Source organism: Streptomyces sp. NPDC052036 (assembly GCF_040680495.1).
In the GTDB taxonomy this organism is placed as follows: Bacteria; Actinomycetota; Actinomycetes; order Streptomycetales; family Streptomycetaceae; genus Streptomyces.
This window is the reverse complement of sequence record NZ_JBFAWW010000038.1, coordinates 1-57,008: the sequence shown is the minus strand read 5'-3', so window position 1 is coordinate 57,008 and position 57,008 is coordinate 1. Positions and strand designations below refer to the sequence as shown.

Sequence of the window (57,008 nt, the reverse complement as noted above, 5' to 3'; positions counted from 1 at the left end):
CGTGGCGCCTGAGCCACCTCAGCGAAATGCTGGCCCTGCGTGCGGACCACACCGCCGGCCATCACGCGCTGACCCGGGACGACTACCCCGTCAGTGGGGACGCCGCGGGGGCGGTCGCGGCCTTCGACACCGCTGCCGCGGCCTGGCGGAAGGCGCTGCTGAGCGTTGACGACGCCGCACTCGACACCGTGGGGTACTGCACTTATCCGCACGGCAGCGACCCGGAGGAGCCGTTCGTCGACATCGTGTGGTGGGTCAACCAGGAGTTGCTGCACCACGGGGCTGAGATCGCCCTGTTGCGCGACCTCTACCGAGCCCGGCCGCACTGACTCCGTCGCCGCGGTTTACGCGGCACGGTGGCCCGAAGTGGCCGTGAGGACAGAATGACCGCGTGCTTCCTCCTCGACGGCTGTGGCGCGATCCTCCCCCCGTCCCCCGTCCCCCGTCCCCCGTCCCCCGTCCCCCCGTTCAACCGGCAGGAACCGGTGACGCTGAGCGTCCGTGACCCCGGCCTCTACGAGCCGGCCGATGAGGACGACTGCACGACGTTCTCGACGCCGGCTGACGAATCCCCCCACGATGGATACGGAGGTGTGAAGCGGGCGATGGTGTCGGCCCGCCCGATCGCCGTCCTGGCAGGATGGGCACATGGAACGTGTGCTTGGAATCGGCGGATACTTCATGCGGGCCGCCGACCCGGTGGCCTTGAATGCGTGGTATCGCGAATGCCTGGGCCTGGACGTCGATGAGCACGGCCTGTGGCGTCAGGAAGCCGGGGTGACGGTGTTCGCGACGTTCGAGTCCGAGACCGACTACTTCGGGTCCCGCGCCCAGCAGACCATGCTCAACTTCCGCGTCCGCGACCTGGACGCGATGCTCGCGCAACTGCGCGCCAAGGGAGCGGACGTGGCCCAAGACACCCAGGAGATGGAGGGTATCGGTCGATTCGGTTGGGTTACCGATCCTGAAGGCAATCGGATCGAGCTGTGGCAGCCCGCCTGACCGCGGTCGACGGGCTCGCCCACGCCGCCCCCGCCGGCCCGAGCCCGGTGTCGAACGCCGCCGGAGGCCAGGGGGCGGCGGCGCATGGACCCCCCGTGAGGCGGCGCTGCCATCCTGGTTCGCGCCTCGACCTGGTCCGGCACCCCCGAGACAGTCCCTAAGACGACGCCTGGCCAACCCGCTCGGGCCACCCGCGGTGCTCGAACCAGTCCGGCGCGAGGATCGACATCACGACGGCATCCACCCGCTCGCCCTCCCACAGCAGCGCGTCCCGCAGTACCCCCTCGGACACGAAGCCCACTTTCTCGTAGACGCGGTGGGCTCGCGGATTGAACGCGTACACCTCGAGCGAGATGCGGTGCAGCTCCAGCCTCTCGAAGCCGTAGCCGACAATCAGCCGGGTCGCCTCGGTCCCCAGCCCGCGTCCGTGGGCGGCGGGCACGAAAGCGATGCGGACATTGCAGCTCTCGTTGTCCGCGTCCCACTCGTTGAGGACCGTCTCCCCGACGACATCCCCCGATGCCTTCTCCACCACCGCGAGGTCCAGACGGTCATGGTGGTCAGCACGCGTGCCGTACCACGCCCGTAGCCGTGCTTCGTCGGGCTCGCCCTCGGCGTGGTAGCCGGTCAGTCGCCTCGTCTCCGCGTCCTGGAACATGGGCATGAGCGCGTTCGTGTCGTTCACCGTGACCGGCCGCAGCACAACCAGCTCGCCGTCCAGCGTGGGCTTGAAACGGAACCCGGCCACCGGAACGTCCCCATGATGATCAGCCATTCCCGCAGTGTGTCCGGCCAACGGACCTGCCGTCACCGAGTTTTCGCGGACTGGTAGTTCCTGAGTGCGGTAGGTCGGTGGGAAGTGCGTCCCGGCGGAGGGCGTCACATCCTCGGGCCACGGCGGATGCGGTAGAGCACGTTCGAGCGCAGTGGTCCTTCGGGTTCGGTGGGGTCGTCGAAGTCGTCGGCCGGGTTGCGGGTCATGCCGATCCGGCGCATCACCGCCTGTGAACGGAGGTTGACGGCTGTGGTGACGGCGAGGATCTCGGGAAGGTCAAGCGCCTCGAAGCCGTAGGCCAGGACCGTCCGTGCGGCCTCGGTGGCGTAGCCCTGGCCCCAGGCCGGGCGGGCGAGCCTCCAGCCGATCTCCACTCCGGTGAACGGCATGTCGTCGTCCACCTGGTCCAAGCCCGCGAAGCCGATGAATTCGCCCGTGGCCTGGACCTCGACGGCCCACCATCCGTAGCCTCGCCGGTCGAACTCGGCCTGGAACCGCGCCACCGAGGCATCGCTCTGTTCACGGGTGAGAAGGTCGCCCAGGTGCTCCCGGACCTCGGGATCGGCATTCATCGACGCCCATGGTTCGAGGTCCGAGTCATGCCAAGCGCGCAGGGTGAGGCGATCGGTGTGCAGCTCCGTCATGCGCTCAGCCAACGTGAGCCCTGGCCTTGAGGCAATCTCTTTTCTTCACTCCGATTTCTTCACTCCGAGATCCTCGCGGGACAGGTCTCAGGTGAACGGCCCGTCATCGACGAAGCGCCGGAGGTGGTCGGCGAAGGTCCGGGCTTCGTCGGCCGACCATGAGGCGAGACTGGCCTCGATGTGGGCGGACAGGCGCCGGCGCAGGACTTCCACCGTCCGCTCACCCTCGCTCGTGAGGGCGAGCAGCGTCGCGCGCCGGTCCGCGGGGTCCGGTTCACGTCGTACGAGCCCTGCCTCCTCGAGCCTGGAGGCGCGACGGGTGACGCCGGAGCGGTCGAGTCCGGCATCGGGGGCCAGATCGGCGGCGCTCCGGGGCCCGGTTCTGGCCAGCCCGCTGAGCACGGGGTAGGTCAGTTCGTCCACGGCATTCCCCAGACCGGCGGTCAGGGTCCGGTACAGCTCCACACGGGTGCTGCGTTTGAGCAGTACGCCCAAGGCGTCGGCGATCTCGTGCCCCACATCGTTCTTCATGCCTCCCAGATTAGCGTGCGTGGCGCACGCGCATGGGCTACAGTGATGCAAGAAGCGTGCGCCACGCACGCACTTTCGGTAGGGCGCCCCTTGGGCACCCCTTGGACACCACAAAGGATCGCGCTGTGAACCGCACCGGCATCGCCACTGCACTGACCGACCTGCTCTTCGACTCCGATCTCGACCTCCGTGAGGCCGCCGACCGGCATTTCGCCCCCGACTACCGGCAGCGCACGGACGGCCGTTGGGACGACCGCGACGGCTTCCTGGAGCACATCGCCCACCTTCGTACGGTCGTCGCCGAAGGGTCCATCAAGGTCCACGACGAGATGTACGACGGCCCTCGCTACGCCGACCGTCACACGGTCCGCGTCACGAAGCGGGACGGATCCATCGTGCGCACTGAGGTGTACCTGTTCGGCGAGTTCGACTCCGACGGCCGTTTTCGCCGCATCGAGGAAGTCACCCTCATGCTCGAAGGCTCCGACACGGATCGGAACCTGGGCAGCGCTCGCTGAGGAGGGGCTGGTCGCAGGTGGCCCCCGGGCCGCGGATCGGTGCCGGCGTGTCCCTCGGCAGCTCCGCATCACGTGCACATGCGAGATTCGGTCCGCACCCCGGGCGAGGTGCGGACCGGTCGCTCAGCCGGTGACGCTGGCTGCGCCCGTCTCGATGTGGCCTACGAAGCGCCGCGAGAAGGAGCCGTCGGCGCTGACCGTGACGGTAAAGTCGTACCAACCACCGTTGTAGGCCACGGCGTTGAAGTAGTCGTCCGTGAACTCGCCGGCGGGTACCCGATAGGTCCAGGGGCCGTCGCCTCGGTAGTAGTTCGACGTGATGGTGAAGGTCACGTCCGCCGCGGTCCGGTTCGTCATTCGGAACCAGACCGCCTGCTTGCCGGTGTTCGGGGCCGGGGCGTAGAAGCGCCGACCTCGATGCCCTTGGCCGGGCCGAGGGCGTTGCCGGTGAACCGGCGCAGGAAGCGGTTGGGGCCGACGACGCTCAGGTCGTAGAGGCCGTCGCCGTAGCCGCTGCCGATGTTGATGCAGTCCTCCACCTGGCCGTCGGCGTGGGTGGCGGCGTTGTAGGGGTCGACGGTGTACTGCCACGGGCCGCCGCTGCGGTACGCGTTGGCGTAGACCGAGAAGTGCACCGCCTCGTTGGCCTGGACGCCCTGGTTCGCCAGGTCGATCCAGGCCAGGACCTGGCCGTTCGCGTTGTAGTCGAACCGGCCGACGTAGGCGTTCGGCTGGTACGGCAGGGCCCTGGCCGGCTTGGTGCCCGGTTCCTGCGCGGGCAGCGTGTTGGTGTTGGAACTCGGGTTCGGCAGCAGATAGCAGTGAACCTGGCCGATGACGGTGCTGGTGGAGGGCAGGGACGGTATCCCGTAGACGGGGGAGGTGAAGTCGAAGCAACCGGTCAGGTCGCCGGTCACCTTGCGGCGCCAGGCGCTGATGCTCGGGCAGCGCGCGGGGGTGCCGAGTGCCGTCGTCCAGCTCTCCAGGAACTGGATGACGGACGTGTGGTCGGTGACCTGGGAGTTGACCCAGCCGCCGCGGCTCCACGGCGAGACCACGAACATGGGCACCCGGAAGCCGAGGCCGATCGGCGCCCCGTTGACGAACTCGTCCGAGGTCCCGGTGGGTGGGGCCGGCGGCGGCACATGGTCGAAGAAGCCGTCGTTCTCGTCGTAGTTGATGAACAGAACAGTGGAGTTGAAGACGGCCGGATCCGCGTTGAGCGCCTGCATCACCAGGTTGATGAAGTGTGCACCGTCGTTCGGCGGGGCGGAGGGATGCTCCGAGAAGCCCTGGTTGGCGACGATCCAGGAGACCTGCGGCAGGGCGCCGTTCAGCACGTCGCGCCGGATGGCGGCCGCGATGTCGTCGGGCGTCGATCCGGTGGCTCGCGGCACCGACGCCATGCCCCGGTCGTACAGCGGGTTGCCTGCGGAGGCGTTGGCGAACACGGAGAAGTAGGCGAGACCGTTGTCGCCGAAGTTGTCGCCGGCGTTCTGGTAGACCTTCCAGCTCACGCCCGCGTTCTGCAGTGACTCCGCATAGCTCTGCCACTTCAGGCCGGACTCGTCCGCGCCGTCGTAGGCGGGACCGCCGGCGGTGCCGTTGGGGTCGATCATGCCGCCCCACAGATAGGTGCGGTTGGGGCCCGTCGCGCTGAGGATCGAGCAGTGGTACGCGTCGCACAGGGTGTAGGCGTCCGCGAGGGCGTAGTGGAAGGGGATGTCACCGCGGTTCAGGAAGCCCATGGTGCGGTTGGTGCCCTTGGCGGAGACCCAGCTGTCCATCTTGCCGTTGTTCCAGGCCTTGTGCTGCGAGGACCAGCCGTGGTCGAGCGAGCCGTCGCACTGGGCGAGTCGCTCACCGTCGACGCCGAGCCAGGGGGATGTGGCGCTCATCGACCACGGGTACTGGCGCCCCGCCCCGGACGGCTGGTTGAAGACCGAATAGCCGCCCGGCAGCGTGATGGTGCTGCGGTCGGCGAAGCCCCGGACGCCCTTGAGCGTGCCGAAGTAGTGGTCGAAGCTGCGGTTCTCCTGCATCAGGATGACCACGTGCTTCACATCGGTGATCGACCCGGATGCGGCCGATGCTGTTGCGTGCTCCGCGGTGGGCAGTGCGTCCAGCCCCAGAGCAGTGCCGACGACGGCTGCTCCTCTGAGGAACGCGCGGCGGTCAAGCGGTGACACATGGACCTCCGAAGGGCGGTGGACGAGATGACAGGCAGGGTTACCTTGGGTCCGTTGCGTGGCCGAGGGCCGAGGGCCAGCCAACATGGGCATGAACCTTTCAAATCCCTGTTGGACTGGACTCGTTATCCAATCGAGATCACATTCGTCCGTGAACCCTGGGGCGCGGACGTCGCTGGACCGGGCTCCTCGGCCGGCGTCGGCTGTCCCTCGCGGCGCTGTCGATCGTTCACGACGGTCGCGTCGGTCCGCCGCCTTCCTCCTCTTTGCCCCCCTCGACGGGAGGCCCCGACGGGCCGCCGATGCCCGGGGTGATCCGGGCCGTCATCTCGGCGAGCCGCCTACAGGTCTGCTCGATCTTCTCCTGGGTCCGGTTCCGTTCGGTGATGGCTGCGGAGAGCAGCAGCGCGGTCATCGCGGCGGCTCCGTTGAACGCCTGCAGGGCGATCATGTTGGTGAGCACGGTGTGACCGGCGAACGAGCCTGAGCTGCGGGTGGCGGCGAGGATCGCCCCGGTGGATGCGGTCAGCGCACAGGGTGCGGCTCCGGAGAGTTGGAAGCGAAAGGCGGCCCAGGTCACCAGCGGGAAGGCGAGGAAGATCAGCGGGACCGGAGCGTTTTCGAGGAAACCGACGCCGATGGTGGCCGTGACGAGCAGTGCTCCCTCTTCCCAGCGGGTGGGTGGCACGTGCTTCGGCCAGTGTGCCGAGCGGAGGACGAACAGCACGGGGGTGACCGCCAGGACGCCCATCGTGTCGCCGGTCCACCAGACCCACCACGTGGACCAGAACCCGTTGGTGGGGAGCGCGTGCGCGAGGCGTAGGACGGCGCTGCCCACTGTCGCGCTGATCAGCATGCCGGTGAGCCCGCCGAGGAAGACCAGCGCGAGCGCGTCGCGGAAGCGGTCGATCTGGGCGAGGAAGCCGGCGCGGCGAAGGAGCGCGTACGAGCACAGAGGCGCAAGGGTGTTGCCCGCCGTGATCGCGAGCACGGCGGGGACCGTTGGTCCGAGCGAGATGTTGATCAAGAACGCGCCGAGTGCGATCCCGGGCCACACCCTCAGACCGATCAGGAGCAGGCCGGCCACGGCGATGCCGGTCGGCGGCCACAGCGGGGTGACTTGGCCGCGCACGAGCTCCTGGAGCAGCCCCAGCTTGCCGGACACGTAATACAGCGCGGCGACGGCGCAGATCTGCAGGACACTCACGCCGCCGCGCCGGAGCCTGTCACGGTGAGCGGCGGTCATCGGGGGGTCCGCAGGGCGAGAATGGCCATGTCGTCGTGCCCGTCGCTGGGGTGGTGGTCGGCCAGGGCTCGGACGAAGTCCTGCAGGGGCAGGGCTGCGTACCTGATGGACAGTTCGGCCAGTGCGTCGAGGCTCTCGTCGATGGGATGGCCGGGGTGTTCGATGAGCCCGTCGGTGAAGAAGACCACGGTGGAGTCCGGGGGCAGGGGGTGGGTGTGGTCCGGGCGGTCTTGGGCGTAGGAGACGTTCAGCGGCAGTCCGGGCTCGGCGGACAGGTACTGTGCCCGGCGGTCGGGGGTGATCAGCAGAGGGGGGACGTGGCCCGCCGTGCTCCAGTGCAGCCTCCAGGCGGACCCGGCGGGTTCGATACGCGCCAGGCTGGTGGTGGTGACGGGGTTGTCGGTGATGGCCTGCAGGGTGCGGTCGAGCTGGGCGAGGATCGCGCTGGGCGGAGTGCGCAGATGGAACAGCAGAGCGCGCAGCATGTTGCGGGTGGAGGCCATGGCGGCCGCGGCATGCAGGTCATGGCCGACCACGTCACCGATGACGACCGCGGCAGCACCGTCGGGCAGCAGGATGGCGTCGTACCAGTCCCCGCCGAGCGGGCTGGGTTCGGCGGCGGGGCGGTAGATGGCGGCGGCGTCAAAAGGCCGCATGTCGGGCAGCGTGGGCAGCAACAGCCGCTGGAACTGTTCTGATCCGGCACGAACCTGTTCGAAGAGGCGGACGTTGTCGATGGCGACGCCGGCGGCGCTGGCGAGGGCGATGACGATGTTCTCGTCGTAGACGTCGAAGGGCTGTCCGTCGCGTCGCTCGGAGAGGTAGAGGTCGCCGTAGATCTCGTTGCGGACGCTGACGGCGACGCCGAGCAGGGTGCCGAGCCGTGGGTGGCCGGGCGGGAACCCGACGGAGGCCGGGTGGGAGGCGATGTCGTCGAGCCGCAGGGGCTCGGGGTGGCGGATGAGATGTCCGAGCACGCCCAGGCCGCGCGGAAAGCCCGCCTCGGCCAGGGCCGCGCGTTCCCCGTCGGTCAGGCCGACGGCGATGAACTGTTCGAGAAGGTCGCCGGACTCGTCGAGTACTCCCAGTGCCCCGTAGCGGGCGCCGACCAGGTCCATGGCGGTGGACACGATGCGGTGCAGAACCGCGGGCAACTCCACCTCCCTGGTAATGGCCACCACTGCGTCCAACAAGCCCTGGATCCGATCCTTCGCAGCGGCCAGCGCGCGCAACTGCTCGTCGATCCGGCTCAGTTCGGCGTCCAGGCGCAGCAGCAGGTCAGGGCGGGGCGGCCGCCTCGGCGCCTTCCCCTCGTCGTCCCCGCCCGCCATCACGATCGCCCGGTGGGGCGGTACACGCTCTCGGTGGCCTTCTCGTCCAGGGCCAGGCAGCCGAACTCGTCCAGGCAGAGAGGGCCGACCGTGCTGAAGAGGGCGATCGTCGAGCCGAGATGCAGGGCGGCCCCGGCCTGCTCCGGACGTGAAAACCGCGTGACCCGCACCGACGCGGTCTCGGGGTGCTCGGCAGTCCTCGCGGGGCTCATGCGCTCGTGTCCTTCTGGTTCACAGTTCTGGTGGTCGGCTTCGACTGCCGGTCGTACGTGGCCAGGTCCGGTAGCGGACGCGGATTCGCCGGTGGACGGCGCCTGGCTCGCGGCGGGATCACGTTCCCCGCGGCCTCGGCCTGTGCGTCACGGAGGCGGAGACGGGCCTCATGCTCGCGGGCGCCGTGGTCCGTCTTTAGGGTTTGGTTCTCGACGACCTTGCGGGCTTGGAGGGCCGTCAGGTCGGTGCCGACCGCTGCGAAGGCGGGTACGACCTGCATCGTGGTGATGACTGTGGAGGCCGCGCACTGCCGGCGCAGCAGCGGAACGTGTGGTCGATGCGTACCCCGCCCCGCACCACGAACGCGTCGACATGCCCTCCTCCGCCGGCGCCCGCGCCTTCGCCACGGCGCGCCGGGTCATCCGGTGGCTCCGGGCCGATGCCTGAGCCGAGACCTCGGGGTCCGCTCTGCGGTCATGACGCATCCGCTTGTACAGCCACTCATGGGAGCGGTACACCCCGGCCTCCTGACACGACCGTGATCAAACAAGGCCACAGCGTGACACGGCCGAACAGTCCAACTCGCTCATTACTCCGCAAGCGGCATGCCCTGAGCACCGCTCAGGGCACACTGCCTCCACCTGCCACGGTGGCTGCCGGCAGCCTCGGGACGCCTCGGCGAGCCGGTCAGATCCCCTTCGTCGGCCCCGCGACTGCTGTCCGCCTCCTCCGACGGGCCATCAGGAGGGCGCGCCGTCCAGGACCTCCACCTTGCCGGTGTCGAGCGAGTAGTAGGCGCCGACCACGGCGAGGGCGCCCTTGGCCACGAGCGGTGCGAGGTCGTGATTCGAGCGCAGTTCCTTCGCGGTCAACCTGACCTGGGCACGGGCCATCGTCTCGACCGGGTCCGCGCCCCCTTCCCGGACCGCCTGCCGGTACGCCGGCCGCAGAGCCCTGGCGATCGCCTGCAGATTGCCGGGCAGCCGCTTGCCGTCCTGCAAGGCACCGTACGCCGCCTTGACGGCGCCGCACCGCTGATGCCCGAGGACCACCACGAGCGGAGTGCCACTCGTCATGGGCCCGTACTCGACGGAACCGGTGACGATCGAGTCGACCGCCGTCCCGCCCGTGCGCATCACGTAAAGGTCACCCAGGCCGGTGTCGAAGAGGAGTTCGGGTGGCACACGGGAGTCGATGCACGAAAGGATCGCGCCGAAAGGCTCCTGCTCCTGTGCCACGAACTGACGCCGGTCCGGGTCCCGGTCGGGGTGTCGTAGATCTCCGCTCACCCAGCGCTTGTTGCCTTCCACCAGTCTGGCGAGCGCGGTGGGGGGCGAGGTCGGCCGTGCTTGCGGCTGGGGCGAAAGGCTTTTCGCGGTCGGTTCCGTGCTCGTCGGTGAACAGCTCGCGAGCATGATCGTCGCGCCCGCAAGCCCGCCGGCGAGCAGGGTTCTCCGGTCCGGGCGTCCTGCTGTGTCCATCGGTTGTTCTCCTCAGCCGGTCAGACACGTCCGTACTCTTGGCCGGGGTGATTGTGCAGGGTGGCCTGGGTGCCCCAGAGGCAGGCGCGAGCGGCTGCGGGCCACGTTGCTCCCGACGGCCCACAGAGACGGTGCCATCGGCTGTACGTGGCCCGTCCGGCCGGGGCCCGCGCCACCACCCTGCGTCCTGGGCTGCTGCCTACCGGGCGGTCAGCCGCAGACAAGCAGGCCCGCGTTCTGCTTGGCGGTGAGGATCCGACGCACGCTGTCGTTGACCTTGGCGCGGAAGGCGGCGTCTTGCTGCATCCGGGTCTGGACGGCCTGCGCCATTGCCGGTATCACGTCCGGCCGTACCGTCAGGATCATGTTTCCGCCCGCCGTAAGGAAGTTCACCGCTCGCTGGGCGGGGGTGAAGGACCGTACCGCCACCGCTTGGCCGAGGTCGTCCGAGATGACAACGCCCCTGAAGCCGAGCTGAGTACGCAGCAGTTGACCGATGACGGTCGGCGAGAATGCCGCCAGATGCCGCGAGTCGATCTTGGTGTACGTGGCGAGTGAGATCATGACGAACGGCGAACCCGCTCGGATGCCGTTACGGAACGGTGTGAGGCTCGCGCTGCCTGCGCTCGTCACCGAGTCCTTCACGTTCGCGGTGGTGTCGGTGTTGCCGAGTACCTGGCCCAGCCCGGGAAAGTGCTTGAGCGTGGTCATGACGCCCGCCTGTGCGAAACCACTGGCGAAGGCGTTGCTGTGGGAACTCACGACATCGGGTGTGTGGCCGTACTCGCGGTAGTAGTGGCCGATCGGGCCGTTGCGAGTGCCGAGGGAGGCCGGGACGACATCGGCGACCGGAGCCAGGTTGAGATTGACCCCGGCGGCCTTCAACTGCTTGGCCCAGTCGGTCGCCCGGCTGCGGAGGGTGGTGGTCGACCAGCTGCCCTGGGTCAGTCCGTTGGGTATGGTCGAGAACCCGGGACCGCTCAGCACCTGCACCTGGCCGCCCTCCTGGTCGGTGGAGACGAACATGCCTACGCGATGCCCGCCGACCTGGTCCGCCTGGCTCAGAGCGCTGTCGACCACTGCCTTGGTCGCCCGTGTGCCGGCGGTGCTGCGCCCGGTCAGCATGATCGACCCCACGTGGTTGGCCCGCAGAGTCCGCACTTGAGCCTGGTCGGGGCGGGCCGCGGAGACGCCGCCCATGAAGAGCTGTCCCACGCGTTGCGCGGTGGTCATGGCCGAGAAGTACTTGTCGACGCAGGTGGCGGCGGCGAGCGGCGGGGTGACGCTCGCGGCGGCCGGAGCGGTGAGGGTGGCACCCGAAGCGGCGATGGCGGCCGAAAGAGTGGTGGTGGCCGAGGTCCCCCCGGTGGGGGAGTAGCCGGGCAGAGAGCCGGTGGCGCCAGGAGCCTGCGCGCCGCCGGGGCTGTTCGGGGCGGCTCTGACGGAGCCGGTGGCACTCCCGTGCGCGGCAGCTTCGCCGCATGCGGAAGCGGCGAGCATCAGGGAGACCAGTGGGGCCGCGGTGCGCAGAGCCGTGGAGCGGCGTCTGCCGAGCCGCCGGGCGCGTATCGTCATCGATTCTTCTCCTGTCCTGGATGCACCACGGACCGTCCGCGACGGCGGGACCCGCCTTGCTTCTGTTGCGCTGAACAGGGGGTGCCGCGTCACCTCGACCGCGCGCAGTGCGTGAGTGCGGCGCTTCCTTCGGGGGTGGACGGTGCCATGAATCGGATGGGCTGAGGTGTGCGGACGCCGTAGGTGAGGGGGTCCGGGGCCTGTCTCCGGTCCCCGAGGCACCTGGCCCGTTCCCGTGGATGGCGCCGCATGTCAGGATGGCGATCTGCCGAAGTCCTGGTCGGCCGGCAGCCGCTCCCTTCGGGCCGATGGCCGGCTCGGCTCCATCCTGCGGACTGCTGGTCGGCATTGCAACCCTGGCGAGAGCGCCGCTCGACCGGGAGCCGGGGCCGCGAGGCCGAGTTGCCACACCCTCTTATTTGCGCATCAATGCGACAAGGGGCACGCTCTTGGGGTCGGGTCCTGTGCATGCGCTGAGCGCGGCCGGGGCGGAGCCACATCACGGAACGGAGGCGGCCATGGGTGCAGACCCTCCCAGTCCGCGCTGCCTCCACGGCATTCGCTGACGCTCACCCACCGGGGCCCCTTGGCCCTGACTCCCGCGCCGGATGCGGCCGCAGCCCCGACGAGACGGCGGTGACCGGGCAGGGCCCTTCTTACTCACCTGTTTTTCCCATGCTGTCCGGGGTGCCCTGCCCTGCCGTCGGCGTCAACGCGCCGACCGCGGCCGGGTATGTCGTCGAGTCCCGGCGGGGGGGCGGAGGTTGTCGTGACGTCGATCGGTACGGACAGCGAGCCCGCCGAGACGGCGGTGCGTGTGCCGCCGGCGGCGAGGCTGCCCAGGCTTCTGTCCCGGTTCTCCTGGGTGGACGCGGCGGTGGTCGCAGCCGTGCTGGTGACCTTGTACGGGGTGCTGCGCGTATCGACCACCAGATGCACGCCGGTGAAGTGGCCGCGCTGCTCGGCAAGTCGGGCTCGGGCAAGTCGACTCTGCTGCGCTGCCTGGCCGGGCTCGTGCCCGCCAGCTCCGGCACCGTCACCTATAAGGGCACCCCGTTGACCGGCGCCAATCCGGGCACAGCGATGGTCTTCCAGACGTTCGCATTGCTGCCGTGGCTGACCGGCAGCTCGGCCTGGAGGCCAAGGGAGTCCCGGCTGCCGAGCGCGCGGACGCAGCCCGGCAGGTCATCGACCTGATCGGCCTGGACGGCTTTGAGTCCGCCTACCCCAAGGAGCCCTCCGGCAGCATGCGCCAGCGCGTCGGCTTCGCCCGCGCCCTGGGATGAACTTCGAGCACATGCCCGAGCTGCGCTGGCGCTTCGGCTACCCCCTCGCCCTGAGCGTGATCGTCGCGGCTTGCGCCGTCATCTACCGCGGGTTCAAGCGCAACGGCTGGCTCTGACCGAGCATCTGAAAGCCATGGTGACGCCGTCCGCGGTCCCGCGTCCGTGACACCGAGCGTTCGTACGCGAAACGCACGGATAATGTACGCGATCCGTACGCCTTGCGAAGTAGGATGGCGTGCGGGAGGTGCTGATGTCAGAGCTGTTCGACGCGGTCGACGCGCTGGTGGCGTCCCGGTCGCCGTTGCCGCCGCCGGAGGAGCGCAAGCGGCTGCGTCAGGCCCATGGGCTGACTCTGGACGAAGTGGCCGGGGCGCTGAAGGTGCGGCGGGCGACGCTGTCCGGCTGGGAGTCCGGCAAGACCGAACCGCGGCCGCCGGAGCGGGACGCGTACGCGCGCTTGCTCGAGCAACTCGCCGCGATGTACCCCGCCCCGGCCTACCCCGCGCCCACCGCCACCGACGCGACGCCCGAGACCACCGACCGCGCGCCCGCTTCGGCGACGGAGGCGCGCACTGTGCCCCGAGACCGGGCACCTGAGGCTGCGGCCCTGGCTTCTTCCGGGACCACCGCACCCCGCCCCACCGTTGGTGCCGTCGCGTCACGTCCGGCGGTCGCCGCCGACCGGTCGTCGACGACGTGCCACCCGGTCGGAAAGCAGGCGGTGCCGCCCGACGCCCCCGTGGCCGGCAGCGCCTCGTTCGGCAACGGCCCCTTGCTCGTGATCGACGCCGGCGACGACCGCGGGGTCACCGGCTACGGCGTCGGCGGCCTGGTCATGGACGTACCCGCCAAGTCGCTGCCCGCGCTGGTGGAGTGGACGCTGAGGCAAGCACAGCTGGGCGCCGAGAAGCTGCATGCCTCCGGCAAGGACGCCGACCCGCTGCTGATCCTCACCGCGGCCGCCTGCGAGCGATACGGGCTCCCGGCCGCGCTGTCGGAGCCCGAGCGGCTTGCCGGGCGGCTCTCGGACGGGCACAAGATCCTCAAGCAACTGGACCGAGCCGACTGGCAGTTGACGAAGCGCGGATTCGGACCCTGGGCGCGGATCTACCGCCCTGCCCAGGGCTGGGAGCGACAGTGTGTGCAACTGTGCATCCCGTCGTGGAACGCGCTCGACACCCGCACCTGGGGCCACGCCGCGCAGCTCGACCCGGCGGAACTCGCCCGGCTGCTGGCCACCTACGCGACCCGGGTGATGACGCCGCGGGGCTCCGCCGCCGTCACCGGCCTGGAGCTGATGACCGCCCTCAACCCGCCGACCCGCGCGAGCGACCCGGACGCGAGCGGCAAGCGACACAAGGAGCACCGGCCCGGTTCACTGGGCGAGCACCCGATCGACTGCGCGCCGTGCGAGGCACCCGACGGACACCCGCTGCTCGCCGACCTGCCCCGCTTTCACCAGCGGGGACCCGCGGAGATGCTGTTCGAGGAGGCCTACGACTGGGCCCGGGAGCTGACCGACGCGGAGTGCATGCAGCGGTTCCTGGTCGGCATCGACGTCAATCTCGCCTTCGGAGCGGCTGCCAATGGCGCGGTCGTCGGACTGGCGACCCCGCCCGTGCACATCACCCACCCCGCCTTCGACCCGACGCTGCCGGGGGCATGGCTGGTCGACCTTTCCCATGTCGACCTCTCCCATGTCCTGGTCGGCAAGCGGTGGCGGCAGCTGGAGGGCACGTTGCTGCCCAGTCCGTTCACCCCGACCGGCGAGCGGCCGAGGGGCCCGGCCTGGTACGCGACTCCGACAGTGGCGTACGCGGTGGAACTCGGCTACGAGGTCGCCCCGATCGAGGCCTGGGTACGGCGGGAGAAGGGCAGGTTCCTGGACGGCTGGTACAAGCGACTGCGCAACGCCTACGTCGACACCATGGGCGACCTGGGCGTGGGCGAGTCGCTGCCCCCGCAGCAGTTCCTCCAGGCGATGGACGGCTACAAGCAGCGTGACCCGGAGGCGGCGATCGTGCTGGACGCCGTCAAGTCCACGGTGAAGGGCGGCATCGGCAAACTGCGCGAGCGGGCGCGCGGCGGCGGCTGGAAGCCGGGCCAGACATGGCCTGCCCTCGCGCGGCCGACGTGGCGGCCGGACATCCGCGCGGTCGTCATCTCCCGGGCCCGTATCAACATGCACCGCAAGATGGTGGCCCTCGCCGCGGCCACCGGCCGGTATCCGGTGGCGGTCCTGTCGGACTGCGCCGTGTACGCCGCCACCGGTCCGTCACCGCTGGACGTCCTGCCGTACGACGCCGACGGCAGGACGGTGCCCGGCTCCTTCCGGCTGGGGGTGTCGCCGGGGATGGTCAAGCACGAGGGCACCCAGACCACATTGTGGGCGGAGGAAGTGCGCGAGCAGCACGGCGAACTCCTCAACCTCGCCCGCTGCATCAAGACGGGCGAGGTCACCGCCAAGGACGACGGAGAGTAGGGGACGAGGGGCGATGGACACGGTCGGGGACGGTCTTGACGCCGCGCTGCAGAAGGCGTTCACACGCCCGGTCCCGAAGAGCGGGGGCGCGCAGATGCGGTACCTGGTCCGACAGCTCAAGGGCACCAGGGCGGTGGCCGAGCTGCTGGGCGTCACTCAGCGCACCGTCGAGCGGTATGTGAAGGACCAGATCAAGAGGCCCCGGCCGGAGCTGGCGCAGCGCATAGAGCGTGAGGTCAGGAAGCGGTGGCAGCCGCAGGTCCGCGCCAAGGCCCAGCAGGCCGCGGCCACCACCGGCGGCATCGTCATCGACACCCGCGCCCGGCTCGGCTACACCGCCGCTCCCGGCACCACCGACGACGCCCGGCTGCGCCACCTCACCGTGGCGCTGCCCCCGCAGTACGCCGCCCGCCTCTTCGAGACCAAGGACGCTGGCGGTACCGAGCAGCAACTACGGGACATCACGGCCGAGGGCCTCCAGGAGATCTACTTCAAGGACCACGGCCGCCGGGCCCAGGGCTTGCTGGTGGAGTTCACCGACGTGGAGCAGGTGGAGTTCGACCTGTAGGTCCGCCGCGACGGAGCGTGCCCAGACCGTCAATGTGACTCGCTTCAGTTGGCGAGCTGACCGTGCCGGGGGAGCAGCGGGGTGCGGTGATCGTGCGCCCGGCCGAGGTGCGGCACATCGTCGGGGTGGAGCTGTTCCGTCCCGGCGGCCCCGTCCCCGCTTCCTGCGGCCGGTGACACAGCCGTCGACTCGTGGTCGAACCCCCGAACATACACACCGGCCTCGGAGAAGATGACGTCGAACTCGTCGCCGGAGCCGTTGCGCATCGACTCGATCTCCTCCGTTTCCGACCACTTCGCGCTGAACGAGTAGTAGCGCTCGTCATCCGGATTGAGCACCGCCTCAACCATGGCCATCGACCGACAAAGATCCCGAAGTACTGGGATGTCGGGAAGCGATCGGGCGACATCACGAACAGTCATGAGGGCATCCAACCCGACGCCACTGACACTCTGGGCGCACACCGCGAGCACCCAGGCAGGTGATGGGTGGCAGCAGGCCTGCCTGAGTGACAGCTGTCGGGCTCAGGCTCAGCCGATCATTCCTCCCACCACGGCTCGACGCCCTCCACCGCGACGAATTCGTGGAAGTCCATATTGCTGATGTCCAGATTGCACGCCATCGATCCGACGTTGCGGCACGGAAGGACGGCGGGCTGTCCCGGGGTGTCGTACAGGTCGACGGCGGTCAGCGGTCGGTCTGGCTCCGCAAACGTCCTGGCGTCGGCAAGCGCGACCAGCGTGGTGTGCTCCTTGGGCGGGACCAGCGCCGGGACCTGGCCTGGCGCGAGGCCCTCGAAGGCTCGGTCGTCGACGACCAGCGCCGTCAGCGGGAACTCGTCCGGGTCGATGTCGTCGAAGTCCAGGTCCGAGCCCACCCAGCCGCTCTCGTCGGCACCGCCCAACTCGTCGAGCAGGGCGCGCCAGCCGTCCTCGTCGTCGAAGGAGGTTCGGACCAGAAGGACCGCGTCGGTGGAGGGCAGTGCCGGGAAGGACCGGCGGGTCGGCGTCGTCGGCGCGGGAAAGGCCGGGCGGCCACCGTCCCCCTGGTACTTGCCATAATTGTCCATGTCGTGCACCAGGTCGTCGAACGTGAGCGTGCCGCCCAGCAGAGCCGCCAGGATCTCGGCGAGCCGTGCCGACGGAACCCGGACGCCGCGTCCGGGTATCGCCCCCAGGTCCACCAGCAATGGCCCATCCCCCCCGTACACCACAGAGATGTCCGCCAGGACGACGACCGGCGGCACAAGGTCGGCGCCCGGGACCAGCGCCGGTACGTTACCGCCGTGCAGGTAGTTCCACCCGCTGCCTTCGACCAGGTGGAGCCGCACCCCGCTGTCCCCGAGAACGAGTACGTCGTCCTCTCGGCGGCCCCCGATCTCGTCGAGCAGACTGCCCCACAGGGCCTTGTCATCCTCGTAGCACGTGCAGATCAACGGCACTTCACCCGGCGCAGGCTGGGGAAGCTGGGGAAAGGACATGGCTCTCCTTCAGAGGACTGGCGCGAGCACCAGGACACTAGCTCACCAGTTGCAAGGAAACCTGCTTCAGGTCAAGCGCCCGCCGTGTGCCCTTCGCCAGCGCGCGCCGCGGTCCTCTTCTCAAGGTGGTCAAGCGCTCCTCACGGCCGGGCGGCACTCCAGCCGGCGGACGGTGCCAACTCCGCGTACGCCTGCCACGCCGCAGCAGACAGCAGGTCGCGTGTGTCGGCGAACATCCGGTACAGGTCCGGGCCGTAGCGCTTGGCCAGTTCGGCGTTGTGGGTCAGCACGTCGAGCTCGTTCGCGGCCGTGATCTCCAAGAATGCGCGTACGTCGGGCTCAGGCGGCGTGTGTTCAGCACCCGTGAAGCGGTCGCGGAAGACGACCGGCCGTACGTCGGACAGGCGCGGGTACACGACACCCCGGTCGCAGCTGGCGTAGAGGTACACCAACTCCTCGGCGCGGTCGCCGATCAGCTCGGCGAGCACGGGGCGCTCGGTGGGGCTGAGGAGGGCCTGGTCGAATCCGGCCGTTCCGTACGACGCATGACACAGCCCCGCGACCTGCACGTCAGGGTCGGCGCCCCACTGGCTCAACAGCCGTGCCACGCGCATCAGGTGTTGCAGCAGCGTGCCTCCGGGATGGGGCATCCGGTCCGTGCCTCGGGCGGCCAGGAAGCTTGTGATCTCCGGCCGGTCCGGCGCGAGGTCGGAGCCGGCCGCCGGGGAGGGTGCGTCGGTGGGGAAAGGAGGCGGCATCACACCTCCTGATCCACCGCGCGGGCCACCTGCGCCACCAGGCGTGCCGTGACCGGGGCGTCGACGCCATGGGCAGCCGCGGCCCGCAGGACGGCTCCGCCGATGGCATCGAGTTCGAGCGGGCGTCCGGCCTCGGCGTCCCGTTGCATCGAGGACTTCATCGTCTGCGGGGCGCGGTCGAAGAAGGAGAGCACGGCATCGGTGGACGCGGCCGAGCCCGCCGCCCGCGCCACGGCGGTGATCTCATCGAGGACCGCGAGCAGTTCCGGTCGATGCTCCGTGCGGACCGTACCGACAGCGGTCCGGTGGCAGGTGGTCAGCAGGGCGAAGGGAGCGAGGAAGGCGAGCTTGTCCCAGAGCATCGGGGTCTCGTCGTCACGCAGGGACACGCCGAGACCGCTGTGGCGCAGCCGGTCCGCCAACTCCGCGACCGGTCCGGCCAGTTCGATGTCGGCGAAGGGGCTGGTGTGGGCGATGCGTCCGGGTGCGGTGCGGGTGGCCTCGACTCTGATGGTCCCGGCGACGACCTGGGCCGTCGGGTAGCGTCCGCGGATCACGGCGAGGTGGTCCAGGCCGTTGAGCAACGGAATCACGATGGCGTCGCCGAGGACGTGGGGCGGCACACGGTCGAGCGCCGCCGCGAGGGCGGTCTGTTTGACCGTCACGAACAGCATGTCCACCGGCTCGCGCAGTTGGGTGTCGGCCTCCACCGCCGCGGTGAACTCGCCGTACCGCGTGCTCTCGATGTGTAGACCGTCCCGGCGCAGTGCGGCCGCGGTGTCCTCGCCGGCCAGGCAGACGGCGCGCTGCCCGTCTCGGGCGAGCAGTCCGCCGACCAGGCCGCCGATGCCGCCCGGGCCGAGGACGGCCACCGTCGGATGGGAAGTGGTCATGGTGGGCTCCTGTCCCTGGGAGAACGATGTGGTGTGGGTCGGCACCCGCCCTGCCTCCGCGCGTCCGGACCGCGGTAGAGGCAGGGCGGGTTGCCGCCCTGGGCCCTGAATCGATGATCAAGCACCCTTGAGACCCAAGTCAATCCAGGGGTTTGCTGGGGAGACCCCAAGCAATACCTTGGGGCTCGTGACACTTGATGATCTACGCGTCTTCGCCGTGGTGTGCCGAACCGGCTCACTGAGCGCCGCCGCCCGCGATCTGACCTGCACACAGTCTGCGGTCAGCCAGCATGTGAAGCGGCTCGAACGGGAGGTCGGTCTCAGCCTGTTGGAGCGCCGGCCCCGGGGCGTCGTACCGACCCCGGCCGGAAGACGGCTGCACTCGGCGGTCACGGAGGGCCTCGGGTGCATCGACCACGCCCTGCGGCAGCTGAAGGAACTCGCGCACGCGGACGGCGGATCGGTACGGGTCACCACCGGGGCGACCACGGTGCGGCACTTCATGGCTGCCGCCGTCGTCGACTTCCGGCGACGCTATCCCCAGGCCAGCCTGGAATTCCAGACCGAGCCCTCCAGCCGTGGCTGCTTCGATGCTCTCGCCGCCGGCGGCGTCGACCTTGCCTGGGTCACCCTCGGGTCCTCGATTCGCTCCGCCGAGCAACACCCCGTCGTCGAGCTCCCCTGGGCGCTTGCCGTCACAGCGCGGGACCCGCTGGCGGGCCGAGCGTTCATCGAGCCCGCCGATCTCCAGGACGCCCGGCTCATCGGGCTCCCGGAGAACTCGACCTCCCGTTCCCAACTCAGCTGCTGGCTCGCCGAGTCCGGGATCCGGCCGGTCTTCGACACCAGCGTCACCGACTGGGACACGGCCATCCTGCTCGCCGAGCTGGGACTCGGCCATGCCGTCGTTCCGACCCTGCCCGACTGGAGCGGTCCCGGACATCCGGACCTGCGGCTGATCCCCATCCCCGCGCTCCCGCCTCTTGCCGCGGGATGGGCGGTGCGCCGCTGGGACGCCCTCTCCCCGCTGGCCCGTGCCTTCGCGGAAGGCGTCGCACACCACTGCCGGAAGCGGCCGGTGGGCGCGGTCACGGGCCCGTACTCCACGGCCGACCGGCACGTGCTCAGGCCGTAGCGGCGGGCCCGCTGCGCACACGGCGTCGTGGGCGAGGTGGCGCGGCGCCCTCGCAGGCGCCGCGCTGAACAGCAGGAAACAGCAAGGGCTCCTGTCGTCCCGTCGTCACTCAGGTCAGGACGTGCACGTGGGCACGTCGTCGAGCCAGGCCGGGCCCTGGATGTAGATGTTGGTGACCCAAGCCCGGTAGTCGGGCAGATAGGACCAGGCGTCGTTGGTGTATCCGTCGGCGGTGACGAGTTCCGCGTGCTTCTGGCACTCGACCCGGATCGTGGTCGGACCCGGGAAGGCGTACACCCGCGCTGCCTTCGTGGACGGCTGGTCCTTCGTCCAGACACCTGTGCCCCAGGTGTGGAACACATGTCCGGTCACTGCTCCGGTGTTGACGCGCAGCGCCCCGAAGTAGTCGCCGCTAAGGCGGACATCACTGACCATCAGCTTGGTGCCCGACTGCCGTGCCTCGACCATTTTGCCCGCGCCCAGGTAGATCGCGATGTGGTGGAGGTCCTGCGAGGTGCCCCAGGCGAGCAGGTCGCCGGGCAGCAGCGGGGCGAGACCCTGAGCGGCCGTGAAACGGGCGGCGGCGCGGGGCGTGTAGTACTGGGCGCTGGCGTCGCCGTTGAGGATGTCGGACCCGGCGGCCTGTGCGTAGGCGTAGCGCACCAGCCCCGAGCAGTCGAAACCGCGCCGCTCGGGATCGTGTTCGCTGGCCGGGTCGGTCGGGTCGACCTGGCCGTAGGTGGCGCCGGGCTGCGAGCCGTGGCCGCCGCCCCAGCTGTACCAGACCCCTGCCGCCACCTGCGCACAGGCCGCCGCGATCGCCTGCTCGGCCGCCGTGGAGGCGCCCGGTGCCAGGACGGCACACCCTTCGTCGGTTCGAGGTGCGGTGGTGGCGGGTGTCCGCCCGGCCGCCAGGGCCGAGGGCGCGGACACCCAGGTGACAAGGGTGAGTACGCCGATGAGTGCGCCGATGAGACCGGTCCTGTCGCGCATGCCGGTGCCCCCGTTCGTGTCGTGGATGTGCTGTGGTCGCGAGCGGATCCCCGCCGGGGCGCAGGCCGTTCGTGGCGCCGGTGTGCGGGCCCCGCATCGGCGTCCAGGCTGCCGATCGGCCGCCCCGCCGGTCGACGCCGACGCGGCACCCTCTTCGGGAAGGCGACGGGAAACCCTTGGGAAACCCCCGCCCAGCACGACGGACGGGAACTCAGATGTGGCCGCACGCCTGCCGGACGGACACACCGGAGTCGGGGGTGAGCCCCGCACTCGCGTTGCGGCCACCGGACTCCAGCAGCCGGCAGACCTGGGCCAGCCGCGCGGAGAGGTCCAGGTCCCACAGCCGTACGGTGCCGTCGTTGCTGCTGCTGGCCACCGTCCGCCCGTCCGGGGAGAAGACCACGCCCCACACCGCGTTGGTGTGACCGGTCAGGGCGGCCCAGGCGCGTCGCCCTCGCGCGTCCCACAGCCGCACCGTCCGGTCGCTGCCGCTGCTCGCCAGCAGATGGCCGTCCGGTGAGAAGGCGATGCCGCGCACCGCCCCGGCATGGCCGGTCAGGGACGCCTCCAGCCGCCTCCGGCCCAGGTCCCACAGGCGTACGGTGCCGTCGTTGCCGCCGCTGGCCAGCGTGTGCCCGTCGGGGCTGTACGCCACCGCGCGCACCGCACCGGTGTGGCCGGCGAGCGTGGCGGTGGGGCGATGGGTGGCCACGTCCCACAGCCGCACGGTCAGATCGTCGCCGACGCTGGCGAGGGTGCGTCCGTCGGGACTGAAGGCGACGTCGTTGACGTAGTCGGTGTGCCCGGTGAGCACGGCGAGCGGGCGGTGGGTCGGCACATCCCACAGGCGTACGGTGCGATCGGATCCCGCCGATGCCAGCGTGCGGCCGTCAGGTGCGAACGCCACCGCGAACACGCTTCCGCGATGGCCTTCGAGCGTGCCGAGCGGGCGGCGGTCCGCAACGTCCCACAGGCGTACGGTGCCGTCGGATCCCGCCGATGCCAGCGTGCGGCCGTCAGGTGCGAACGCCACCGAGACCACGCTCTCGCGATGGCCGGTCAGGACGGCCAGCAGCCGTAGTCGCGCCACGTCCCACACCCGTACTGTGTGATCGGTGTCAGCGGTGGCCAGCAGTGTGCCGTCCGGACTGTAAGCGGCGTGCGAGACCTCGGTGAACGGCGGTGCGGCGAGCGCCCGGCCCCTGAGGTCCCACAGCACGACGGACTGGTCGAAGCCCGCGGTGGCGAGCAGGGTCCCGCTGCCGTTCACGGCCACACCGAGGACGTAGTCGGTGTGGCCGGCCAGCGTCGCGGTCGGCCGTCCGCTGCGCACGTCCCACAGCCGGGTCGTGCCGTCGCCCCCCGCGCTGACGACGCTCGCACCGTCGGGCGTCCAGGCGACCCCATTGACGTCGTCACCGTGTCCGGTGAGTGTCGCGGTCAGCCGGTGCGTGGCCACGTCCCACAGCCGCACGGTCCGGTCCACGCCTCCCGTGGCCAGGCTGTGCCCGTCCGGTGAGAACGCCACGCCCAGCACCTCGTCGGTGTGGCCGCGCAGTTCGGCGAGGGGGCGTGCCGTGTCGGTGTTCCACAGCCGTACGGTGCGATCGGAGGCGGACGAGGCGAGCGTCCGGCCGTCAGGGGCGTACGACAGCGCGGTGACGGTCCCGGAGTGACCGCGGAGCACCGCACCGGCCCGGTGGCCGGGCCCGGTGTCCCACAGCTGCACCGTTCCGTCGGGGCCCGCGACGGCGAGCGTACGGCCGCGGGGATCGAAGGCCACCGCTCGGGCGCCCGCGGTGCGTTCGGGCAGCACCGTCTCGGTCCGGCGGCCGTCCGTGAGCCACAACCGCACGGGGCCGTCCGTCGAACCGGCCGCGAGAACCCGGCCGTCGGGGCTGAAGGCGACCGAGCGTGCCCGCCCGGGCAGGGTGAGCGTCGCGATGGTGCGGTGGTCGAATAGGCGACGCAGCTTCACGGTTCCGTCGGAACTCGCCGTGGCCAGCAGCCGGTCGTCCGGCGAGAAGGCAAGGGCGTTGACCGGTCCTCGTTGGCCGCCGAGCCGACTCGCGAACGGCTGGGACTGGGTGCTCAGGAGTGCGCCGCGTGCCTCGGCCGTGGCGCGGGCCCGGTAGGCCGAGACCGCCAGCAGCATCGAGGCCTCGGGCCGGCCGCCGGCCAGTGAGGTGGACTGCAGGGCGAGGGCCTGCGAGCGGGAGACGTGCTCCTGGTTCAGCGCTGCCGTGCGCTGCTGATAGGCCAGGCCGCCCGCGGCCAGGGCGAGTGCGAGCAGGACGACGAGCGTGGCCAGCATGGCCTCGCGCAGCCGCCCCTGGCGCCGGGCCCGCCGCTGCCGTGCCTCGTCCTCGGCGCAACTCGCTTGCAGGAACGCCTTCTCCGTCCGGCTGAGACGGCTCGAACCGTCCAGTTCGTCGGCCCAGGAGCGTGCTGTCTCCAACCGGGTGCCCCGGTACAGCGCGGAGGCGTCGCAGCCCTCGCGTTCCCAGTCCGCGGCGGCATGGGCGAGCTGCTGGTGGATCAGGAGCCCGGCCCGGTCCGCGTGGATCCAGTCGCGCAGCCGTGGCCAGGCGTGCAGCAGCGCCTCATGGGTGATCTCGACCATGTCGTGGTCCACGGTGATCAGCCGGGCCCGTACGAAGGCGTCCAGCGCCGTCGCGACATCGTCCGTGTCGCCGAGCTGCTCCATCAGGACGGTCCGGCTCGTCCGGCGCCGTGTCGCGCCGGTGTCCGGGGAGACGTGCACCAGCCGGGACAGGATGCGCCGGATCGTCCTCTGCTCGGCCGGATGCAACCGGGCGAACACGTCCTCGGCGGTGCGGGCGACCGCGCCCCGGATACCGCCCGCGCGTTCGTACCCGGCGACGGTCAAGGTCGACTGCTCGCGGTACTGCCAGGTGGCCAGCAGCGCATGGGACACCAGGGGCAGCAACCCGGACGGCGTCTGCTGGATGTCCGTACCGCCCCGGCTGTCCGCGTCAGGTTCGTCGCGCAGCCCGGCGTCGCCCAACAGCAGCGGAACCAGCCCGGGTTCGAGCGTCACGCCCGCGAGTTCCGCGGGGCGGGTCACCGACTCGCGCAGCTCCGCGACCGACATCGGCGGCAGCGCGAACAGCCCATGGGTGAACACCGGGGCCAGTTCCGGTAGTTCGAGACATCGCCCGGAGAAGTCGGCCCGCAGCCCGAGCACGACCACGGCAGGGCCGTCCGCAGGCCCGGAGGGCGGGGCGGTGGCCAGGGTGCACAACACGCGGGCATAGGCCCGGCGTTCGCCCTCGTCCGTACAGAGGGTGAACAGCTCCTCGAACTGGTCCACGAGCAGCACCGGGCACAGCGGCGGCGGCCTGCGGTCGTCAAGGGCGGACTCCGGCCGCCCCGCGTCCGTCATCCGGTGGACCGCCTCCAGCAGTGCCCGGGGCCTGTCCCGGAGTTCGGCGACGCCGAGGCGCAGATCGCAGCCCAGCGCCTTCGCCGTGCTCTCCAGCAACTCCTCCAGAGGGCGTGCCGTAGGGGTGAGGGAGACCACCGGCCAGCGGTCCGCACCCGGCATGGGAAAGCGGCCGGGGCGCCCGAGAGCGGGCACGAGCCCGGCGCTGAGCAGGGAGGACTTGCCCGCACCCGACGGGGCCACCAGCATCAGCGGTCCGACGCCGATGCGTTGGAAGAGCCGCTCGACGAGCGCCGCCGTCGCGTGCTCCCGGCCGAAGAACCACTCGGTGTCCTGCGCGGTGAACGCCGACAGGCCGCGGTAGGGGCAGGCGGGTGCGCCGATATCGTTGTCACGGACGTGTTCCCGGGCGGTCGCCGCCTCCGCCAGTGCGAGCAACTCGCCCTCGGCGGCGAGAATGCGGTCGCAGCGCCGGGCGACGTCGACGGTCGGCGGCTTCGCCCCCGTCTCGATCTTGCTCAGATAGCCCTTGCTGTAGTGGGTCTGCCGGGCCAGATCCGCCAGGGACAGCCCGCGTTGCCGTCTCAACCGTCTCAGCCGGGCGGCGAAGGACGGGGTGGTCGTCCCCGGTCCTTCTGGTTCGTTGCCGTCGTGATCGTGCGCTGCCTGCTGTGGCTCCCTCAAGGCGTCCCCCATGGCATCCCCGGGCCCGTACCGTGAGACGGCGGATGCCCAGGTTACGTTCCGTGCGGGAGCCGAGGCGAAGCGCTTCACTCGTAAGTGGCGCAAACGCGCGCTTCCGGAACCACCCGGGGCGGGGCGGTTCCGGAAGCGCGTGTCCGGTGCCCGTCAGGGCCGGTTGAGCGTGATGGAGTTGATCGGCGTCAGGTCGGCCCACACACCCGTCTGCTGGGCGAACGCGCCTCCGCAACCCTTGCCGTCGCTACCCGTGCACAGGCTGGCGGTCGCTCCGCCGTACTGGTTGTTGAGGACCCAGTGCCATCCGTACTGGTTGCTCAGGTTGTGGGGGCCGTAGCTGTAGAAGATCAGGCTGGGCGACACGGCGGGATTCTGGTTCTGCGGGTAGACGCAGACCGCGCCGGACGGACAGCCGGCCCAGTCGGCCGCCGGCTTGGCCTGGGCCGCACCGCCCAGTGCCACCACGGCCGCAGCGGCGGTCGCGAGTGCGGCGGCGCCGCGGAAGATGCTGCGCATGGTCGTTCCCCTCTTGCTGTGCCCTGCGGAGCGCAGGACGTGCTTGGTGCTGACGGCTCCAGCCTGGGCACGAGACAAGGCGGGGTCGACGGGTTTCCCGTTGCCCGATGCAGCGGGCGGCAGGGAAACCGTCAGAGGCAGGGACGTTCGCGGGGGCACGTCATCCCTCGGCCCCGGGCGACCAGCCGGGCGGGCCGAACAGATACCCGGCGCGATCGCGCCAGCGCCGCGCCGCACGGACGTCGCGCCAGGCCTCCGCGTACTCGTGGAATGCCACCCGCAGCGGGTTGTAGGTGCCGATGTTCTTCGTCAGCCCGTACACCGCCCGCTCGCGCTCGGGCTCGAAGGTGCCGAAGAGCCGGTCCCAGACGATGAGGATCCCGCCGTAATTGCGGTCCAGGTACACGCGGTTGGAGCCGTGGTGGACGCGATGGTGGGACGGGGTGTTGAAGAACCACTCCACCGGCCGCCACAGCTTGTCGACCCGTTCGGTGTGCAGGAAGAACTGGTAGATCAGGCTGACGGACTGCTCGAGCAGGATCATCCAGGGCGGGATGCCGAGCAGTGCGAGGGGCAGCCAGAACGGCAGGGTGGTCATCGGGGTCCAGCTCTGCCTGAGGGCGGTGGACAGGTTGAAGCGGAGGCTGGAGTGGTGGACCACATGGCTCGCCCACAGCACACGCACCCGGTGGTGGGCGCGGTGGAAGGCGTAGTAGGCGAGGTCCTCGGCGAAGAACAGCAGGACCCAGGTCCATCCGGAGGCGGGCGAGAGATGCCACGGGGAGACGGTGAAGACGGCCGCGTACGCGACGACCGTCACCACCTTCCACGGCAGGGCGATGACCTGGCTGCCGGCGCCCATGGACATGCTCGTCACGGTGTCACGCAGTTCGTAACCGCGCTCGTCGTCGTCCGGTAGGAAGCGGTAGGAGAGAACCTCGACGACGACCAGGAGCACGAACGCCGGTATCGCGTAGACCACGGCAGGGATCACGTCAGCGCACCGCCTTCCGGAGGACCGCGGGCACGCTGCGCGACAGCAGCTCGCGCGCCAGCAGCTCGGCGGCCTCGGCCTCACGCGCCGCGATGTGTGCCGCGAGCCGTACATGGGCGTCTACGTCGAGGAGTTCGGCAGTCCGCAGGTCCCCGGGCACCTCCGCGACCGGGAGCGCCCCGTCCACCAGGCTGTTGAACGCCAGCAGATAGGCCACGTTCCCCGAACCCTCCACGATCAGCCGCCACCAGGCGATGTCCGCCGCGCCGAGCTCCGCCAGATCGGGCCCGCTGCGCGCATAGCGGCCGGTGGCCTCGATGATCTGTGCGGCGGCGAGCTCCGAACACCGGATCGCGCACAGCCTGGCCGCGTCGGCACCGATGCAGGCCCGCATCTCCAGGGCGTCCCGGGCGAGGTCCTCCACCGAGGGTCCGGCATCGGCCGCGACGATCCCCACGGCCAGGTCCAGACCGGCGGTGCGCCGCCAGTCCTGGACGAGGGTGCGGCCGCCGTGGCTGACCTCGACGAGCCGGGCCTGCTGAAGCCGTTTGACGGCCTCACGGACGGCATGCCGGTTCACCCCGTACTCGGCCGCCAGATCCCGCTCGGCGGTGAGCGCGGAACCGGGCGGCAGCTCACCGCCCAGGATCCTGTCGCGCAGCAAGGCGAAGAGCTGGTCGGAGACCGCCTCACGCCGGATGTGTCGCTGGGTCATGGCGATCAGGGTGGACACGCCGAGGTCAGTGGTCAACTGGTTGGACCAGATTTTCTTCATTCAGGGATTCGCCGGTTGCCTGGGCCTGCCGATGAACAGACGCACCGCCCAGGCCGGGACGCCAGGCCCGCTCCAACAACCCTGCGGGTCAGGACAACTGGCCCCGCCCGCCGGTCGATCCGTCCTCACGCGTCCCCTCCCGCAGGGGGAAGGCCGTTATGGTGACGCCCAAGGGGATGGTGCCCGCCGCGTGCGGTGGCCGTGCGGCCTCGTGGAGGTCGGCCGCGAGCTCGGCGAGCCGTCGCCGGGCGTTCTCCCAGGTCTCGGGGTCCACCCACAGCTCGGCGTCGACGGTCACGCCCTCGCTCGCCTCGCGTCGGCGGCCGGCACGTTCCCGGAGGGTGTGCGCCATGGTCTCGGCCAGCATGGGGGCCCCGTCGTGCTGGTCGGACAGCGGCGTGCCATGGACGGTGCGATAGCGGCGCTCCCTCCCGCCACGGCGCATGCGTTCCTCCGCCAGTTCGACCAGACCCACCGTGTCCAGGCGCCGTAGATGCTGGCTGGCCAGCGCATGTGAGATGTCCAGCTCGCGGGCGAGTTCGGCGGCTGACATCGGCCCCGGCCACATGAGGCTGAGCATCCGGAGCCGCACGGGATGGGCGAGGGCCCGCAGCACGGGGTCGGTATCGGTCACGCAGCCAGTAAAGCGCACACCGCCACCATGACAGCCCTACCACCAAGCAAATGATTGGGGGTAGGTTGACGCCGGACAGGAGCGCTGAAGGGGGAGGGTATGAGCTGGACCACGCTCAAGGTCTTACGAGAGCGCAATGCGGGCCTGTATCTGGGCGGAGTGATCGTCTCCGGATTCGGCGACTCAGCCATGTCGCTGGCCGCCGGGATCTGGGTCAAGACGCTCACCGGTTCCAACAGCCTCGCCGCGCTCGTCGGCTTCTGTATCTGGCTGCCCACCTTCGCGGGGCCCGCGATCGGCACCGTGGCGGACCGGGTTCGCCGCCGTCCGCTCCTGGTCGCCACCAACCTGGTGCTGGCCGCCGTCATGCTCGCGCCGCTCGCCGTGCGCTCGCAGGGCGACGTCTGGCTCCTGTTCGCCGTGCTGACGCTGGTCGGAATGGGCATGGTCCTCACCGACGCGGCCGAGACCGCCCTGGTGGCCGCCGCCGTGCCGGTCGAGCTGCGCGGTGACTTCAACGGCCTGGTACGCACCGCCATCGAGAGCACGAAGCTCCTCGCTCCGCTGGCCGGCGCGGGTTTGTTCGCCGCGTTCGGCGGGCCGACGGTGGCCTTGCTGGACGCGGTCAGCTTCGTCCTGGCCGCAGCTGCCTTCAGACTGCTCCGGGTGCAGGAAGCCGCGCCTGAACCCCACGTCAGGCGGGCGTGGACCGCCGAGACCGGCGAGGGCGCCCGCTATCTGTGGCAGCACCCGGTGCTGCGCTCGCTGGTCGTGACGGGTGGGGTGGCCATGGTGGCGTCCAGCGTGAGCAGCACGGCCACGTACGCGATGCTCGACACCGGGCTGCACCGATCCCCGGCCTTTGCCGGTGTGCTCATCCCGGTTCAAGGGCTCGGATCGGTCGTCGCCGGGCTGGCAGCCGGTGCGCTGATGCGCCGGATGCCCGAGCGCGCTTTTTCGGCGACCGGACTCACGCTGTTCGCGATCGGTGTCCTCGCTCGCGCGACTCCCTGGCTGCCGGTCGTACTCGGCGGCAGTCTGGCGATCGGTCTGGGCCTGCCCTGCCCGCTCATCGCGGCGCTGACAGCCGTCCAGAGGGAAACCCCGTCCCAGTTGGTCGGCCGGGTCGCCGCCACCGCCAACACCCTGATGTACGCACCTACCGGGCTGGCTCTGCTTGTCGGCACGGCAATGGTGGCCGGCCTCGACTACCGCGTGCAGATCCTCGTCGCCGGCACCCTTGGCTTGGTGGTGGCAGCCATGCTCGTCATGACGGGCCGCGCCACGCGGTGTGCGGCACCGGCCGACGGCGCGCGGCCGATGCCGGAAGCGGGTGAAGCCGACGCTGCATAGCAGGAGTGATGCCGGAGGGCCCCGCGATCGCCAAGCGCGCAAACCCCAGGCGTAGGCGCCCAACGGCACGTCCTGCGCTGCCTGACGGCCGACCGCTCGACCGTTCCGCACCATGCGGCAGAACTGGCACACTGACCCCCGTGTCCAGGGACCTTCGGATCGGGCTGCTCGGGGCAGCCGCCATCGCGCCGAGTGCGCTGAGCAAGCCCGCGCGGCAGACACCGCGTGTCACCGTGACCGCCGTCGCGGCCCGCGACCGGGCGCGCGCCGAGGCGTTCGCCCGCAAGCACGGTGTTCCCGTCGTCCACGCGGGCTATGACGCGTTGCTCGCCGACCCGGAGGTGGACGCCGTGTATGTGCCTCTGCCCAACGGGCTGCACGCCGAGTGGACGCTGAAGGCTCTGGAGGCCGGCAAGCACGTGCTGTGCGAGAAGCCGTTCACTGCCAACCGAGCCGAGGCCGAGCGCGTCGCGGACGCCGCCGACGCCGCCTTCGCGCGTGACGGCTTGGTGGTGATGGAGGCCTTCCACTACCGCTACCACCCGCTCGCCGAGCGGATGCGCGCCATCGTGGCCGGCGGTGAACTGGGGGAGCTGCACCGCGTCGAGGCGGAGGTGTGTTTCCCCCTGCCCCGGTTCAGTGACATCCGGTACGACTACGCGCTGGCGGGCGGCGCGACGATGGACGCCGGCTGCTACGCGGTGCATGCCGCCCGGCTTCTCGGCGCCGGCGATCCGGTAGTCACCTCGGCACGGCTGTCGACGCTGCGCAAGGATCCGCGCATCGACCGCGCGATGAGCGCCGAACTCGCCTTCCCGGGCGGGGCGACCGGCCGCGTCCGTGCGTCGATGTGGTCGCGCCGGGTGTTGTCGATCCGGGCCCGCGCGATCGGATCGGGCGGCGAGCTGAACGTGACCAACTTCGTGATGCCGCAGCTCTACCACCAGTTGACGATCCGTCTGGCGAACGGCTCGGGAGGGCACACGGTGCGGCGGGAGCGCGTGCCGCGCAACCCGTCGAGTTACGCCGGCCAACTGGCGGCGTTCACCGCCGCGGTGCTCGACGGCGGCCCGGTCGTCACCTCCGCCAGGGACGCGGTGGTGACCATGGGGGTCCTCGACGGCATCTACCGAGCCGGTGGGCTACCGCTCCGCGGCGAATCGAAGGACCAGGCCTCGGCCCCGTGACGGCCTCTCCCGCCGCACTTCGCACGGCGTCTTGACGGCGTCGAGGTGCCTGCCCTGCGCCGACCGGGGGTTGCTTCGCCCTGGCGAGGCACGGGGCAGGGCCGTGCTTGCCCTGGAGCGGACTCCAACCCGTAGAGTTCCGGCATTCCCAACCGGGCTGCCTTCAAGGGAGAGTTGAGTGCGCTACCGCGTTCTGGGCGGGACCGGCATCGAGGTCAGCTCGTACTGCCTCGGCACGATGATGTTCGGTTCCGTCGGCAATGCCGAGCACGACGAGTGCGTCCGCATCATCCACGCCGCACTCGACGAGGGGATCAACTTCGTCGACACCGCCGACATGTACTCGGCCGGAGAGTCGGAGACCATCGTGGGCAAGGCGTTGACGGGCCGCCGCGACGACGTGATCCTTGCGACCAAGGTCCACTTCCCCATGGGCGACGGGCCCAACCGGGGCGGCAACTCCCGGCGTTGGATCGTCCGGGAGGTGGAGGAGAGCCTGCGGCGGCTGGGAACGGACTGGATCGATCTGTACCAGGTGCACCGGCCGGACCACACGACCGACATCGAGGAGACGCTCTCCGCGCTCACCGACCTTGTGCACCAGGGCAAGATCAGAGCGTTCGGCTGCTCCACGTTCCCCGCGGAGGAGATCGTCGAGGCGTACCACGTGGCCGACCGCCGCGGGCTCCAGCGGTTCCGCACCGAGCAGCCGCCCTACTCGCTGCTGGCCCGAGGCATCGAGAAGCATGTGCTGCCGGTCGCGCAACGTCTCGGCATGGGGGTGCTGACCTGGAGCCCGCTGGGCTCGGGGTTCCTGACCGGCCGCTACCGGAAGGGCCGGGCTCTCGATCTGAGCAGCGGTCGTCCCACCCTGCACCCCGACCGCTTCGATCCGTCGGCGCCGCGCACCGCCGCGAAGCTGGAGGTGGTCGAGCAACTCGTCGCCGTGGCCGAGGAAGTGGGCTGCTCGCTGTCCGAGTTGGCCATCGCCTTCCCGCTCGCGCATCCGGCCGTCACATCGGTGATCATCGGCCCGCGCACGATGGAGCAGTTGCGGAGCACGCTCAAGGGCACGTCCGTGATGCTCGACGACGCCGTCCTCGACCGGATCGACGAGATCGTGCCGCCGGGAACCGACGTGTACCCTCCGGACGGAGTCTGGGCTCCGCCGTCGCTCACCACGCCGACACTCCGGCGACTCCCGGCCGAGTCCAGGACCGCTGCCTGAAAGCAGGCACCGGTGGGCGCCTGGCGCTGCCCCTGAGCGTCCAAGGCTTCCGAACATGATGGGCGCCCGGCTCGCGACGCCTGGCACGCACGTTCGCCGCGTGTCAGGGCGGAGGCTTCTTCGAGTGTGCCGTGTGTCTGTCGTGCGCGTGGTGGCGGCGGTAGGCGCCGGGCGTCATGTGGTGCCAGCGGGAGAAGGCGCGCACCAGAGCCGCCGCTCCGCTCAGTCCCACCTGACGGGCGACACCGTCGAGGGTCAGATCGGTCGTCCTGAGCAACACCAGGGCACGCATGTGCCGTGCGTCGTCCAGGAGTTCGCGCCACGAGGTGCCCTCCTCGCGCAGGGCGCGGCGCAGGGTGCGGGGGCTGAGGAACAGGATGTCCCGCAGGTCCTCCGGGCCGGCCCGGAGCAGGTCGGCCTGGTCCAGCCACCCGCGCACCCGCGCCCGTACCGTGGCGGACGCCGGCAGACCGCCGAGCAGGACATCCGCGTGCCGGCGGTGCAGCGCGACCAGTTCCGGGTCGCTGAGCGCACGGGGACGGTCCAGCTCCGCGGTGCGTACGGTGACGGCGTTCTCAGCGGCCTCGAAGACGACCGGGCAGCGCAGAATCTCCACGTACCGGCCCGGGTCGCCGATCGCCCGGTGGGCGAACGAGACCGAGGCCGGCGCCCAGTCGCGCGCTATCCATCCCGCGGCGGTGACCATGCCGGTGACGACGGCCTCGACCTGCTGCGGATGCATCGCGCCCGGGGCCACCGTGGGCCCGTAGACCATCCGCGACTGACGCGGCCCGCGGTGCAGGCTGAGCACGCCGGCCTCGCTCACCAGCGGGTGATAACTGACGGCCGCTGCCGCCGCCTCGGCGAGGCTGGAGGAGGCGAGGACCAGATGACCGAGCACGTGCAGATCGGCCGGCCGTAGCGAGGAACCCACGGCGAGACCCACGTACGGATCCTCGTCCGGGCCGAGGATCCGCTCCCACAGCAGCCGGACCTCCGCGAAGGGAAGCCGCTGCGTGGGGGAGGCCCACGCACCGCGTGTGGTGTCGGCGGCCCCGGTGCCGTCATCCCCCGGCCCGCGGGCGTGCGCCACCGCGTGTGCGTAGCTCGCGGCGACGGTGGGCCGGGCGGCGGCACGCATGGCGGACAGTGCGGCGGCACGCATGGCGGACAGTCAACGCCGGACCGGCCGCGCGCGTCAACACGGTGGCCGACCGGGGCAATGACACCGCGGCGGTCCGGCCCTACCGTCGTCACCGGCTCGCCCCGGACGCGCGCCGGCTCATCCGGTGTGCGTCCAGGAGGCATGCACCACCGATGACGGACCGGGAGCGGCGGACGACATGACCGAAGCACGACGCAGGAAGTTCTGGGGCTGGGGGTACGAGGACGAACAGCCCGGGACGGCCGAGGCGCACAAGACTGCCGACCTGATCCGCTCGGTACTCGGCTTCGGCGCGGAGCACCTCCGAAGACCCCCGACCGTGGCCGATCTTGACCTGCCCGCACCACGCCTGACGATCCCAGGCAGCCTCGCCCGGATCGTGACGGCCGACCCCTACCAGCGCGCCTCCCACGCCTACGGAAAGTCCTACCGGGACGTGGTGCGCGCCTTCCACGGGGACTTCCCGCACCCACCCGACCTCGTCGCCTGCCCACGCGACGAGAGCGACATCACGGCGGTCCTCGACTGGTGTCAAGAGGCCGGCGTCGCCGTCATTCCCTACGGCGGGGGCACCAGTGTCGTCGGCGGTGTCGAGCCGCGGGTGGACGACCGGTACGCGGGCACCGTCACCCTCGATCTCGGCTGTCTCGACCGTGTGCTCGACGTGGACTCGGTCTCCGGATCGGCCCGCATCCAGGCCGGGGCCACCCTGCCGCACGCCGACGCGCAGCTGCGTCCGCACGGACTGACCCTGCGTCACTACCCGCAGTCGTACGAACTGGCCACCGTCGGCGGCTCCGTCGTCACCCGCGCCGGCGGGCACTACGCCACCGGACGCACCCATCTCGACGACTTCGTGCAGTCCCTGCGGGCGATCACCCCCGCCGGGCTGTGGGAGAGCCGCCGGGTGCCCGCCTCCGGTGCGGGACCGAGCCCCGACCGGCTGCTGATCGGGTCCGAGGGGATCCTCGGTGTGGTCACGCAGGCCTGGCTCCGGGTTCAGGAACGCCCCCGCTTCCGTGCGTCCGTAGGCCTGAGCCATCCCACGTTCGCCGACGGCGCACAGGCGGCCCGGGCCATCGTGCGGTCCGGACTGCAGCCCGCCAACTGCAGGCTGCTCGACGCCGGCGAGGCCCGGTTGAACGGCGTCGGCGACGGCCGCTCCGCCCTGCTGATCGTCGGATTCGAATCGGCCCATGCCGATCAGGAGGCGCTGCTCGCCCAGGCGTTGGACTGTGCCCGCGGACACGGCGGGACACCGCTCGCGGCCCCTCGGGTCAGCGGACCGCACCCGACGGACGGCGGGGAGGTCCACCGGTCGACTGGCCCCGAAGGGCAATGGAAGGACAGCTTCCGTCAAGGGCCGTACCTACGGGACGTGATGGTCGCCGCCGGCATCCTTGTCGAGACCTTCGAGACCGCCGTCACCTGGGATCGCTTCGAGGAGTTCGACCAGCGGGTGCACCGAGCCGCCGAGCAGGCCGCCGCCGGGGTGTGCGGGACGGCCTCCGTGCACCGCAGGCTCACCCACGTCTATCCCGACGGCGCGGCCGTCTACTACACGGTGCTGGCGCCGGCGGGCCGTGGGTCCGAGGTCGCCCAGTGGGACGACATCAAGGCCGCCGTCTCCGACGTGATCATGGACGCCGGTGGCACGATCACCCACCATCACGCCGTGGGCCGCGACCACCGTCCCTGGTACGACCGGCAGCGCCCAGCGCTGTTCGCCCGCGTGCTCCAAGCGGCGAAGCGGGAACTGGATCCGCACGGGGTGCTCAACCCGGGGGTGATCATCGACTGAGCCGCACCCGAGACCGCCTTCCGTCCGCCATGTCGGTATCTGTGGGGTGCACGTCCAGATCGCCATGGCGCGGCGAAGGCCCTCGGCGTCACGCTGGAGGTGTCATCGCCGAGCGGACGGCGACCGCAGACGGAGGAAAGGCGGACACCATGGAGATCGACGGCAACACGGTGGCGAACGTGGACGTGCCGCGCACCAAGCTGGCCCGGGAGGCGACGGAGCTCATCCGCGACACCACGAGCGAGCTCATCTACCACCACTCCCGCCGGGTGTACTTCTTCGGCAGCCTGCAGGGACGCAATCGCGATCTGAGCTTCGATCCGGAGTTGCTCTACCTCGGCGCCATGTTCCACGACGTGGGCCTGAACGAGACCTTCCACAACAGCGGCCACCGCTTCGAGGTGGACAGCGCCGACGAAGCCAAGCGGTTCCTGCAGGCGCACGGGGTCCCGGAGGACAGCGTCCGCCGGGTCTGGACGGCGATCGCCCTGCACACCACGCCCGGGATCCCGGAGTTCATGGAGCCGGAGGTGGCCCTGGTCACCGCCGGGGTGGAGTACGACGTCCTGGGCATCGGATACAGCGCGATCCCGGACGCGGAGCGGGCCGAGATCGTGGCCCTTCACCCCCGCCCCGACTTCAAGCACCAGATCCTGAAGGCGTTCACCGACGGCATCCGCCCGAAGCCGGAGACGACGTTCGGCAATGTGAAGGCCGACGTTCTGGAGCACTACGTGCCGGGCTTCCAGCGCGGCGACTTCGTTCGTACGATTCTCGAGTCCCCGTGGAAGGAGTAGGGCTGCCGGTGTCCCGCCGCAGTCACACAGTGGCCGTCGTCGCCTTCGACGCCGTGCAACTCCTCGATGTCACCGGCCCGGTCGAGGTCTTCACGACCGCCAATCGCTACGGCGCGGACTACGACCTCCGGGTCGTCTCGCCCACCGGCGCCGACGTCGTCACCTCGTCGGGACTGACGGTCGGCGTCAGCGGCTCGCTCTCCTCCCTTCCTCGTCGGATCGGCACCCTGCTGGTACCCGGGAGACGGGACTGGCGGGCCGCTGTCGGCGACACGGACCTGGTGGACACGGTCACGCACCTGGCCGGTCGGGCCGAGAGGGTGACCTCCGTCTGTGCGGGAGCGTTCGTTCTCGCCGCGACCGGGCTGCTGGACGGTCGCCGCGCGGCGACGCACTGGGAGCTCGCCCGGGAACTGGCGGTGGCCTTCCCGGGGGTACGGGTGGAGAGGGAGCCCGTCTTCGTACGCGACGGCCACGTCGTCACGTCGGCCGGGGTCACCGCCGGGATCGACCTCGCGCTCTCCCTGGTCGAGGAGGACTGGGGAGCCGACGTGGCACGCGACGTGGCCCGCCAACTGGTCGTGTTCATGGCCAGGCCCGGCGGACAGGCGCAGTTCAGCGCCCGACTGGCTCCGGGGCAGCCTCGGCACTCGGCGGTCAGACGCGTCATGGATCACGTCGGCGCGGACCCCTCGGCCGAGCACACCCTTGATTCCCTGGCTGCGGTCGCGGGAGTGAGCGCCCGTCATCTGGGACGGCTCTTCCGTACCGAGATCGGCATGTCTCCTGGGCAGTATGTCGAGTCCATGAGGATGGAAGCCGCCCAGGTGCTCCTGGAGAAGGGCGGCGACACGGTGGAGGAAGTGGCGCAGCAGGCGGGATTCGGTTCCTCGGAGTCCCTGCGCCGGGCCTTTCAGCACACCCTGGGTGTCTCTCCGACCACGTATCGTGCCCGCTTCCAGAGCACCGCGGGCAGTCGCCGCGTCGTCGCGGCCTGAGGTGCCCTCAAGCCCAGACCGTCACCGCCCAGACCGTCACCCCCGTAGACGCGCGGGGTCGGCGCACCGGTCGGCGTCGGCGCCGTGGTGACAGTAAATCGCGTTGTTCGCCTGATGATCACGGGTTAAGGTCCCCCGGCACGCATCGGGGGATCACAGCAGGCGGGGGACCTGGCAGTCGGGACAGACCGGCCCACGAAGGGCGCGGGCGAGCGGGGGCAGGCTGTCGCGGCCGTGGTGCTGGTGGCGGCGCTCGGTGACCGTCTTCCGGTGGCCGGATCCGCCGGGCTTCTGGGGGACGGCGCGCGAAGCCGGCGGTTCTGGGCCGCCCGGCGGTCCTCTGCTCGGATCGCACCATCAGCATCCGCTTCCGCCTCGACGGGAGCGACGGCCACAGCGGCCCGGTCGTTCCGGCCCGTGTCCTCACCGTGGCGCAGGACGCGAAGGACAGGGGCAGCTCCTTCGAGGGGTCCCTGTGGCGTGCGGACGGCTGGGTGCCGGACGACGCGGTGCTGCTCCGTGTCGCCGAGAAGGTGCTGCCGACGGTCCCGGGGTGGGCTGCCGAGGAGTGACCCTCGCCGTCGCTTTGACGCTCGCCCGGTCCACGGTCACCATGGACAGGGAGGCGACAGGGCTCGCCTTCAACCGCGGTGCACGCTGCCGCTGACGGCCTCTCCGACGGACCGCGCCGCTGGGTGCGCGACCAGGTGGAGGCAGCGCTGATGATCGTGGATCGCGACCGTACGCCCCAGCCGGTATCACCGGCCGACTTCGTCAGACGCATCTCGCCCCCTGCCGACCGTCAGCAGGCCCGGCGGGCGCCCTCCTACCGCTTCGCCTCCGTTGGCCCGTACACGGTGGCGGACACGGTCGCTGTGGTGCGGGGCCGCCGGGCGAGTCGGCTGCGGGCAGGTGCGTCCCGTCATGGGCCCCGGCGCAGTGAGGTGACACGCCACCTTCGCGATCTGCAATCGAGGCCGTAGCGATGAATGCGATGAAGCACGCACCATCCGCAGGCCAGCCCACCCCGCAAAGCACCGGGTCCATGAGGCTGCGTCTCCTGGCGGACATCGGTGTCATCCTGGCCAGCAGCCTCGACCTCGACTCCGAGGAGGCTCTGCGCCGGCTGTCCCGTCGCATGGTGGCGCAGTTCGCCGACGCCTGTGTGGTGGATCTGCTGGACGGTGACCGCGTGCGGCGCATCGCCGTCGCGCACCGCGACCCCGACCGCGCCGTTCGCGTATGGGGAGAAGGGTCGATCCTCGGCTTGGCCGACTCGGCCGACCCGCTGGCCCGGGTCCTGCGCGGTGCCGGCCCGGTGGCCTTCGAGGCCCCCGGGCACACACGGGATCCGGAGTCGCCGGTGGGCCCAGGGGGCCCGGGATCTCCGGCAGGCAGACGGGAAGCGGGATCCCCGGCGGCCGTCCAGGAGCACCTGTACCGCGTCCTGGAGGCCGGTTGCGTTCTCATCGTCCCGTTGCTGGCCCGCAGCGAGACCCTCGGAGCACTCACCCTGATCCGCCCTCGCGGAGTGCCCTTCGGTGAGGAGGAGCAGCAACTGGTCACCGATGTCGGCCGCCGTGCGGGGCTGGCGCTGGAGAACGCCCGGCTGTACGCCTTCCAGCGCCACACCGCCGAGCAGCTCCAACGTTCTCTCCTGCCGGACCTGTCCGAGATTCGCGGTGTCTGGTTGTCAGATCGGTACTCCCCGGCCCGAGCCGGGGCCGAGGTCGGCGGCGACTGGTACGACGCCTTCACGCTGCCCGATCGATCGACCATGCTCGTGATCGGTGATGTCATCGGCCACGACCTCACGGCGGCCGTCCGTATGGGGCAACTGCGCAACATGCTGCGGGCTCTGGCCTACGACAGCGGCGACACACCGGCCGGGGTGATGTGCCGGCTGGACCGCGTCATGCAGGGGATGACCTCCATCGAACTGGTGACGGCCGTCATCGCCAGACTCCATACCCCGAGCGCTGCCGGCTGGCCGCTGTCGTGGACCAACGCCGGGCACCCGCCGCCCCTGCTCACTCTCGCTGACGGGACCACCCGTCTGCTGGAAGACGGGCATGCCCCGATCCTCGGTCTGGACCCGCCGCCCCAGAGGACCGATGCGCACGTCGTCGTACCACCCGGTGCCACCGTGCTTCTGTACACCGATGGGCTGATCGAGCGTCCCGGCGAGGACATCGGCCGTGGCCTGGCCCGCCTGCAACAGCGCGCAAGCGCCCTGGCCGCCCAGCCCCTCGACGCCTTCTGCGACAGTCTGCTCCTGCGACTCGAGACCGGTTACCACGACGATGTCGCCGTGCTCGCCTTCCGCAATTCCGACAGGGGTACGGCGGCCTGACGGCCCAGCGGCAGGCAGCTGTCCCGATACCGCTGCCTGCGTGCGTAGACCAGGATCTACAAATGTAAGGTAAGGCTTCCCTTACTATTGTATCGTGAACTAATTCGTGGGGTCAGTCATGCCTTCTCGACGTCGAGGTCCCGTCGTCGTTGTTCTTGCCGTCGCCGCGTCGCTCTTCCTTGCGGGATGCGGCGGTTCACCGGCCCCGGCCGGAGGTTCTTCCGCCACGACGGCCGCCGAGGGCGCGGGCAAGGACTCGAAGTCGGTGGCCAAGGGCGGCAAGGACTTCGCCGCAGCGGCCAAGAGAACCGCGGAGTTCGGGACCGACGCCAAGCCCGGCCAGTGGCCGCGCACCATCCGTCATGCGATGGGCACCACCATGATCAAGGCGCAGCCCAAGCGCGTGGTCGTCCTGGACGTCGGTGAACTGGACAACGTTGTCTCACTGGGCATCAAGCCCGTCGGCGTGGCCCTCACCGAGGGCTCGCCGAAGCTGCCCCCGTACCTGAAGGGCGCGGGCTCGCCAAGAGCGTCGGCACCGTCAGCAGCCTCAACCTGGAGGCGATCGCGGCCCTCAAGCCCGACCTCATCCTCGGCAGCCAACTGCGCGCCGCCGACTCCTATGACGAGTTGTCCCAGATCGCGCCCACCGTGTTCTCCATCCGTCCCGGCTTCACCTGGAAGGAGAACTACCGTCTGAACGCGGCGGCCCTGGACAAGACGGCACAGGCGGAGGCGAACCTCGCCGCCTACCAGAAGCGCATCACCGAGCTGAGCAGGAAGCTGGGCAACCCGAAGCCCACGGTCTCGATGGTCCGCTACATGCCCGACGGCGTGATCCGGCTGTACGCCAACGACTCCTTCATCGGCACCATCCTCAAGGACCTCGGCGTACCGCGGCCCAAGAACCGGGACATCGAGGACCTCGCCGCGGAGATCAGCGCCGAGAACATCGACCAGGCGGATGCCGACTACATCTTCACCGGCGTCTACGGGGACCCCAGCGCCACCGACATGGCCAAGGCCCAGGGCAACCCGCTCTGGAAGAACCTCAGGGCGGTCAAGGACGGCCACGCGCACGACGTCCCGGACGAGACCTGGTACCTGGGGCTGGGCGTCACCGCGGCCAACGCGGTGCTGGACGACCTCGGGAAGTACCTGGCGTCCTGACCCCGTCCGCTCCCCGGCGCCGGTCCGTACAGCACCCGGCCCTTGTCGACGAACCGAAAGTGAGCACGGCGTATGTCGCCACCCACCCGCCGCCGTGCGGCCTGGTTGCTGGCCGGTGCGGTCCTGCTGCTCGTCGCCGTCCTGCTGAGCCTCGCGGTCGGCAGCCGGCCGATCGCGCCGGTGGACGTGTACCAGGCCCTGGTCCGCGGCGGCACCAGCGCTGATGCCCAGGTGGTCCGGACGTTGCGGGTGCCCCGCACGATGGTCGGCCTGTTGGCCGGAGTCGCCCTGGCGCTCGCGGGCACGGTGATGCAGGGAGTCACCCGCAACCCGATCGCCGAGCCGGGCATCCTCGGCGTGAGCCAGGGGGCGGCCATCGGCGTGGTGTGCGCCATCGCGTTCTTCGGTGTGCACACGCTCGACGGCTACGTCTGGTTCGCGTTCGCGGGCGCCGCGCTGGCGGCGGTGGGCGTCTACGCCGTCGCCAGCGGCGGCCGAGGCGGCGCCTCACCAGTCAAACTCGCCCTCGCGGGCGCGGCGATGAACGCCTTCCTCGCGGCTCTCGTGTCCGCGATCGCCACCACCAACGCCCGTGTCCTGGACGAGTTCCGGTTCTGGCAGGTGGGTTCGCTCAGCGGACGGGACGGCGGCATCGCCGTCGAGACCGCACCCTTCCTCCTCGCCGGAGTGCTGCTGGTGCTGGCCCTGTCCCGACCGCTGGATGCCCTCGCCCTGGGCGACGAGACCGCCAAGGGGCTCGGGCACAACGTGGTCCTGGCGCGCGGCCTCGGAGCCCTCGGCGCCACGGTGCTGACCGGCTCCGCGGTCGCCATGGTCGGCCCCGTCGGCTTCACCGGACTGGCGGTTCCGCACATCGCCCGTGCGCTGGTCGGCACCTCGCATCGCTGGGTGCTGCCCCTGTCCGCGCTGCTCGGGCCCGTGATGGTCCTCGGCTCCGACGTCCTCGGCCGCATCGTCTTCCCGCCCTCGGAGGTGCCGGTGGCTGTGATGACCGCCTTGATCGGCGTCCCGTTCCTGATCGCGCTGGTCCGCCGACGGGCGGTGCCAGCCGCATGAGCCGCGCAACCTCCCTCGAACCCGGCGCGCCGGAACGGACCAGCCTCACGTCGGTGCGCCCGTACGGTTACGACGTATGGCGCTCGGGAGCCGTCAGTCTCCTGGTGCACCGAAGGTCGGTCGCCGTTGCGTTCGGGCTCGCCGTCCTGCTGACGGCTGCGGTGGTGCTCTATCTGTGCGTCGGAGAGTCATTCGTCCCGCCGGACCAGGTGGTCCGGGTACTGCTGGGCAGACCCAGCCCGGACCAACTGGTCGTCGGCACCCTGCGCTTGCCGCGCCTGGTCGTCGGCCTGCTCTGCGGTGCCGCGTTCGGTACGGCGGGCGCCCTGATCCAGACCGTGGCGCGCAACCCGCTGGCCAGCCCCGACGTCATCGGCGTCACCCAGGGCGCGGGCGCCGCCACCGTGGCCGCGATCAGCTTCAACCTGGTGGGCTACGAGCAGCTGCCCTACGCCTCGGTGGCCGGGGGCCTCGCGGCCGCCCTGCTGGTGTACGTCTTCGCGTGGCGGCGCGGTCTGCACGCCTCACGCTTCGTGCTGGTGGGGATCGCGGTGTCGGTCGCGCTCAGCTCGCTGATCCAGCTGCTGCTGACCAAGGGGGATGTCCTCGTGGCCCAGCAGGCCAAGGTCTGGCTCACCGGCTCGCTCAACAGCCGGGGCTACGACCAGGCCAGGCCGCTCGCCCTCGTGCTGCTGCTGGCGGTGCCGGCGCTGCTCTGGGCGGTCCGGGCCCAACGCGTCGTCTCGTTCGACGACCAGACCGCCACGGCCCTCGGCGTACGGCTGAACCGGGTCCGGCTCGGTCTGACCGCCCTCGGTGTCGTCCTGGCCTCGGTGGCGACCGGCGCCTCGGGGCCGATCGGCTTCGTCGCCCTGCTCGCCCCGCAACTGGCCCGCCGGCTCACCCGCGCTCCCCAGATCCCGCTGCTGTCCTCGGCACTGACCGGCGCGCTCGTCGTCGTGGTCGCGGATCTGCTGGCCCGCCGACTCTTCTCCCCCCTGGAGCTGCCCGTGGGCGTACTCACCGCCGTTGTGGGAGCGCCGTATCTGATGTGGCTGATCTCCCGTTCCCGCCGCAGCCGTTCGGGACGTACTTCGTGACGATCCCCGCTCGGGCCACCGCCCGGTCACGGCCACGGACCTCACTCCGGCGTACGAGGGACGTACCACCCGTGGCAGGCTGATGCACCGCTGCCTCCGCAGCGAGATCACCCCGCTGTCCGTGACCAGGCGGACGATCCGCAACCGCGAGCGAGAGGCGGAGGTTTGGGCCACCGCGCCAGAGAGGCGTCGGTGGCGTCGCCCTCCCGGTTCCGAGGGCCGCTGAACGTTTAGGGTTGTCGGATGGGTGGTTTGTTCGGCCGTGACGAGGAATGCGGCCGGTTGCGCGATGTTCTTGCTCATGCCTGTAAGGGCATGAGCGGAGTTCTGGTGTTGCGAGGTGCGCCGGGGGCCGGGAAAAGCGCCCTGCTGGACCACGTCGAGGCCCTGGCGGCGACCCAGGAGTTCGAGGTCATGCGCTTCGACGCGGTGGAGTCCGAGGCCGAACTCGGATTCGCCGCCCTCCATCAACTGCTCAGGCCGTATGTGGCACAGCTTGAACAACTCCCTCCACCCCAGCGTGACGCGCTCGCCCGCGTCCTCGGCCTGCAGGAGCAGACCTCCGCGCCGGACCGGTTCCTCGTCGCCCTGGCGGCTCTGGGGCTCCTTGCGGCCCGTCCCGGCACGCGCCCACTGCTGTGCCTGGTGGACGACGCCCACTGGCTGGACCAGGAGTCCGCCGAAGCGCTCTCCTTCGTCGCGCGACGGCTGTACGCCGATTCCGTCGCGATGGTCTTCGCGGTGCGCGACGCGCTCGATGGCCGGGACCGCTTCGCCGGCCTGCCGACGCTGTCCGTGCCGAGTCTGCCGCTTGAGTCGGCGACGCTGCTGCTGGAGGCGGTGACATCCGGAGCTGTCGACTCCGATGTCTGCGCCAGGATCGTCGCGTCGACCGGCGGCAACCCGCTGGCCCTGATCGAGGCGGCCAGGGAACTGAGCACGGACCAGCTCAAGGGCCAGGCCCCGCTGCCCGAGCCGGTGCCCGTGGGGCAGGCGTTGGAGCGCACCTACCTCCGTGAGGTGCTGATGCTGCCGCCGCAGACGCGGACCCTGTTGCTCGTGGCTGCCGCCGATGCGACCGGTGACCCCAATGTGCTCTGGCGTGCCGCCACCCGGCTGGGCTTCGACGCGAACGCCGCAGCGGCGGCCGAGGAGCGGAACCTCCTCACCATCAGGAATCGTGTCGGATTCCGTCATCCCCTCATTCGCTCCGCCGTCTACTACGGTGTTCCTCTCGCGCAGCGTGCCAGGGTGCACTCGGTTCTGGCGGCGGTGGCCGAAGACCTCGGAGCACCGGATCTGCGCGCCTGGCACCTTTCCGCCGCGGCCACCGATCCGGACGAGACGGTCGCGCTCGAACTGGAGCGCGCCGCGGAGCGCAGCCTCGCCGGCGGAGGCTGGGCAGCGGGCTCCACGCTTCTGGCTCGCGCGGCGGCCCTGTCCGCGCCGGGGACCACGCGTGCGCGCCGTCTTCTGGGTGCGGCCGAGGCCGGCGCCGTCTCCGGCTTGCCCGGCCGTGCCCAGGACCTGCTCGACGAGGCCGCCGTCTATCGGGACGACCGTCACTACAACGGGCTGGTGCAGCGTGTCCAGGCACGTGTCCACCGCCTCACGGGGGACCCGGCGGCCGCCACCCTGGCCCTCCTGGCGGCTGCCCGCGACCTGGGGGCGACTGATACCCGCCTGGCCCGGGACGTCCTGGTGGAAGCGCTGGTCCAGGCACAGATCAGCGGCTCACTCGCACCGCGCGGGGCGACGCGTCGCGCCGTTGCGGAAGCGGCCCGCGCCCTGCGGCTCCCCTCGGTGGTGACACCCACCACCGGAGACGCCGTGCTCGACGCGGACACCGCACTTCACCTCGAAGGACTGAAGGCCGCCGCCCCCAAGCTGCGGCACGCCGTCGCCGTCGTCCGGACCGAGGAGCCCGTCGCGCCGGAGTTCTTCCAGTGGCTGGCGGCGGCATGCTCGCATGCCACGATGCTCGGAGACGACAACACCTTGCACGAGTTGGCCTGGCGCATGGAGGCGGAGGCCCGGCACCAAGGAGCCGTCATTCCCATGGCGCTGGCGCTGAGCCACACGGCGGCCGCGGAGATGATCGCGGGACGCCTCGCCGAATGCGAACGGCAGTTTGACCAGCGTGCCGCCCTGGAGGAGGCACGCGGCTCGGAATTCCACCTGGGAGCTCTCCTGGTCGCCGCCTGGCGCGGACAGAGCGACCTCGCGGACCAGCTCTCCGAGCGGGTGACCCAGCAGGCGGCACGCACCGGACAGGGATACCAACTGATCTTCCGGGACTACGCGCGCTGCGTCCTCGCACTCGGCGAGGGGCGCTACCAGGAGGCGTACACCGCCCTGGCCGGCCGGATCGACGACTCTCTCCAGGTCAAGTTCGCCCTCGCCGACGTGGTCGAGGCGGCAGTACGCAGCGGCAAGGACGACGAAGCCCGGGCGCTGCTCGCCCGGCTGACCGACCTCGCCGACGCCGCGCCTGTTCCCGGGACGCGCGGTGACCTGGCCCGTGCCCGTGCCCTTCTGGCCGCTGGCGATCCGGAGACCCACTACCAGGAGGCCATCGCCCGTCACGAGTCCGCGCGCGGTCCCGCTCGCCGGGCACGCAGCCATCAGGTCTACGGAGAATGGTTGCGCCGTGAGCGCCGGACCAAAGAGGCGCGCCACCATCTGCGCGTCGCCCATGAGCTGTTCGACGGCATGGGGGCCTACGCCTTCGCGGCACGCACGGCACAGGAGCTGTCCGCGGCCGGCGACCCGGTCGAGTCCCACCACGAGCCCGACCACCGGAGCGATCTCACGCCGCAGGAGGCCCGGGTCGCCCACCTGGCGGCCGGGGGAGCCACCAATGCCGAGATCGCCTCCCAGCTGTTCCTGAGCGTCCACACGGTCGACTACCACCTGCGGAAGGTGTTCCGGAAACTGGGTATCCGTTCGCGCCGTGACCTGGCCGAACGCCGTGACCCTCACCTGATGTGACGGCGCGCCGTGCCGCATCCCTCGGAGCAAGCCACGCCTTCGTGGAGGCGTTTGCGACGCCTCCACGAAACGGCAGTTCGACGGCCGGCCGACTCGGCCGACAGCCTTCAGGAGGATCCTGTCGACGGTGTCGGGGCGAGCGAGGAGGACGTCGCGCGCGGCGAGCCGCGGTCCGTCAGCGATCCGGCCGCCCGCGCTCAACTCCTGCCGAGCAGATCCCGCACGTGCTGGACGATCTCGTCGTTCGTGTAGGCGTGGCCACCGATGCCCCAGCCGCCGGGCACCGCTTCGGTCAGGGTGACCCAGGTGCGCTCGGCGAGAGGCGGGTCTCCCGCTGCCGCGGCCACCAGATCGGAGATCTCCTTGACCACGCCGAGCTGCTGCTCCCTGTTGAGCGCGCCGGCGTTGGTGGTCACGGTGACGCGTACGTGGTCGGCACTGCCACCCGCGGTGGAGAAACCATCGGCATCCAGCTCATGGACGAAGGCAGCCGTGTTGTCGGTGAAGAACGGAATGACGGGAACCTTCTCCCAGCGCATGATCGCCTGCGCGAGTTCCTGGGCGAGCTTCTTCCGGTCCTTGACGGTCCCCTTGGACACGTAAACGTCGATCATGGGCATGGGGCGATCCTCTCTGTAGCTGACGGTCCGCGGCTGAACAGGCCGTATCTGGTGATCATGCTTGGCGGGGGTGCCCGGACGAGATCCCGTGGCGTACGTAGTCCTTGCGGGAGAACGCGTAGGCCGCATCAGCACCGGTGCTGGCAGCTCGTTGTCGTCCTTGGTCGTCCTTGGTCAGCACGATGCAGCCGTACGGTCTTCGCAACCGGCCGGGCCGAGCGGGCGGCGCCGGACCAGAGGCCGATGTCAGTGCTCCACCATCGAACTTGTGGAAATAAGCAAAGGATCTTCGCTTATGTCAATCTAGGGAAAGTGGCCTGCTGACATGGCCCTGAACGCGGAGATTGGAAAACGTGGACGAAATGGCTGTAGCGTGATTGCTTATAGCAAGAGGCGGAACCGTGGCACATCACCCTCGTGCCGTGAGAGGAGCAGTGGCTCATGAAGATCCTGGTGGTGGGTGCCGGAGCGACCGGGGGCTACTTCGGGGCCCGGCTCGCCCAGGCCGGCCGGGACGTGACCTTCCTGGTACGAGCCGAGCGTGCGGAGCACCTGGCTCGGCACGGACTGCGCATCGTAGGCCTGGGGGAGCGGACCGTCCTCGCCGCCCACACGACGCAGGCCGGGAAGATCGACGCTCCGTACGATGTGATCCTGCTGTCGGTCAAGGCCACCGGCCTGGAGCAGGCCATCGACGACATGGCACCCGCCGTCGGTGCGGACTCCCTGATCATCCCCGTCCTCAACGGCATCCGTCATATCGATGCCCTGGCCGCACGGTTCGGCGGCGAGGCGGTACTGGGCGGCGTGGCCAAGGTGGCGACCACCCTGAACGCCGACGGTGAGATCGTCCGGCTGGCCGACATCCAGAGCCTGCGCTACGGCGCTCGAGCCGATTCGGCCCCGGCGCGGCTCGGGGAGCTGCACCGCTCACTGAGCGATACCGGGTTCTCGACCGGTCTGTCCGAGGACATCGACTCGGAGATGTGGGCCAAGTGGGTCTTCATCGCCGCGGTCGGAGCAGTGACCTGCCTGATGCGGGGAGCGGTCGGCGAGATCGTTGCCGTTCCCGGCGGAACCGCATTCGCCGAAGGCGTGGTCGACGAGTGCGCCTCCGTCGCGGCCACCGCCGGGCACCCTGTCCCGGCCCCGGCCCTGCAACAGACACTGGCGACCGTCACGGAAGCAGGCTCGTCGACCACCTCGTCCCTCTACCGCGATGTGACGTCCGGCCGTAGTGCCGAGGTCGAGCAGATCCTTGGAGACCTGGTGTCCCGTGCTCAGGGGTTCGGGCTCGCTGTTCCGTTGCTGGAGCTGAGCACGATGCAGCTTCGTGTGCACCAGAACCGAATCGAGAACGCCCGCCCCGTGTGAGGCGGACACTTCGTGGACGCGGGGCTGCCCACTGTGGGTCGCTGTGGACAGCCCCGCGCACCGCTCGTCGGCCGGCGAGCCGACGGAGCCCTAGGGGCCCCTAGATCCTCTGGGCCCGCTGGCGCGCCCGGTAGGCTCGCAGATTCGCCGCGTTGCCGCAGATCTTCACGTTGTGCCAGACCCCGCTGTTGTTGCGTGACCTGTCGAAGAACATCGTTCCGCACCGGTCGTTGCGGCACATTTTCAGCCGCGGCCAGGTCCCTGTCTGCTGGGCCAGGAAGACCTCGATCAGGGCCAGGGCCGCCACTCGCCGCCAGCCGGTGCCGCGCGGCTCCAAACGGACCTGCCCGTCCCCGCTGAGCTGTATCGCTGTGGCCGCGGTGTGCAAGGGGGGAAGCGCGTCGTCGTTACCCCGGGCCGCAGCCTGGCGCAGATCATCACGGAAACCTCGAAGCTCTTCCTGATCGTGAGCTTCGAGCTCGATCCCGGCCATGGGGGTGCCGGTGACCTCGCCCCACTGTTCCAGCGCCTGATCAAGCCAGGCTTGGGCGTCGCCGAGGTCGGCGAGGAGATCCTTCGTGCGGGGCTTGCCGGCGGAGATGGTGTTCATGAAGTCCTGCACAAAAGCGAGCCCCGCCGGGGCTGGCTCAGTCTCGTACCGACCCGTCGCCGACCAGCTCATGTGGATCACTTCCTGCAGTCCGTATACTCTTTAGCGACATAAGCATACGCCTTTTCGTCAAATCTTGTACAACGTGTGAAGCGTCAGGTGCAGGCAGACCTCCTTTGCTGTGCAGGGCAGGAGGTCCGGTCGAGGGTGGGAACGCTGCCGGACAGGCCCTCGGGATGCAACATATGCGACTGGATGACGCCTATGCTGCCCGCTCCGCGCCGTCGCAGCCGCGGCCGGGCCACCCCGTGCCGGCCCCGGAGCGGCGGCAGCGGCGCGACCTCTCCCGTCTGGTCAGGCTCCGCCCGGGAGGCGCCCTCCCGGCCTCACCCGGGTTCGGAGAGATGCTCGCAGAACCACTCGGTGGCGGCTTCACTGGTCGGCTCGAAAGCTGCCACGTAGGAGTCGAAGTGATCCCCGGTGAACATCGCCAAGCCCTTGGGCTCCAGGGCGCGCTCGTACGCGGCGAGCGCGAGATCGCTGGGGGTGACCGTGTCCGTCCTCCCCACGACCATCAACAACGGCGTCGGTGACACCCGAGCGACCCAGGCCCCCGGCTCGTACATCTGCGCTTTGCGCGTGGACCGCAGCGTGACGTACTTCGGTTCTTCGACCGACGGCGGGAGCGAGAAGTGAGCGTCGGACTCCGCCATGCCCCGGGAATGGTAGGCAGCCCGGACGTTCGGATCGAGGCTGTTGAGGAGCTGATACGCGGGTTGCTTGCCCGCCAGTTGAGCGCGTTCGTCGTCGTCGAACAGTTCCTCCAGTGCCTGCTTGCGGTCGGCGGGCACGCGCCGTAGGCCCTGCTCGTAGCCGCTGATGGTCGGAATCTGCGCGACTGCCGCCCGGATGCGCCGATCGGTGGCTGCCAGGATGATCGTGTGGCCGCCGGCGTAGCTTGAACCCCAGATTCCGAGTCGGCCGGCATCGACGTCGTCAAGGCTCTCCAAGAACGAGATCGCCCGCCGCCAGTCGGTGATCTGCTGCCACGGGTCGATGTCGCCACGGGGCTCGCCACCGCTGAGACCGAACCCACGGTGGTCATGGACAAGAACGACGAAACCTGCCTGGCTGAAGCGTTCCGCATACCCTTGCAGGCCGCGGTACTTCACGCCGCCGAAGCCATGTGCCATCGTGATCGCCGGAAACGGGCCATTGCCGGTTGGCGGGCGGAATATCCAAGCGTGCAGCGATATGCCGCCTTCAGCAGGAATGAATGCTTCCTGGTAGCTCATGAGCCGTTCACCCTTCGGTCATCGACGTGGTCACGAAGTCGGTGAGGATCTTGTCGTCCGGACGCCGCAGCAGACCGCTGTGGCGCCGGTCCTGCTGTGACCGGTCGGAATGACTCACCCTGCCGCCCTCCTTCCGGGCGGCTGCGCCCTACGGCCGCCTCCTCAGCTCACTGATCGCCAAGCCGCGTCCAATGAATCCTCCGTCGTGGGTACGAACTGAATGCCCACCACCCGCCAGCCCGCAGAGCCGCGAGCAGCTTCGAAATGAGCGGCAAGACGTTCGATCTCACTGTTGTCCGCGCGGCACCGTGACCAGATGGCCTCAATGGCCGCGCCGGCGGCGTGATAGACCTTCACCTTGCGATCCGGAACAGCCGTATAGGAGTAGTTCTGCGCCCGCAACTCCCTTTGGCTGCGCTCCAGCGAGTCAGTGACAGCATCATTGTCGAGCAGCCACTCCTGTGCGGTAGGGGTGCTGATGTGCAGCGGCGCGGACCAGTAGTCGAGGATGAAATCCGGCCCACGACGGATCGCGCCGCTTGCCACTCCTACCCAGGTGGGCAGATAGTCCTCGAAAAACCAGTGCGTGACCTCAGCGAGGACACTGCCACTACGGATGCCGTCCACCTGGTTACCTTTCGTCGGGGGAGTGCGCATCAGCGGTCACATCCGGCTCGAGCCGCCGGCCTTGCCTGAGAGGCCACACCGTGCTCGACGGCAGAGGCTATGCGGGCTGGTCGGACAGCAGCGCGAGCGCGCTGTACCAGACCGGGCCCGGGTTGAGTCGATCCGGGTAGAGCTGCACCATCTGATCGTAGAATTCGGACGGAGTTGGTTCGAGGGCCAGCAAGCGCTGCGCATCCAGCAGATATCTGCGGGTCTGCTCAAGAATTTCCGGGCCGTCCGGAAGGTCTCTGTTCTTGTGGCCCGCGACGACCGCACTCGGGTGCAGCGCGGATACGGTGTCAAGCGCGGTGAGCCACTTCTCGATCCCTCCTCCAGGACTCTCCAGCAAATACTGATGCACCCCGTTGTAGGCGACATCACCGGCCACCACGAGGTCGATCGACGGAGCGTGCAGGACGGTGGTGTCGTCGGTGTCCGTGTGACCGACTTCTACCGCCCGGAAGCGATGGCCCTCCATCTCGAATCCCTCGGCCGGCATGACGTGGTAATCCACCGGACTGTCCGGGATGAGCCCTGGGAAATCAACGTCCCATGTCTGCTTCCGCTCGCCCGCTTGCTTCCTCATCAGCCCGATCGTCCCCTCGGTCGCGTACGGCACTGCGCCGGGGAACCGCTGCAACAGCAGATCGGTGCCGAACCAGTGATCACCGTGACCGTGCGTGGCATAAATGTATGCCAGTCGCTTCCCGTGGCTTTCGATCCAGTCGCCGACGTTGTGGACCTGTTCCTGGGTGAACGGTGGGTCGACAAGTACTGCTTCCGTCTCACCGAGGATCAGAGTGGATGCCAGGGGCGAGGAGATGATCGGGCTCCCGTCGGGCAGGCGCATGCTCCTCTGGCGGCGGATCCCGTCGGAAACGAGTACGTCATAACGCAGCTTCCTCACGTCATACCTCCCGGCGAAGCAGAAGCACGCTGTCTGCCGACGTCGTGATGCCCGCAGGCGCGGGGTGACCTCGGGCTCCCCGGCAGGGACCGCGGGCATCGGTGGCAAGGACTACTTCGCCCCCGGAGCAAGGAACACCTTCCCTTTTCGGCCCTTCTGCTCTGCGTGGGTCACGGCGTCCGCGATCTCGTCGAGAGAGAACTTGCGCCCGGGAGATGTTTCGACGATCCCCTCACGCATAAGGTCTACGATGTCCTGACCCAGCTGCTGTCGTTGCGCGTCCGTGAGTCTGGGGAACCAGTACCCGAGCCAGTAGACTTCCAGGGTTCGACGCCCGGCCAGGATGTAACGCGGATCGTCACCGACACGGATCGGCTCGCCTGTCAGGGAGCCGTACACGAGCATTTTTCCATCCTCGTGAAGTGCCTTGAAGATCTGGGTTCCGGTTTCTCCCACTACAGGGTCGATGGCGTACTTGACGCCCTGCGGGTCGATCAATTTGCGCACTTGCTCGTCGATGGGCCCGTCACTGGAGACGATGACGACATCGGCGCCGAGACGTTCCAGTTCTTCCGCCGATTCGCGCCTGCGGACGATGTTCACGGTACGGATTCCATCGCGTTTGGCCAGCCTGATGATCATACGTCCCAGCTCCGACCCCGCCGCCGACTGGAGCAGCCACTCTCCCTGAGGGACTGCCAGTACATGGCGGACCATGAGAATGGCAGAGGCCGGATTGATGAAGAAGGACGCCACCTGCTCATCAGGGAGGTCGTCGGGGACGGCGAACAGTTCATTGGCAGGAGCGACAGAATATTCTGCCCAGTTTCCCCCGGATCCATTGATGACCGATACTCGCTGCCCCGCGGAGACTTCCTTCACCCCCGGCCCCACCGCATCGATAATTCCGACGCCTTCGAATCCAGCCTGCGCCGGGAACTGTGCTTGTACGCCCGCGTAGTATCCCCGAACGTAGAGAAGATCGGACGGGTTCACCGGCGTTTCCAGGATACGCACCCTCACCTGCCCCTCTCCGGGCTCCGGAAGAGGTACGTCTTCGACGGCAAGGACTGCCGCCGGCTCGCCATGTCGAGCAAACCGGATAGCTTTCATTCTCGGACTCCCGTGAACGTCGTCACCTGGTTAGGTGATGAGATGTCATACCCTTTGCTCCTCTTTGACGCAGGAGATATATCGCACAGCGGCGGCGACTTCGTGGAGCCGCGCTATCAGGAGCCCTTGGCGGACCTGGCCGATTCCCAGAGCGCGCCTTGGTTGATGCGGGACGGGTGGAGGTTCAACATGTCCTGATAGACCTCGAGGGCAGTGGTGGCGCTTTCAACGACCATTTCGAAGTCATGGATGTACTGCCGAGTTTCCACGATGGTCCCCGGCTCGTCGGGCCGATCGGGGCGCTTGTGGCCCGCGATGACCACCCGGGGGTCTAGGCGATTCCGCGAGGTACAGGTGGACAACGTTGTAGACGGCGTCACCGGCCACCACCAGGCCGAGGGAAGGCGCCTGCAGACAGGTGGTGTCTGTCGTCGGTGTCGGTGTGCCCGAGCGCCACCACGACCAGGTCGTTGCCCTCCAACTCCAGCCGGTCGCCGATCAGCGGTTCGGCCGCGACGAGTCTGTCGGGGATCTGGCCGGGAAAGCGCGTGTTCCAGTAGGACGAGACGAACTCCAGGTGCCATCTGTTTCCGCATCTGCGCCACCGCTTCCGGGGTGACGACGGCGCGAGCACGCGGGAAACGTTCGAGTACGGTGCCCAGCCCGAACCAGTGGTCGCCGTGTCCGTACGTCACATAGACCGTGGTGAGGTTCTTGCCGCTCGCTGCCACCCAGTCCGCCAGACGGCCGGCCTGTTCGGTGGTCATCAGCGCGTCCACTAGCACCGCGTCGCGCTCGCCTGCGATCAGCGTCGCAGTGATCGGCGACCACATACGTCTTGGCAGGTCGGGCGGCAGGTCCGAGATTTCGGTGGGGATCGACGGCGCCACATGGACACTCCAATGCAGAGACGCTCCGGCCATGACCTGTTCCTCGGACATCCGGTCAGATGGCGTGTACGGGGTGGTAGTCGGGCCGCCACATGGCAGCGCGGACCCGGGTTCCGATGTCGTCGCCGACGGTGGCGCGCGCCACCCCGTCGTAGGCTGCGGCTTGGGCGACGGCCGTGGCGACGGCGGCGGAGGTCTCCCTCAACTGCTGAGTGGGCGGGAGGAGTGCCGCACCGGGAGCGGTGGAGCCGACCTGCTCGGCGACCGCGTCGGCCGCGGCTTTGAGCATGCCGTCGGTCATGCGGGTGGCCCGAGCCACGATGGTGCCGAGGCTGAGACCGGGGAAGATGAACGCGTTGTTGGCCTGCCCGATCTGGTAGGTGATCCCACCGTGGGTCACGGGGGCGAAGGGACTGCCGGTGGCGACCAGGGCCCCGCCGTCGGTCCAGCCGAGCAGTTGGGCAGGTGTCGCCTCGGCGAGCGACGTGGGGTTGGACATGGGAAGGATGATCGGCCGGGCGACGGAGGCGGCCATGTCACGGATGATGGGCTCCGTGAAGGCACCGCCCTGGCCGGAGGTGCCGATGAGGATGGTCGGTCGGACCCGGTGCACGACCTCAGCCAGAGGAATCCCGCCGACGTCTGCGTCGCGTGACCAGTCGGCCACCTCGTCAGCCGGACGGGCGTAGGGGGCCTGGAAGTCGCGCACTGCCATGTCCTCGGTCAGCAGGCCGTGTCGGCCGACGCACCAGAACCGTCGGGTGGCCTCGCCGGGGGTCAGCCCGGCGGAGATCAGCGCGTCGCGCAGTTGGTCGGCGACCCCGATGCCTGCCGTGCCCGCGCCGAAGATCACCACGCGGTGGTCGCGCAGCGGCGTGTCGCTGGCTCGCACCCCGGACAGCACTGCCGCCAGGTTCACCGCTCCCGTGCCCTGGACGTCGTCGTTGAAGGTCAGGTACCGGTCGCGATAACGCGCAAGGATGCGCCGCGCGTTGTCCGGCCCGAAGTCCTCCCAGTGCAGCACGGCGTTGGGGAAGAGCCGATTGGCCGTCTCGACGTAGGTCTCGATGAAGGCGTCGTAGGTCTCCCGGTCGACTCTGGGGTGACGATTGCCGAGGTAGAGAGGGTCCTCCATCAGTTCCTTGCGGTTGGTACCCACGTCGAGCACGACGGGAATGGTGCGGGAGGGATGGATACCGCCCGCGGCGGTGTACACCGCGAGCTTGCCCACCGAGATGTTGATGCCGCCCACGCCCCAGTCACCGATGCCCAGGATCGCCTCACCGTCCGTGGCGACGATGAGGTCGACGTCGTCCGGTCCCCGTCCGGTGGCGCGCAGGGCGCGTTCGACGTCCTTGGGCGCGTCGACCGACAGGTAGACCCCTCGGGGGCGTCGGTACTCGTAGCTGTAGCGCTGGATCGCAGTGCCGACAGTGGGCGTGTAGACAATCGGCAGCATCTCGTCCAGGTGGTCGCTCACCAGCCGATAGAACAGGACCGCGTTGCGGTCCTGGAGGGCGGCCAGATTGACGTTCTTGGCCAGGTCGTCCGGCTGTGCCAGGAATTGCGCGTACGCGCGCGAGGATTGTTGCTCCAGCGTGAGTACGTGCGGAGGGATCAGCCCGACGAGATCGAGCGCCTGTCGTTCTTTCTCGGTAAAGGCGGTGCCCTTGTTCAGCCGGGGATCGGTCAGCACGGCACGGCCCCTGGAGGTCGTCTCCCACCGCTCAACGTCAGGATTCCACCTGGTCGGCTCCGTGTTCATGGCTGTCTCCTCGCTGACGCAGCCGCGCTGGTGCACCATTCGACGGCCGCGTTTTCACCCTGGCGCCGGACTTCACGGTGGACACCCTTTGTGCTCTCAGCGCATGGGGCGCTCCACCCGGATTCCGGTCACGGGGGATTCGCCCAGCCTCTCGGCGCGATCCGCGAGGAAACCGGCAAACTGCCCGCGCGGGCGACGGCGCCTGCGGCCATCTCCGGCCCTCGGCCCAAGGTCGATCTCGCGCCACTCACCTCGTGTCAAAAACCATATCTCACTAGCATGGATTTTTCAGAGAAGGAGCCGACGGGCGCAACATCGACGACCTGGGGGATGAAGCACCGGCCGTCGGCAGAGGCGGCGTGGCTCGGGGGATCGGGGGAGTGGGCGAGCGCGGACCGGTGACCAGGGCGACGAGCGGAATTCCCGCAGTTCCGTGGCCACAGCCCCCTGACCTCCCGTCACCCGGAATTGCCGGGTGGCAGCAGCTCCAGCAGGCGGAGTACGGCCGCGTCCGCTTCCGGGCGGCGTACGGCGACCACGGTGGTGTCCAGCCGGGGCGACTGCCCGTGCAGCCCGACGAAGGCGATTTCGAGGCTGAGGATGTCACGGAGCCGTTCCGGCATGAGGCTGACGCACAGTCCGGAGGCGACGTAGCTGACCAGCCCGGTGACGTTGTCGGCCACCGCACGGCTGCGGGGCATGAATCCCGCCTCATGACAGGCCTGTCGCACCTGCCGGGCCAGGTCCGGCAGTGCGTCGGCGTCGGGGGGCACGAAATCGTCGTCGCGCAACTCGTCCAGGCCGATCTCGTCGGCGCCGGCCAAGCGGTGATCGTGCGGTAGTGCGGCGGCGATGCGCTCGACGGCGACTTCCTGGCTGACCAGTTCGGCCGAGTCCGACAACGGTGAGAGGTCGCGCAGGAACCCCAGGTCCAGTGCGCCGGAACGGACCATCTCAGCGACGGCAGCCGTCGAATCCTGGTACAGGTGAATGCGCAAGCCCGGCAGTTCCTCGGCCGCGGCTCGCAGGAATGCGGGGAAATTGCTGAGCATGCTCACGTACCCCAGCCGGATGTCTCCTTCCAGGCCCCCTGCGACCCGCCGGACCCGCTCGATGGCCGCAGACTGCGTGTACAGAAGGCGCCGGGCGTCCACGGCGAAGGCTGCGCCCGCCGGGGTCAGGGATACTCCTCCCGGGCCCCGCTCGAACAGCCGCACCCTCAGGGCCCGCTCCAAACGCTGGATCGACTGGCTGAGCGGCGGCTGGCTTATGGACAGGCGCTCCGCGGCACGACCGAAATGCTTCTCCTCGGCGAGCACCAGGAACTGTTCGAGTAGGCGCTTCGTCAGGTTTATATCTTTCTGGTGAGCAGTGGGCGGTGCTGGAGCGGTGCTGGAGCCGTTGTGGCCGGTGGTGGTGTTGGGCAGGCCGCCGGTGGGCCGGCGGAAGCTGATTGAGCCTTCTCAGCGTGGTCACCGAGCGGGTGACGTCGGTGAGGTCGAGGTGTGGGCCGCAACGGCACGAGGCTCCCGTGCCGTTGCGGGAGGTGTTCGAAGTCTCAACCCATCGGCAGTGGAGCCTCGTGGGTTCCCCATATTGCTGCACTTGACCTGCCCCACGCCCTCGTCGAATGGGTCACGATGCGCATCGTCGCCCGCGAGGGTGACCGATGATGCAAACTCCCGCCGCACCAGCGCGTCGCTCGCCGCTCTCGGGTACCTGCGCCGGCACGACACCCTCGCCCGCATCGCAGCCGGCTTTGGGATATTCGTCGGCACCACGCACGCCTGCATCAGGGCTGTCGCCCGCCTGCTCGCCGACCACAGCGGGCAGCCGTCACTGCCGTACTTCTGCGTGTTGCGCCGGCACCTGGCGCAGACACCGACCCGGTCACCGGGACAGATCAGCGTGGACGGGTCGGGCTCCGTGACCGGAGGCGACGGAGGAGTGCTCATCGTGGATCTTTATGCCGCCCGAGATGCCTAGGGGGGTGTTGGGTCCGCACCGTGCCGGTTGTGATTGCAGCGTGGGGTCCAATCGGGAAAATGCCTACAGGGAGTTTGCGTTCGCGACTCGGTGTGACATTCGCTCGCTCCTCATGTGAGGGCCCGCACAGGGTGCAGGTCACATACGAAGGCGCTTAGGGCGTAAGTGCGGTCTCCGTGAGCGGGCAGATAGCGCATTTGTCCCACTTTGCCCTGCCCGTTGCGACTACTGGGGATAGTACGCCACACCTTTGCCAGGGGTTTTTGCGGTCGCTAAGAATTGCTTTCGTTGCTCGGCGCCGCGGTCTTCGGATCACGGCGTTTGTTGCTGGAAACACCAGTCTGCCGAAGGCATCCGGGCGATATCCGCGCTACCGAAGAGGTCCCTTAGTCAATGCTCAAGAACACCAACATTCGTGCTCGTGCTCGTGCTCTGACC

The 57,008-nt window shown here is 69.7% G+C and carries 49 protein-coding genes and 5 pseudogenes (1 of these 54 running past the window's edge); 23 read left to right on the top strand and 31 right to left on the bottom strand.

Annotated features, from left to right (window positions below):
• Nucleotides 1–329 carry the 3' portion of a DinB family protein gene (locus tag AB0L95_RS34455; RefSeq protein WP_365168736.1) on the top strand. The gene continues 295 nt to the left of window position 1, outside the view, so 329 of the gene's 624 nt are visible here — the last part of the coding sequence; its start codon lies off the left edge, out of view; its stop codon occupies nt 327–329.
• A gap of 319 nt (nt 330–648) precedes the next feature.
• The gene (locus AB0L95_RS34450) at nt 649–1,002 is read left to right on the top strand and encodes a VOC family protein (RefSeq protein ID WP_365168734.1); all 354 of its coding nucleotides are present in this window, start codon (nt 649–651) and stop codon (nt 1,000–1,002) included.
• A gap of 157 nt (nt 1,003–1,159) precedes the next feature.
• Here AB0L95_RS34450 and AB0L95_RS34445 read toward each other — a convergent pair whose 3' ends face one another.
• From AB0L95_RS34445 to AB0L95_RS34435, 3 genes are all read right to left on the bottom strand, one after another.
• Nucleotides 1,160–1,777, bottom strand: a complete 618-nt coding sequence (locus AB0L95_RS34445; protein ID WP_365168732.1) for a GNAT family protein — start codon at nt 1,775–1,777, stop codon at nt 1,160–1,162.
• A gap of 104 nt (nt 1,778–1,881) precedes the next feature.
• Entirely contained in the window at nt 1,882–2,421 is a 540-nt protein-coding gene (locus AB0L95_RS34440; protein WP_365168729.1) for a GNAT family N-acetyltransferase, read from the bottom strand.
• Between the two features lie 87 nt (nt 2,422–2,508).
• Entirely contained in the window at nt 2,509–2,952 is a 444-nt protein-coding gene (locus AB0L95_RS34435) for a MarR family transcriptional regulator (protein ID WP_365168727.1), read from the bottom strand.
• A 125-nt stretch (nt 2,953–3,077) separates the two neighbouring features.
• Between AB0L95_RS34435 and AB0L95_RS34430 the strand changes: the two genes are divergently transcribed.
• On the top strand, nt 3,078–3,470 hold the full coding sequence (locus AB0L95_RS34430) for a nuclear transport factor 2 family protein (protein ID WP_365168724.1): 393 nt from the start codon (nt 3,078–3,080) through the stop codon (nt 3,468–3,470).
• A 123-nt stretch (nt 3,471–3,593) separates the two neighbouring features.
• Here the strand turns inward: AB0L95_RS34430 and AB0L95_RS34425 are convergent.
• From AB0L95_RS34425 to AB0L95_RS34400, 6 genes and pseudogenes are all read right to left on the bottom strand, one after another.
• A pseudogene (locus AB0L95_RS34425) lies at nt 3,594–5,602 on the bottom strand (phosphocholine-specific phospholipase C).
• 286 nt (nt 5,603–5,888) lie between these two features.
• Entirely contained in the window at nt 5,889–6,866 is a 978-nt protein-coding gene (locus AB0L95_RS34420) for an MASE1 domain-containing protein (protein WP_365168722.1), read from the bottom strand.
• Nucleotides 6,867–6,901: 35 nt separating this feature from the next.
• The gene (locus tag AB0L95_RS34415) at nt 6,902–8,236 is read right to left on the bottom strand and encodes a GAF domain-containing SpoIIE family protein phosphatase (protein ID WP_365168720.1); all 1,335 of its coding nucleotides are present in this window, start codon (nt 8,234–8,236) and stop codon (nt 6,902–6,904) included.
• The gene (locus AB0L95_RS34410) at nt 8,236–8,448 is read right to left on the bottom strand and encodes a hypothetical protein (RefSeq protein ID WP_365168718.1); all 213 of its coding nucleotides are present in this window, start codon (nt 8,446–8,448) and stop codon (nt 8,236–8,238) included. Before AB0L95_RS34410 ends, AB0L95_RS34415 begins: the two co-directional genes overlap by 1 nt.
• Nucleotides 8,449–9,189: 741 nt before the next feature.
• On the bottom strand, nt 9,190–9,930 hold the full coding sequence (locus tag AB0L95_RS34405; RefSeq protein ID WP_365168716.1) for a carbonic anhydrase: 741 nt from the start codon (nt 9,928–9,930) through the stop codon (nt 9,190–9,192).
• A gap of 210 nt (nt 9,931–10,140) precedes the next feature.
• A complete protein-coding gene (locus AB0L95_RS34400; protein WP_365168714.1) occupies nt 10,141–11,505 on the bottom strand; it encodes a glycoside hydrolase family 3 N-terminal domain-containing protein in 1,365 nt (454 codons plus the stop codon).
• Nucleotides 11,506–12,180: 675 nt separating this feature from the next.
• Here AB0L95_RS34400 and AB0L95_RS34395 point away from each other — a divergent pair.
• The 5 genes and pseudogenes from AB0L95_RS34395 (at nt 12,181) to AB0L95_RS34375 (ending at nt 15,841) form a co-directional block, all read left to right on the top strand.
• On the top strand, nt 12,181–12,702 hold the full coding sequence (locus tag AB0L95_RS34395; protein WP_365168711.1) for an ATP-binding cassette domain-containing protein: 522 nt from the start codon (nt 12,181–12,183) through the stop codon (nt 12,700–12,702).
• Nucleotides 12,618–12,791 carry a hypothetical protein gene (locus tag AB0L95_RS34390; RefSeq protein WP_365168790.1) on the top strand — a complete coding sequence of 58 codons (174 nt, stop codon included), beginning with the start codon at nt 12,618–12,620 and terminating at the stop codon, nt 12,789–12,791. Before AB0L95_RS34395 ends, AB0L95_RS34390 begins: the two co-directional genes overlap by 85 nt.
• Nucleotides 12,785–12,907: pseudogene (locus AB0L95_RS34385) on the top strand (CorA family divalent cation transporter); the annotation flags it as partial. The gene AB0L95_RS34390 and the pseudogene AB0L95_RS34385, both read left to right, overlap by 7 nt.
• Nucleotides 12,908–13,041: 134 nt before the next feature.
• Nucleotides 13,042–15,273 (top strand): helix-turn-helix domain-containing protein, encoded by a 2,232-nt coding sequence (locus AB0L95_RS34380; protein ID WP_365168709.1) that lies wholly within the window; start codon nt 13,042–13,044, stop codon nt 15,271–15,273.
• 13 nt (nt 15,274–15,286) lie between these two features.
• Entirely contained in the window at nt 15,287–15,841 is a 555-nt protein-coding gene (locus AB0L95_RS34375) for an XRE family transcriptional regulator (RefSeq protein WP_365168706.1), read from the top strand.
• Between the two features lie 44 nt (nt 15,842–15,885).
• On the opposite strand, the gene AB0L95_RS34370 is transcribed toward AB0L95_RS34375, so the two are convergent.
• The 4 genes from AB0L95_RS34370 to AB0L95_RS34355 all read right to left on the bottom strand — a co-directional run bounded on the left by AB0L95_RS34370 (nt 15,886) and on the right by AB0L95_RS34355 (nt 18,972).
• Nucleotides 15,886–16,197, bottom strand: coding sequence for a hypothetical protein (locus AB0L95_RS34370; protein ID WP_365168704.1), 312 nt, complete (start codon nt 16,195–16,197; stop codon nt 15,886–15,888).
• Between the two features lie 182 nt (nt 16,198–16,379).
• Entirely contained in the window at nt 16,380–17,321 is a 942-nt protein-coding gene (locus AB0L95_RS34365) for a hypothetical protein (RefSeq protein ID WP_365168702.1), read from the bottom strand.
• Between the two features lie 140 nt (nt 17,322–17,461).
• The gene (locus tag AB0L95_RS34360; RefSeq protein WP_365168700.1) at nt 17,462–18,079 is read right to left on the bottom strand and encodes a DUF6817 domain-containing protein; all 618 of its coding nucleotides are present in this window, start codon (nt 18,077–18,079) and stop codon (nt 17,462–17,464) included.
• Entirely contained in the window at nt 18,079–18,972 is an 894-nt protein-coding gene (locus tag AB0L95_RS34355; protein ID WP_365168698.1) for a 2-dehydropantoate 2-reductase, read from the bottom strand. The genes AB0L95_RS34360 and AB0L95_RS34355 overlap by 1 nt, the downstream gene beginning before the upstream one ends.
• A gap of 187 nt (nt 18,973–19,159) precedes the next feature.
• Here AB0L95_RS34355 and AB0L95_RS34350 point away from each other — a divergent pair, with 187 nt between their 5' ends.
• Nucleotides 19,160–20,107, top strand: coding sequence for a LysR family transcriptional regulator (locus tag AB0L95_RS34350; RefSeq protein WP_365168695.1), 948 nt, complete (start codon nt 19,160–19,162; stop codon nt 20,105–20,107).
• 114 nt (nt 20,108–20,221) lie between these two features.
• Here AB0L95_RS34350 and AB0L95_RS34345 read toward each other — a convergent pair whose 3' ends face one another.
• The 6 genes from AB0L95_RS34345 to AB0L95_RS34320 form a co-directional block, all read right to left on the bottom strand.
• Entirely contained in the window at nt 20,222–21,100 is an 879-nt protein-coding gene (locus AB0L95_RS34345; RefSeq protein WP_365168693.1) for an NlpC/P60 family protein, read from the bottom strand.
• A gap of 211 nt (nt 21,101–21,311) precedes the next feature.
• Nucleotides 21,312–25,190, bottom strand: coding sequence for a helix-turn-helix domain-containing protein (locus AB0L95_RS34340; protein WP_365168691.1), 3,879 nt, complete (start codon nt 25,188–25,190; stop codon nt 21,312–21,314).
• A 165-nt stretch (nt 25,191–25,355) separates the two neighbouring features.
• Nucleotides 25,356–25,721 (bottom strand): hypothetical protein, encoded by a 366-nt coding sequence (locus AB0L95_RS34335; protein ID WP_365168689.1) that lies wholly within the window; start codon nt 25,719–25,721, stop codon nt 25,356–25,358.
• A 160-nt stretch (nt 25,722–25,881) separates the two neighbouring features.
• Nucleotides 25,882–26,715 (bottom strand): sterol desaturase family protein, encoded by an 834-nt coding sequence (locus AB0L95_RS34330; RefSeq protein ID WP_365168687.1) that lies wholly within the window; start codon nt 26,713–26,715, stop codon nt 25,882–25,884.
• Nucleotide 26,716: 1 nt separating this feature from the next.
• Nucleotides 26,717–27,430, bottom strand: a complete 714-nt coding sequence (locus AB0L95_RS34325; RefSeq protein ID WP_365168684.1) for a GntR family transcriptional regulator — start codon at nt 27,428–27,430, stop codon at nt 26,717–26,719.
• A 148-nt stretch (nt 27,431–27,578) separates the two neighbouring features.
• Nucleotides 27,579–28,124, bottom strand: coding sequence for a winged helix-turn-helix domain-containing protein (locus AB0L95_RS34320; RefSeq protein ID WP_365168681.1), 546 nt, complete (start codon nt 28,122–28,124; stop codon nt 27,579–27,581).
• 99 nt (nt 28,125–28,223) lie between these two features.
• On the opposite strand from AB0L95_RS34320, the gene AB0L95_RS34315 reads away from it, so the two are divergent.
• The 3 genes from AB0L95_RS34315 (at nt 28,224) to AB0L95_RS34305 (ending at nt 31,892) form a co-directional block, all read left to right on the top strand.
• On the top strand, nt 28,224–29,477 hold the full coding sequence (locus tag AB0L95_RS34315) for an MFS transporter (protein ID WP_365168679.1): 1,254 nt from the start codon (nt 28,224–28,226) through the stop codon (nt 29,475–29,477).
• Nucleotides 29,478–29,617: 140 nt separating this feature from the next.
• Nucleotides 29,618–30,664, top strand: coding sequence for a Gfo/Idh/MocA family oxidoreductase (locus AB0L95_RS34310; RefSeq protein ID WP_365168677.1), 1,047 nt, complete (start codon nt 29,618–29,620; stop codon nt 30,662–30,664).
• A 178-nt stretch (nt 30,665–30,842) separates the two neighbouring features.
• Nucleotides 30,843–31,892 carry an aldo/keto reductase gene (locus tag AB0L95_RS34305; protein ID WP_365168675.1) on the top strand — a complete coding sequence of 350 codons (1,050 nt, stop codon included), beginning with the start codon at nt 30,843–30,845 and terminating at the stop codon, nt 31,890–31,892.
• A 103-nt stretch (nt 31,893–31,995) separates the two neighbouring features.
• Here the strand turns inward: AB0L95_RS34305 and AB0L95_RS34300 are convergent, their stop codons facing one another.
• Nucleotides 31,996–33,057, bottom strand: coding sequence for an AraC family transcriptional regulator ligand-binding domain-containing protein (locus AB0L95_RS34300; protein WP_365168673.1), 1,062 nt, complete (start codon nt 33,055–33,057; stop codon nt 31,996–31,998).
• A gap of 178 nt (nt 33,058–33,235) precedes the next feature.
• Between AB0L95_RS34300 and AB0L95_RS34295 the strand changes: the two genes are divergently transcribed.
• From AB0L95_RS34295 to AB0L95_RS34255, 9 genes and pseudogenes are all read left to right on the top strand, one after another.
• Nucleotides 33,236–34,858: an FAD-binding oxidoreductase gene (locus AB0L95_RS34295; RefSeq protein WP_365168671.1), complete on the top strand. Its 1,623-nt coding sequence runs from the start codon at nt 33,236–33,238 to the stop codon at nt 34,856–34,858.
• Between the two features lie 149 nt (nt 34,859–35,007).
• Nucleotides 35,008–35,655, top strand: coding sequence for an HD domain-containing protein (locus tag AB0L95_RS34290; RefSeq protein ID WP_365168669.1), 648 nt, complete (start codon nt 35,008–35,010; stop codon nt 35,653–35,655).
• Between the two features lie 8 nt (nt 35,656–35,663).
• Nucleotides 35,664–36,653, top strand: a complete 990-nt coding sequence (locus AB0L95_RS34285; protein WP_365168667.1) for a GlxA family transcriptional regulator — start codon at nt 35,664–35,666, stop codon at nt 36,651–36,653.
• 428 nt (nt 36,654–37,081) lie between these two features.
• Nucleotides 37,082–37,225 carry a hypothetical protein gene (locus AB0L95_RS34280; RefSeq protein ID WP_365168664.1) on the top strand — a complete coding sequence of 48 codons (144 nt, stop codon included), beginning with the start codon at nt 37,082–37,084 and terminating at the stop codon, nt 37,223–37,225.
• Nucleotides 37,226–37,698: 473 nt separating this feature from the next.
• Nucleotides 37,699–39,006, top strand: coding sequence for a SpoIIE family protein phosphatase (locus AB0L95_RS34275; protein ID WP_365168662.1), 1,308 nt, complete (start codon nt 37,699–37,701; stop codon nt 39,004–39,006).
• Between the two features lie 118 nt (nt 39,007–39,124).
• Nucleotides 39,125–40,176, top strand: a pseudogene (locus tag AB0L95_RS34270) (iron-siderophore ABC transporter substrate-binding protein).
• A gap of 72 nt (nt 40,177–40,248) precedes the next feature.
• A complete protein-coding gene (locus tag AB0L95_RS34265) occupies nt 40,249–41,253 on the top strand; it encodes an iron ABC transporter permease (protein ID WP_365168659.1) in 1,005 nt (334 codons plus the stop codon).
• Nucleotides 41,250–42,353: an iron chelate uptake ABC transporter family permease subunit gene (locus tag AB0L95_RS34260; RefSeq protein WP_365168656.1), complete on the top strand. Its 1,104-nt coding sequence runs from the start codon at nt 41,250–41,252 to the stop codon at nt 42,351–42,353. The genes AB0L95_RS34265 and AB0L95_RS34260 overlap by 4 nt, the downstream gene beginning before the upstream one ends.
• A gap of 243 nt (nt 42,354–42,596) precedes the next feature.
• A complete protein-coding gene (locus tag AB0L95_RS34255; protein WP_365168653.1) occupies nt 42,597–45,344 on the top strand; it encodes an AAA family ATPase in 2,748 nt (915 codons plus the stop codon).
• A 197-nt stretch (nt 45,345–45,541) separates the two neighbouring features.
• Here the strand turns inward: AB0L95_RS34255 and AB0L95_RS34250 are convergent, their stop codons facing one another.
• Nucleotides 45,542–45,958: a hypothetical protein gene (locus tag AB0L95_RS34250; protein ID WP_365168650.1), complete on the bottom strand. Its 417-nt coding sequence runs from the start codon at nt 45,956–45,958 to the stop codon at nt 45,542–45,544.
• Between the two features lie 447 nt (nt 45,959–46,405).
• Between AB0L95_RS34250 and AB0L95_RS34245 the strand changes: the two genes are divergently transcribed.
• Complete coding sequence (locus tag AB0L95_RS34245) at nt 46,406–47,338, top strand: ketopantoate reductase family protein (RefSeq protein WP_365168647.1); 933 nt, start codon at nt 46,406–46,408, stop codon at nt 47,336–47,338.
• A 100-nt stretch (nt 47,339–47,438) separates the two neighbouring features.
• Here the strand turns inward: AB0L95_RS34245 and AB0L95_RS34240 are convergent, their stop codons facing one another.
• The 10 genes and pseudogenes from AB0L95_RS34240 to AB0L95_RS34195 form a co-directional block, all read right to left on the bottom strand.
• Nucleotides 47,439–47,948, bottom strand: a complete 510-nt coding sequence (locus AB0L95_RS34240; RefSeq protein ID WP_365168644.1) for a CGNR zinc finger domain-containing protein — start codon at nt 47,946–47,948, stop codon at nt 47,439–47,441.
• Between the two features lie 386 nt (nt 47,949–48,334).
• Nucleotides 48,335–49,243 carry an alpha/beta hydrolase gene (locus AB0L95_RS34235; protein WP_365168641.1) on the bottom strand — a complete coding sequence of 303 codons (909 nt, stop codon included), beginning with the start codon at nt 49,241–49,243 and terminating at the stop codon, nt 48,335–48,337.
• A gap of 162 nt (nt 49,244–49,405) precedes the next feature.
• The gene (locus AB0L95_RS34230; RefSeq protein ID WP_365168638.1) at nt 49,406–49,870 is read right to left on the bottom strand and encodes a hypothetical protein; all 465 of its coding nucleotides are present in this window, start codon (nt 49,868–49,870) and stop codon (nt 49,406–49,408) included.
• 97 nt (nt 49,871–49,967) lie between these two features.
• Nucleotides 49,968–50,816: an MBL fold metallo-hydrolase gene (locus AB0L95_RS34225; protein ID WP_365168635.1), complete on the bottom strand. Its 849-nt coding sequence runs from the start codon at nt 50,814–50,816 to the stop codon at nt 49,968–49,970.
• A gap of 111 nt (nt 50,817–50,927) precedes the next feature.
• Nucleotides 50,928–51,929 carry a zinc-dependent alcohol dehydrogenase family protein gene (locus AB0L95_RS34220; RefSeq protein WP_365168632.1) on the bottom strand — a complete coding sequence of 334 codons (1,002 nt, stop codon included), beginning with the start codon at nt 51,927–51,929 and terminating at the stop codon, nt 50,928–50,930.
• 116 nt (nt 51,930–52,045) lie between these two features.
• Nucleotides 52,046–52,252 (bottom strand): hypothetical protein, encoded by a 207-nt coding sequence (locus tag AB0L95_RS34215; protein WP_365168787.1) that lies wholly within the window; start codon nt 52,250–52,252, stop codon nt 52,046–52,048.
• Between the two features lie 53 nt (nt 52,253–52,305).
• Nucleotides 52,306–52,563, bottom strand: a complete 258-nt coding sequence (locus AB0L95_RS34210) for a hypothetical protein (protein WP_365168784.1) — start codon at nt 52,561–52,563, stop codon at nt 52,306–52,308.
• Nucleotides 52,550–52,762: pseudogene (locus tag AB0L95_RS34205) on the bottom strand (MBL fold metallo-hydrolase); the annotation flags it as partial. The gene AB0L95_RS34210 and the pseudogene AB0L95_RS34205, both read right to left, overlap by 14 nt.
• Nucleotides 52,763–52,874: 112 nt before the next feature.
• Nucleotides 52,875–54,584, bottom strand: coding sequence for an NAD-dependent malic enzyme (locus AB0L95_RS34200; RefSeq protein WP_365168629.1), 1,710 nt, complete (start codon nt 54,582–54,584; stop codon nt 52,875–52,877).
• A 458-nt stretch (nt 54,585–55,042) separates the two neighbouring features.
• The gene (locus tag AB0L95_RS34195) at nt 55,043–55,933 is read right to left on the bottom strand and encodes a LysR substrate-binding domain-containing protein (protein WP_365168778.1); all 891 of its coding nucleotides are present in this window, start codon (nt 55,931–55,933) and stop codon (nt 55,043–55,045) included.
• Between the two features lie 291 nt (nt 55,934–56,224).
• On the opposite strand from AB0L95_RS34195, the pseudogene AB0L95_RS34190 reads away from it, so the two are divergent.
• Nucleotides 56,225–56,411, top strand: a pseudogene (locus AB0L95_RS34190) (transposase family protein); the annotation flags it as partial.
• Between the last annotated feature and the right edge of the window lie 597 nt (nt 56,412–57,008).

Coding starts and splice junctions, on each gene's coding strand:
- AB0L95_RS34315 (WP_365168679.1), top strand. CDS start 28,224: ATGAGCTGGACCACGCTCAAGGTCTTACGAGAGCGCAATGCGGGCCTG.
- AB0L95_RS34325 (WP_365168684.1), bottom strand. CDS start 27,430: ATGACCCAGCGACACATCCGGCGTGAGGCGGTCTCCGACCAGCTCTTC.
- AB0L95_RS34355 (WP_365168698.1), bottom strand. CDS start 18,972: ATGACCACTTCCCATCCGACGGTGGCCGTCCTCGGCCCGGGCGGCATC.
- AB0L95_RS34410 (WP_365168718.1), bottom strand. CDS start 8,448: ATGAGCCCCGCGAGGACTGCCGAGCACCCCGAGACCGCGTCGGTGCGG.
- AB0L95_RS34290 (WP_365168669.1), top strand. CDS start 35,008: ATGGAGATCGACGGCAACACGGTGGCGAACGTGGACGTGCCGCGCACC.
- AB0L95_RS34260 (WP_365168656.1), top strand. CDS start 41,250: ATGAGCCGCGCAACCTCCCTCGAACCCGGCGCGCCGGAACGGACCAGC.
- AB0L95_RS34450 (WP_365168734.1), top strand. CDS start 649: ATGGAACGTGTGCTTGGAATCGGCGGATACTTCATGCGGGCCGCCGAC.
- AB0L95_RS34245 (WP_365168647.1), top strand. CDS start 46,406: ATGAAGATCCTGGTGGTGGGTGCCGGAGCGACCGGGGGCTACTTCGGG.
- AB0L95_RS34365 (WP_365168702.1), bottom strand. CDS start 17,321: ATGTCCTTTCCCCAGCTTCCCCAGCCTGCGCCGGGTGAAGTGCCGTTG.
- AB0L95_RS34445 (WP_365168732.1), bottom strand. CDS start 1,777: ATGGCTGATCATCATGGGGACGTTCCGGTGGCCGGGTTCCGTTTCAAG.
- AB0L95_RS34300 (WP_365168673.1), bottom strand. CDS start 33,057: ATGCGTGCCGCCGCACTGTCCGCCATGCGTGCCGCCGCCCGGCCCACC.
- AB0L95_RS34265 (WP_365168659.1), top strand. CDS start 40,249: ATGTCGCCACCCACCCGCCGCCGTGCGGCCTGGTTGCTGGCCGGTGCG.
- AB0L95_RS34295 (WP_365168671.1), top strand. CDS start 33,236: ATGACCGAAGCACGACGCAGGAAGTTCTGGGGCTGGGGGTACGAGGAC.
- AB0L95_RS34395 (WP_365168711.1), top strand. CDS start 12,181: ATGCTGTCCGGGGTGCCCTGCCCTGCCGTCGGCGTCAACGCGCCGACC.
- AB0L95_RS34360 (WP_365168700.1), bottom strand. CDS start 18,079: ATGCCGCCTCCTTTCCCCACCGACGCACCCTCCCCGGCGGCCGGCTCC.
- AB0L95_RS34435 (WP_365168727.1), bottom strand. CDS start 2,952: ATGAAGAACGATGTGGGGCACGAGATCGCCGACGCCTTGGGCGTACTG.
- AB0L95_RS34335 (WP_365168689.1), bottom strand. CDS start 25,721: ATGCGCAGCATCTTCCGCGGCGCCGCCGCACTCGCGACCGCCGCTGCG.
- AB0L95_RS34275 (WP_365168662.1), top strand. CDS start 37,699: ATGAGGCTGCGTCTCCTGGCGGACATCGGTGTCATCCTGGCCAGCAGC.
- AB0L95_RS34250 (WP_365168650.1), bottom strand. CDS start 45,958: ATGATCGACGTTTACGTGTCCAAGGGGACCGTCAAGGACCGGAAGAAG.
- AB0L95_RS34345 (WP_365168693.1), bottom strand. CDS start 21,100: ATGCGCGACAGGACCGGTCTCATCGGCGCACTCATCGGCGTACTCACC.
- AB0L95_RS34440 (WP_365168729.1), bottom strand. CDS start 2,421: ATGACGGAGCTGCACACCGATCGCCTCACCCTGCGCGCTTGGCATGAC.
- AB0L95_RS34400 (WP_365168714.1), bottom strand. CDS start 11,505: ATGACGATACGCGCCCGGCGGCTCGGCAGACGCCGCTCCACGGCTCTG.
- AB0L95_RS34370 (WP_365168704.1), bottom strand. CDS start 16,197: ATGGCCATGGTTGAGGCGGTGCTCAATCCGGATGACGAGCGCTACTAC.
- AB0L95_RS34375 (WP_365168706.1), top strand. CDS start 15,287: ATGGACACGGTCGGGGACGGTCTTGACGCCGCGCTGCAGAAGGCGTTC.
- AB0L95_RS34200 (WP_365168629.1), bottom strand. CDS start 54,584: ATGAACACGGAGCCGACCAGGTGGAATCCTGACGTTGAGCGGTGGGAG.
- AB0L95_RS34240 (WP_365168644.1), bottom strand. CDS start 47,948: ATGAACACCATCTCCGCCGGCAAGCCCCGCACGAAGGATCTCCTCGCC.
- AB0L95_RS34380 (WP_365168709.1), top strand. CDS start 13,042: ATGTCAGAGCTGTTCGACGCGGTCGACGCGCTGGTGGCGTCCCGGTCG.
- AB0L95_RS34415 (WP_365168720.1), bottom strand. CDS start 8,236: ATGGCGGGCGGGGACGACGAGGGGAAGGCGCCGAGGCGGCCGCCCCGC.
- AB0L95_RS34220 (WP_365168632.1), bottom strand. CDS start 51,929: ATGAAAGCTATCCGGTTTGCTCGACATGGCGAGCCGGCGGCAGTCCTT.
- AB0L95_RS34405 (WP_365168716.1), bottom strand. CDS start 9,930: ATGGACACAGCAGGACGCCCGGACCGGAGAACCCTGCTCGCCGGCGGG.
- AB0L95_RS34235 (WP_365168641.1), bottom strand. CDS start 49,243: ATGAGCTACCAGGAAGCATTCATTCCTGCTGAAGGCGGCATATCGCTG.
- AB0L95_RS34255 (WP_365168653.1), top strand. CDS start 42,597: ATGGGTGGTTTGTTCGGCCGTGACGAGGAATGCGGCCGGTTGCGCGAT.